The sequence below is a fragment of the Nostoc sp. NMS9 genome (genome assembly GCF_017114995.1).
Taxonomy (GTDB): Bacteria; Cyanobacteriota; Cyanobacteriia; order Cyanobacteriales; family Nostocaceae; genus Nostoc.
Window position 1 is genome coordinate 1 of record NZ_JABXKL010000058.1, and the last position, 57,671, is coordinate 57,671.

The window sequence follows — 57,671 nt, forward strand, 5'->3', positions numbered from 1 at the left end:
AAAGACTCATTAATGGAGTTCAAAGACTCATTAATGGAGTTCAAAGACTCATTAATGGAGTTCAAAGACTCATTAACGGAGCTAAAAGACTCATTAACGGAGCTAAAAGACTCATTAACGGAGCTAAAAGACTCATTAATGGAGTTCAAAGACTCATTAATGGAGTTCAAAGACTTATAGCGGTTCCCACATTACGAGTGTAGGGGCACGGCACTGCCCATTGGTGTCAACTTAAGCTAAAACCCTTTTCAAATCTCGTTTCCAGCCTCTTGCTGGAAATGCTCTTCAATTGCGGCTCTGCCGCAAGTCTTGAGGCGGAGCCTCAGCGACGGGCATTCCCAGTCGGAGCAGGGGAACGAGATAACAGACAATCTCTACAAGCTGGTTCTAGGCTGGCTTTCATGTTAAGTTGACACCAATGGTGCCGTGCCCCTACGGGTGTACCTCACGTAAACGAGAACCGCTATATAGAGATATGATGAGTGAAAAGAATGTAGAGACGTAGCAGTGCTACATCTCTACAAGGGTTCTGGATAACGCATATTTAATTTCTAGAGATATCTATTAATAGAGTTTAAGGGAATTAAACCCCATCTCAAACCCAAAAAAAGCCTGTCTACGCAGGCTTTGTTTAGGTAGCCCCAGACTAGAAGTCTGTGGGCGCTTTCAAATTTTTACAAGAAATTAAATGACTAATTTCAATCAACTGCCCTCTTCACTGCATTACCTGCATCGTCAGCTGTGCGCTGAACATTTTTTCCAGCATCCTCAGCTCCACGCTGAACATTTTTTGTCACGTCGTCGGCAGCATTCTGGGTATTTCCCTTAAGATTTTCAATTCCTCGCTGAGTTCCCTTAACAACACCTTTCCGAACTTCTTCAGCTGAACTGCCGATATCTTCACCCAAGTTCTTCACTCTTTCGCCAAGTGGTGTACCTTGTTTGAAATTTTCACCATATTGCCCTGGGCTGTCAGCTCCTTTCTGGTCAATATTTCTTTGAGCATTTTTTACTAGCGCCTCAGCTCTGTCATTAGCTGCTTTTTCATCTTTGGCTCTAGGATCTACATCACTAAAGTTATTGATACCACCAGCAGGAGAATTCAGAGGATAATCCTTTGTAGAATCGTATCGCTCTATATTAGGTGCTTGAGAACCACGCTGTGGTGGTTGTGTTGCTATTCCTGGAGCACCACAAGCTTGTGTCAGAAATAAGAATATTCCTGCTAAAAAAACAGTTAAAACTTTCAAGGGACGAATGTTTTTCAGCCAAGTCATTGCTTTTTTCATAGTTTCACTCCTTGCATTTTTGTGGACTAGTTAAACTTCAACCAAAATAGCATTTGGAATTAATTTTGTATCCCAAGCATTCAGAAAGAATAATAACTTTAATTAATACTATATATAATTAAATAAGTTTTACCTCTAGCGCAAGTCACATTTTAATTAGCGCAAAAGGAATAATTTTATCTAACTCTAGGGAGATATAAACTAAAATAATATGGTTGTCGTCAAAAGAGCTACATCAACCTGTTTGAGACTTCCAAAGCTTTGGATATATAGCTAATGTCCCATCATATTTGAGGTATTTAGCCTTTGTTGCTCTCACCGTTAAATGACTAAATTCATGAAGCAATTTTTACGCTGGATAATTTTGGGGGGAACGCTGTTTTTTTTAGGAAAAGCTCTGAAGGATAATTGGATTGAGGTGACTGCTATCCGCATTGATGGGGTAGGATGGGCAATTATGGCGATCGCTACAGGGGTAACTTTACTAGCTCATACTTGGGCAGGCTGGATTTGGACTTGGATTCTTCAAGAGTTAAATCAACCTGTATCATCTCCCCAATTCATCCAAGTTTACCTAAAAACGAACATAGCTAAGTATTTACCAGGTAATATCTGGCATCACTACGGGCGAGTTGTCGCCGCCAAAAATGCCAATATTCCTACTGGTGCAGCCACTTTGAGCGTTTTGCTGGAACCGCTACTCATGCTAGCGGCTGCTTTAATCATCATTGTCTTATGCAGTAGCCAATTTGCAGCAGCGAATACTACCCTTGTTATACAAATACTACAAATTCTGAGTTTAGCTGTAGTCCTTGGTGCGATTCATCCCTGGTTTTTGAACCCAGTTATTCGTTTTTTGTATAAATTAAAAGCAAAAAAGTCTGCTGCTACCACTCAATCAACTGTTCCCTTCAGTCTTAAAAGCTACCCTTTACGTCCTTTGTTAGGAGAAGTGGGCTTTATGGGACTACGCGCCACTGGGTTTATATTAACTATATTTGCCTTGGGTTCGTTGAATGTGAATCAAATTCCTTTGTTATTAGGGGCTTTTAGTTGCGCTTGGTTGTTGGGATTTGTTATACCGGGTGCGCCTGGTGGGTTAGGTGTGTTTGAAGCGACTGCGTATGAACTTTTACGACACCACTTTCCATCTGCCTTAGTATTTAGTGCGATCGCTCTATATCGCCTCATTAGTATTCTAGCTGAAACTGTGGGTGCTGCCCTAGCTTGCTTAGATGAACGCTTTGCAAAATCCTGAATCAGGTGAAACTCATTTTTGTCTATCTACTTTCATCTGTGAAAACACACGATAACTATCCAGATTTAATTGCTGATTACAGCTTTGTTGTTCTTCTTCCATCTTAATCAAGTTATATTCTACATTTTCTGCATAAATGGCAAACGTGATATTAAAAATCTCGATAAAATTTATGACTTCTTTGCATTCCTCTTCAGAATAGTTTTCGTAAAAACGAATTAAATGAGCAATCCGAGTTTCTAAATGTGTCCGGGAATTTCTACAAATCAAAATAATCTTTAATAATATAATTACCAAGGTTAGAGCATGACCTTGGTTAATTAATAAGATAAATAATTGTGAAGGTTCTTTAGCATTTTCTGTTGTAAAGTAATCAATCACTCGATTACAGGTTCTCAAGAAAAATTCTTTAGTGATAATTTCTTGATTATAATCCCTCTTCCATAAGGATAAACTATGTGCAAACTGCTGCCGCCAAGTTTCGACTGATTCTTGATTGTCTACAGAAAAAAATAGATATTTTTCTAGGTTTATTTTAAATTCTTTCAGAGTTTGCTTTTCTGTTTGTTTAATAAATATATGGGCAATATTATCATGACTAAATACGCCTCTTTTTAAGACAATTGCTTTTATTAAGCGCAGAGCTTGGTCTCCCAAAATACTAGGATTTTTATAGCGTGTTGTGCTTGAGATGGGAGATTGAGAACGAGCAATATACATTGCTAGTTCAAACTTAAATTTGTCTTTCATCTGTTTAGAAAGCCTTCTAGCAGCCTCTTGTTGCTCTTTAGAGTTCTTATTATTAACAGATTGATAGATCAATAAATAGGAAGTATAGCGATTAGCCCAATAACCTTTAGATGATTCTTCATATTTAGTAGCAAATAATTTCAGATCCTTGTAATCTTTGCTATTGGCAAAATTCTCTAACCAGATTTTACAAGTTTTTACTAGTGGAGGATTATTGTCCTTGATTTTCAGATTTTCACTAACAAATAAATTAACTAAGTCTTGGATATATTTGTCTTTTCGGTTAGTTTTCCAATTATTAACTATGATGTAGCAACACCGCTTAAGTGTATTATAGAATTCCTGTTCATTATCATCTAAAAAAATACTATATATTCCGGGTATATAATCGGAATATTCGGAATCAAGACCGTCTATAAATAAACCTTTGAATTCTCGTAAAATATCCTCTGGTGGCAGTTTCTTGACAATTTCCACAAAGAAGCTATAAACCTCCTCTTGGGCAGTTTGCACATCTAATTGTCTAGAGTTAGACGTAACACAATGGGGATTTTCCTGACTAATTGATAAACGATTAGCGGTCATTTCAGTTATCAGGACAAAAAGGCTTCCTGTTCATATTATTACCAGCTTAACCTTGGTGAACAGGAGCATCAATCTATTCTTCAGAAATTCAGTCATCTTTTTACATAAATTTGATTAACTAGGACTATAAATAAAGTATTAAAGACAAATTGTTTAATTCTTCATCAAATAGTTCAGTGAAATTACTTATTTATAACCAGAAAAGACCATACATATATGGATATGGGCGAATTTATCTATAGATTAGATACAATCCGCCCATACCTTCTATCGAAGCCTTTCGGTATTTTAAATTTTTAGTGGGGGTGGAGGGACTTGAACCCACACGACCTTTTACGGTCAACGGATTTTCATTCTCCCGCAGTTTTCACTGCTACCTGATGACAATACAATAGCCAGCTCGGATTTTGAGAATTGGACTCTCCCTTTACCCTCGACTTAACGTTAGGGTAGCTCCCGTCGGGTCTCTGCACCTTCCGAACAGTTGATGAGTTAAGAGTTAGGAGTTAAGAGTTTTAAATTTACTCAGCACTCAGCACTCATGACTCAGGACTTTCTTCGGCTTGGCTCAGGATTGCCATGTCTGTCACCAGATTTAGGTTTCCCTGAGTTTGAGAGCTTCCACTTGAGGGATTTCTCCTTCAAGGCTCAATTATTTAAGTCCGTAGCGTCTACCATTCCGCCACACCCCCAAAGGTGTTTGGCAACTAGTGTAACTAGTTATTTTCTAGAGGTAGCAAATACCTCCTTATCTATTCCACCATCAATTGTGTCTTTTGTCCAACTAGATTGAAAATATTTTTTCCAGATTATGCGATCGCTTGCCAAAGTTGGAAGTCTTGTTTGTTCTTTGGTAATTAATCTGGATGAGTTTTCGATCTTGTCTGACTAGAGCATTTGTTTGCTAGTGGATTCACATAATAGCATGATATTAGCTTTTGCCATGAAATCCGTTGAATTGCCCACAGTAAAAGTACTCCAGCCCGCCAAAACTGCGCTTTCGCCTCCCTGTTAGTGGTTTCGAGGAATTCTGGCACAGTTATGTTAAAAGCATTATGACTATACTTCTCTGAGTCTGTCTCTTCAGCCTATGATGGAAAACAGATGCTTAAGACTTGAAAGTTATGATTGTCGCCCTGCTATATCTGATTTTGGCTGGAGCTTACCTTCTGGTAATCCCCATTGCTGTTTTGCTGTACCTGAAGCAGCGTTGGTATGTAGCTAGCTCCATTGAGCGTGTCTTTATGTACTTTTTGGTGTTTTTCTTCTTTCCGGGTCTATTGGTTCTATCGCCGTTTGCAAATTTCCGACCCCAACGGCGACAAGTTCAAGTTTAACGAGATTGGTAGGTCATAACTCTCATGCGACGGATTGACGCTATTGGAATTGGCTTGGGTGTTTTTATTGCCGGCGGCTTGGCATATTTGGGATTGCAGCTAGTCGGTTTGGATAATCAGAAAGCTGGTATATGGAGCCAAGTCTTACTAGTCAGTGGGTTAGTTGGCTGGTTAGCCACCTATTTTTTCCGTGCGGTGGGACAAAAAATGACCTACCACCAACAGCGGGAACAGTATGAGCAAGACTTTCTGCAAAAGCGGCTAGACGAGCTTACTCCCGAAGAACTAGCACGAATTCAAGCCGAAATAGAACAAGAAGAGCAATCTCAGGTGTAAAGTTATCATTGGTCAGTTGTCTCATTTGTCCTTTGTAACTTGCCTAAAGCTAATGACCACTGACCAATGACCACTGACCAATGACCACTGACCAATGACCACTGACTATTGACACTTGATGACTAAAATGACTGCAATTTCTGATTGCTTTAAAACCCTTGGGCACAATGGTGAGTGCGCTCTGATTCCGTTTATCACTGCTGGCGATCCAGATTTAGAAACAACAGCAAAAGCCTTGCAGGTTCTAGATCGTAATGGAGCCGACATTATAGAAGTGGGTATACCATACTCCGATCCTTTGGCTGATGGACCAGTCATTCAAGCTGCTGCTACCCGCGCCTTGCAAAGGGGTACGAAATTGGAGCAGGTGCTAGAAATGCTGCAAGGGATTACTCCCAAATTGCGATCGCCCATTGTTCTGTTGATCTATTACAACTCAATTTTGCACCGGGGAATTGAAAAATTTCTTAGGCAGATTGCTGCTGCTAGGGTTGCAGGATTGGTAATACCTGACTTGCCCTTAGAGGAAGCCGCAGGATTGCTCCAAGCAGCTAGTGAGATGGGAATTGACGTAATCTTGTTGATCGCTCCCACCAGTTCTGCTGAACGGATCGAAGCCATCGCTCGTTCTTCCCAAGGATTTATTTATTTAGTCAGCGTCACTGGGGTTACAGGAGTGCGATCGCAACTGGAAATCCGCGTGTCCGATTTACTCAAACAAATTCGTAGTGTTACTGATAAACCCATCGCAGTCGGCTTTGGCATCTCCGAAGCTGCACAAGCCCGTCAGGTAATGGAATGGGGCGCAGATGGTGCGATCGTGGGTAGTGCTGTTGTCAAACGGTTAGCCCAAGGAACACCAGAGCAGGGACTATCGGCGATCGCCCAATTTTGCCAAAGTCTCAAGGCAGCCATCAAGACCACCAACACCAGCACAAATACTCCTCTTGATTAGACCCAGAAAGTAGATTAAAAAAGATAACAGTGTAGTTTATATCCTTATTTGATAGACAATTTGACCATTATGGTCTTGAATATTAACATCAGATATGATTGTGTAAAAAAACTAGCTGATAGAGTCGCTTATAGTTTGAGTATTATGTGAAATCAAGTAGGCATAATTTATGAGTGTGAGAGTGAGTCAGTCAAAAATGATTATAGTTACGTCGCAATCGAGGAGCAAAGGCGATGAGTGAGAGTATGGCATTTATCGGCGGAGTGGCCGTAGCTGGGCTGGCGGCTCTCGTGTTGCTCAAAGGAACAAATACCCCTCTACAACCTAACTTTGCTGTTGCTCCACAAATCCCAGGTGTAGTCGCGCCCCAAGGAATACAGCCACAAATGTATCCTTACGGGCCTTATGGGCAACCAATGTATCCCAATCAGGTTCAGCCACCGACTGGTACTAATACTGACCAGCGCCTAGAGATGGAGAAACTGAACACGCAGATGCAACTGGAGCGTTTAAAAAACGACAATGAACAGCTAAAGTTGCAAAATCAACAACTCCAGGGCCAAGTCCAAAATTTCAATACTCAGCAGCAGTGGCAATTAGCCCAGCAGAATAACCAACCAAAAACAGCAGCAACATTCCAGCCGCAAAATACTTGGTGGTCTTCACCCGTGCTTTGGGCTGTGGGAGGCGCAACTCTCACTATTGGTGGTGGTGTTGTTGTCGCTGGGGTCTTGGCTTTGTTCTCACCACGGCAGCGTCCAGCCCGTACTGTACAAGTTATTCACCCTTACCAAGGAAATACGCCGCCCTTGGTTCCAGTGCGTCGGGCTGAGTTTCTGCCTGCTTCGCGGATGGAAGCAAGACGAGTTGAAGCCCCAGAATACGACGAAATGCAGTAACAACAAAAAATATCGGACAAAGCATCTAGGTAAAAGATATACAGAGTAACACTGTTAAAATACTGCCTAGATGCTTTTTTTGTACATGAGTGATTAATCAAGCTCAAAAAGCGGATGAAACTCAAAAAACTGGTGATGTCTTCTCTGCGAGACGCTACGCGTAGCTTGCTTCTCCGTAGAAGTACGACGACCTGCGCTCACGCAGTATCATTAATCATATTTGGTGTAGCTTGTCAAGCTGTGGATAAGGTTGCTATTTACGAGAAAAATAATGGTAAGCAGCCAGTCCAAGCAGAACTTTTAGCTAAAATTGCTGTCGGATATGCAAAATTAGGACAACAGGATAAAGCCTCGAAGTTATTAGCCCCAGCTATTCAGACTGCCAAAATAAATGAGTCTATCAAAACAAGTGAGTCTTTTTACATTAGACTCAAATTATTAGAGCAGTTGGGAATTACTTACGTAGAAATGGGAGAATACGACAAAGTACTTCAAGTAGTAAAATCTCTTAAAGTATACGAGCCAAGATACAAAGACGCTATGTTGAAGCGTATTACTACTCGCATGGTGGAAGTGGGGCAATACGAAAAAGCTCTTCAAATTGCCAAATTAATATCAACAGGTGGTTATTTATTTGAAGACATTAGCTTTTTATCTCAATATATTAGCATTGCTTCTCAATCTACAGCAATGTCTGAAGTTGCACTTAAGTACGCACAAACCGGGCAAAAGGCTCAAGCAGAACAGATATTAGTACAAGCACTTCAAAAAGCTAAAACCAGTGATGAGATGGCTGAAATTGCACTCAAATATGCACAAATTGGACAAAAAGCAAAGACATTGCAACTGCTAGCGCAAGTATCACAAAATGCACAAATTCCAACCGATACCGCGAAAGTGGCTGTTAAGTATGCACAAGTTGGACAACAGGCTAAGGCAGAGCAGTTGTTAGCCCAAGCCCTTCAAAGTATTAAAAAGGAAAAAGATGGTGGAATAAAAAATCCTTATTTACCTGATATTGCTATTAGTTATGCAAAACTGGGGCAATGCAACCAAGCTATTGAGATTGCCAAATCTATAAAGGGTTACCCTGATGATGAAGCATTGAAAGACGGTTATATCACTCATGATGGTTTAATTATTGGCGAGAAATTACCAGATGTTTTTATTGAAATTGCTAAGAAGTGTACAGCAGCAGGGCTTTATGAGCAAGCCTTTCAAGCGATTCAGGAAATAAAGTTTTTTGACAATAAAAGCGATGCGTTAGGTGTAGTTGCTGTTGAGTATGCAAAAAAGAGTCAATACAAGCAAGCTTTTCAAGTACTTAAAAATAATCTTGATTCTGACTATAACAAAGCCTTGCTTTCGTCAGAGCCTGACTCTATCAAAACAAGGTTTTTGCTAAAATCTGAATCTATCAAAGCTAAGGCTTTACCTAAAATTGTTGAGCAAGCTACTCAATCAGAACCATCTGCTAAAGCAGAGCAGGTATTATCCCAAGCACTTGAAGTTGCTAAAACTATCAAAAGCCGTGATGATAAAGTTAGGGTAATAACTGCGATCGCTATTGGGTACGCACAATTAAAACAAAAAGATAAAAGCGAGCAATTATTAGCACAAGCCCTTAAAATCGCTGAAAATATATATCAATAAAAGACAAATTAGTTCAAGATTGATAGATAAAGGTAATAAGATTATCTATTACCTATTACCAATAGCTACTGAAACATTATAATTAGCAAACTTTGATTTTACAAACCGCTTTCAGGAGTTTCAGTAGCATTAGGACTCTCTTTTGTGGCAGGTTGCTTAGTATCGGGAAGTTTCTGTTGGGTACTCTTCTGATTACCTTGATTTTTTAGCTCAGTTAGTGCCTGTTTTGCTAGATTTTCGGCTGCTTGTTTAAATAATGGTTCTATTCTATTTCGCCAATATTGAGTATTAGGCAACTTTTCTGGATGGTTTCTATAATCTAAAACTTTATCCCATTTACCATCATCTATTGCTTTGTTGATCTCATTAGATAACGCCTCCGCCTTCGCCCAATCTTCCTGCCACTGGGCAATCATTTTGCCTGTTTCTTGGATACCAGAAGCAGCATTTGCCGGAATTGATCTTAAAAGTGCGATCGCTCCAATTATATCTCCTGAATCATACTTCTTTTTTGCTTGTTCTACAATATTGGCACTGTTATCATTAGGTTGCGATCGTTCTGATTTAACAGTATCGTCAGTTGACCCCTTCGGCTTTTCTGGTAATGGACTTACTATATCCTTAGATTTTGGTTTTGGCTTGGGAATTGTTCGAGTCGCAATCAAGCTACTATCATCTACAATCCTAGTTGCAATACCCTTTTCGCGCAGGCAAGAACCCCATTCTTGATTATTGGTTATCACGGTTGGGTGTGCCCAAGCCAAACGACCAGATTTAAGTTTAACTTCTATCCAACCTGCTTTTGTCCGTTTGCCAGTCACCTCGAAACTGGTATTATCACCAACTGTTTGCACAATATTACCAGAATTTATCGAACTAGGTTCAGAACGGATATTAGAATTTCCGACGACAACAGCCGAGCACTTATTTGCTAAGGCGGTATCCTGACCTGTAAGATTTGAAGCTAAATTTTTCACATTTGGATATACATTTGCTACCAAGGCAGCCGCACCACCCGCCAGTAATATGCCAATTAATATCGGCCAGGGGTCGGATTTACCAGAGTCTTTACGGGCAGGTTTAGCAGGGACAGGATTTGCTGGTGCAACTGCAATAGTTTTCAGCCGAGATACTTGAGGCTGGGATTTGGCTGCTTGGTAACTGGAATTTTTGGCTGCTTCTTGAGGTATGGAAAGTGCAGGTACTGGACTAATCGCGTCTTTACATGCTTGCAGTGCTTGCGTGGCGTTTTGGTAGCGGTCTTTGAAGTGATAACGCACCATCTTGGACAACACTGCCGCCAGTCCATGATTCACTGTTACTGAATGCCGCCAGATAATTTCCCCTGTTTCCGGGTCTTCTTGCAATTCTGTTGGCTGTAATCCTGTTAATGCTTGAATGGCAATAATACCAAGGGAATAGATATCGCTGTTGGGACGAGGTTTACCTTGCCCTTGTTCTGTGGGCATATAGCCAGGAGTGCCAATAACTACTGTGGCAGAGGCTTGTCCGCCCACTGTTACCAGTTGTGTACGCAGTTGCTTCACTGCTCCAAAATCAACTAAAACTAATTTATTATCTGAGAGGCGACGGATGATATTATCCGGTTTGATGTCGCGGTGAATCACGCCTTGGCGATGGACAAATTCGAGAATCTCTAGAACTTCTTGCAACAGTTGAATTACTTGTCTTTCATTCCAACGCTTACCAGGTATAAGTTCCTCACCTAGGGTATGTCCTTCAATATATTCTTGTACTAGATAGAATTCTTGGTTTTCGTCAAAGTACGCTAGCAGCCTGGGTATTTGGTCATGGTTGCCCAGTTTTTCTAAGGTTTCGGCTTCGCTGTTGAACAGACGTTTAGCAGTATCAAAAACTCTGGGGTCAGTTCCGGGTTTAAGGTGCTTGACAACGCAGATGGGATTGCCTGGCCGCCTAGTATCTTGGGCAATGTAGGTTTGACCAAATCCTCCCATCGCAAGGACTCGAATTACTTGGTAACGATGGTCTAGTAGCTTGCCTATCATATTCCCTCCCCAGAGTTATTACCTAATTTTCCAGCTGGTAATAAATATCTCCAAATTTTCTTCAATGAAATCCGCTATCTTGAGAAAAGATTTAGATTAAAAACGCAGCTTTTTAATAAACGCAGACTGTTTATTTTTCTTTTAGTGCCCCTGTTTATTACCAATGCCACCTAAAATAACAAATCCAGTTGCATGGCAGCAGGCTGAAATCCTCATGCAACCTGCTTTCATTCGCGTTATCGACAATATCCGCAAGCAGCTTGATGAATCTTCCTGGACGGGAACTTACCATGATGTCCTGATTTGGCCGCCTAGCACCACTGATGAAATCAAAGCATTGGTGACTGAACTGTTGCAAGCAATGGAAACTGCAACGCCCCAAGAAGCAGATGAAATCAGAGGAACTCTGGCTCGTCTGCCGATGCCCCATCCAGGATATCATCTACGTTTGCAGCGTCAACAGCAAGAAGCGAGTATCGATTTGTGGGAACTGTGTTATCAGGTGTGTTTTCTTGAATACAGCCCAGAGAAGGAAGCTGCTGATATTGATACTAGTTTAATCGATGAATTCGGTGAAGTGGATTGGCTGCGTTTGGATGCTAAGTCAAAGGAGTTAGTTGAGCAGGCGTTTGCTAAATTGCCAGAAGGGTAACAAATAAAATGCCCTCAGAATATAATTCTGGGGCTATACAAACGAAACCCAGCTGCGTGCGTGGGTTAATGAGCTTTTTAAGCCTGTCTTAACCACCTACCTAATAGTTTATACTGGCTTCCAATTATTTAAAGATGCTTGAATAGTTTGGTATCATCTCCTTCACTGAGGCGACCTTGGCGAATTTCCTGAAGGTACTGTAAAAGACGTGTGCCAGTGTTGTATATGCTGTCGTGTGCTGCTTGGAACTGTTCAGAGGACATAATTAATTATGTGAGGGAAAGTTTAGCTAAAGCACGTACAGCTTAAATTACTAATGAAAATACTTGCCTCAGTGATTGCACTGTCATAATAAAGGCGATTGCACTCCATCCCAATCTACTAATCATCCTATTATTCAAATTGAAAGAAAGCTATATGAACAAAGCTGAAGAAGAACTAGAACTACACTTAAGATCCCGTGTGACAGAGACAGTATTAATAAAGATACCAACAGATACATTGCGATCGCTCGAAAAAGTAGCAGCAAGTCAAGATATGTCACCTGAAGCCTTGCTCAAGTTATATATTGGGCAGGGTTTGCGGCAAGATTTAGCCAAGTTATGATCTGAGTAGCTACTAGAATAAACTGCTCAAGTTCTAGCAAGGCACATCGAATCGAAAGAGGAAATTTTAACCATCATTCAATAAATTCAAGCTGAAGTAACTCTTTAGTCAACTTTTCGCCAAAAGAAAGTAACAGATAAATTGAGGAACAAAAAATGTCTAACCAAACAAACTACACCGAAGCTTGCAATAATTTTGACAAAATTTACGAAGAGGTAATTAACAGTCGTGAACCTGTAGTTATTAATCGTGAAGGTGCAGAAAGTGTATCTGTAATTCCTACTGCGGAACTTAATAGCATCATGGAGACAGCATACTTGTTTAAATCACCTGAGAATGCAGCACGTCTTTTAGATGCTTTACAAGGTGTTAAGGCTAAGGCTAATAAAGAACTGTTGAAAACAGCAATTGTTGAGGTACTTCAAGAACAAAAAGAAGTATTTTATGATTTATTTGCAGAAATTATGGAAGATGTAGCCTTAGAAAGGGCTATTAAAGAAGGTGAAAATACTGAAACTGCCAGCCGCGAAGCTATTTTCAAAATTTTAGACAGTAAAGGATGAATATAGAGTTCAGAAAAAGCTTTGAGAAAGATTTAAATAATATTCGGGACGAAGCTTTACTTAAAAAGATTAAGGCGGTTATTGAAGACGTAGAAAATGCCGAAAATCTAGCAAATATAAGTAATATTAAAAAACTCCAAGCTGATGGCAACTATTATCGCATCAGAATTGGAGACTACAGAGTTGGAATTATAGTATCAGAGAGCGTAGTAATTTTTGTGAGGGTGTTGCACAGGAAAGATGTTTACAGGTACTTTCCGTAATTTAAGCAATCGCCTCGCCCTTTTTACCTCTACGCTATTGAAGCTGCAAACGCTTATTTGCTAAGATTTCCAGTGCGACAACATTGAAACAGGGCAACTTCTGATCACCATGCCAACATCTACACTTGACGATCAAGACGCAGCAGCTATCAAAGCCGCCAGAGTTGGGGTTGCAATATGCGATCGCACCGCCTGGGGACGCATCAAAGTAGCTGGCGACGATCGCCTCAATTTCTTACACAACCAAAGTACTAACAATTTCCAAATACTCAAGCCAGGACAAGGTTGTGATACGGTTTTTGTCACTTCCACAGCCAGAACAATTGATTTAGTAACTGCTTACGTTAGAGAAGATGCGGTAATTTTGCTGGTTTCACCTAACCGTCGCCAGTTTTTGATGGAATGGCTGGATAAATATATTTTCTATGCAGATAAGGTGGAATTATCTGATATTACCCAATACACCAACACCTTCAGCCTGATTGGCCCAGGAAGCGACGCTGTTTTAGAAAAGTTGGGTATTGGCGAACTCATCGGCCAACCTTATGGTAGTCACCAAGTATACACGATCGCTCCGGCTGAGGGCGTGCGGATTGCTGTGGGTAGCGGGTTAGCTGCGCCCGGATACACCTTCACTTTCCCCTATACTGACAAAGAAACGGTGTGGAACAAATTGTTAGAAACTGGGGCGGTAGAGATGAGCGATCGCGCCTGGGATGCCTTGCGAATCTTACAAGGTCGCCCCGCCACAGATGCAGAACTTACAGATGATTACAATCCTCTAGAAGTTGGCTTGTGGCAAACAATTTCTTTTACTAAAGGTTGCTATATTGGGCAAGAAACTATTGCTCGGTTAAATACATATAAAGGTGTAAAACAACACCTGTTAGGTATTCGCCTCAGTGCCCCTGTGGAAGTTGGAAGTGCGATCGCAGTTGCAGATGGAAAGGTCGGCAAACTTACTAGTTACACAGAAACCGCTGATGGTTACTTTGGACTAGGTTACATTCGCACCAAAGCTGGTGGTGTAGGCTTAAAAGTCAAAGTGGGAGAAACTGAGGGTGAAATAGTAGAAATTCCGTTTGTTTCTCACGAGTACCCGTAAGCAACTCAAATCAAAATATCTTTCTCTTTATCCCTAGCACCGTAACAAAATTCATCTACCCAAGAAGCTATACTACGGGCATTTGTAGTTGGTAAATTTACTTTGCTCTTAACCTCTTGTGGTTGAATATTCGGTTGTTTGCCGTTGCTTTTAACCTCAGTAGTAATTGCTAGCGATCGCACTGGTTTGCCATTACTGTTAATCTCAGTGGTAATTGCCAGCAATGCGCCTACAGGGATTCGGTTAGATGGCACGTTCCTTTTAACCTCAGTAGCTAACGCCGCAGAGGGCATAGTTTTGGCTTTGGTGTTAGCCTCAGCAGTCATTGTCAGCGAGGTTCCTGAAGGGAGGCGTTCAAGGGGCGATTGTAGTGGTTGATATTCGCTTACAAAACCGGAGGCTGGCATTTTTGCCGGAGTATCTGGAGCAATTTTAGTAGCAAATGCAACTACCAACTCCGGTTTGCGCGTACAAACTACCTCAGTGGTAGCTGTAAATGATGGCACAAGTTTCTCAGGGCGTGGCAAGTTGGAGTCTAGAGTTTTGGCAAGAGAATTAGGCGCAATCTTGTTAAGATGTTTATCCTCAGAATACTTCTCATCTAGCGGCTCGTTTTCAGCTTGGCTGGTAGCTATATAATGGTGGTTTAATTTGATTAAATCTAACTCTTCATCAGGATTGAAGTTAAGACCTAGAGCAGCGACTATTTTATCTGGATCGTTATTCAGATCCAGCATAAAAGAAAGTATTTCATCAAACTGGGGTTCCAAAACAGACAGTGTTGCCAAAATAAAACCGGACAAAGGACGGCGCAGACCATCGTAAGTGGCCCAAATTCGCATTTTGACCAGCCAGGAAATATTTTGCTTGTAGTAAGTAAGCCACTTTTGTTTTAAAGATTGACGCAGCTGTTGGATATTCATTGGAAGCCTCACTTCACTCAACAAGATTGCAGACCTTGATATTGAAAATTTAGCTTTATTTCTGGGGATGAAACCGATAATAGAGCATCTGTTTGACTCTTTGACCACCTAGCAAATGATTTTCTATCAGTAGAGATACTTCATCAGGTTGAACGCCGCTATACCAGACCATATCGGGCAATATCAGCACCATTGGGCCATTGCCACATTGTCCTAAACAGCTGCTAGCCGTTACAGTTACACCAGGGATTGGCAAAGCTGTAAAAGCTGCTAAAACCTTTACTGCACCTTGCTTTTTACAAGTACGATTTTGACAAACCCGCACACATCTAGGAGAAGAGTCTTGATCTATTGTGGGGAAGTTGGATGGTTTAGTGATGTTTGACATTTTTTAACGTAGACGCAAAGCGGCTTGCCGCAGGCTACCACAGAGGCCAAAGGACACAGAGAGGAGACAGGGAAGCAGGTGAGACGAGGAGACAAGGGGGACAAGGGGGAATTATTCAAAAAGTCTCTCCCTTATCTTCCCCTCTACCTTGTCTCTTCTCAATGCCCAATGCCCAATGCCCCATAACTAATCTATAGAAAGTCCTTTTGAGGCTAGCCATTCAGGGTTGAATATCCGCGACTGATACCGGGAACCACTATCACACAAGATGGTGACAATAGTATGTCCTGGCCCCAATTGCTTCGCTAAGGCAACAGCTGCCCCAACATTAATACCTGTTGAGCCGCCCATTAACAACCCATCTTTCCTCAGCAGTTGGTAAACTACTCGCAAAGCTTCTTGATCATCGATTTGGATGGCATCATCAGCAGGTGCGCCTTCCATATTGGCTGTGACACGACCGTTACCGATACCTTCAGTGATGGAATTTCCTTCTATCTTGATTTCGCCAGTTTTGACATAGCTATAAAGTCCACTACCCAGCGGATCGGCTACAACACATTTAATTTCTGGATTTTGTTCTTTTAAGTACAATGCTACACCAGCATAAGTACCACCAGTACCAGTTGCAGCTGTCCATCCATCTATTTTACCATCTGTCTGCGTCCAAATTTCCGGCCCTGTGGTTTCGTAGTGGGCGAGGCGGTTGGCTAAATTATCAAACTGATTTGCCCAAATGGCATTTTCCAACTCAGCAGCTACTCTGCCAGATAGCTTGACGTAGTTGTTCGGGTCTTTGTAGGGTACAGCAGGGATGGGACGAACTTCTGCTCCTAGTGCTGTCAGTGCGTCTATCTTTTCTTGTGACTGGGTATCAGGAATAATAATTAGACATTTGTAGCCTTTGGCGTTGCAAATATGTGCTAGTCCAATGCCAGTATTACCAGCGGTTCCTTCTACAACCGTGCCACCAGGTTTAAGCAGACCTTTCTTTTCCGCATCTTCGATAATGTAAAGTGCGGCGCGGTCTTTGACAGAACCCCCAGGATTGAGAAATTCTGCTTTCGCAAGGATTTCACACCCTGTTTCTTCGCTAAAACTGTTTAAGCGAATTAAAGGGGTATTGCCAACAGCGCCAACGAAGCCATTCTTTATATCCATTTTGACTGTACTTGTGTGAGTCTCTATAAAAATTTTGGCTTATAGCTGTAGCATGATTTACAACTGATTTGCCTAAAATTCTATGATACTTACATTGGAGCGCTTGCCGTTGGTGTACTTCCTATCTCACTCCTAACTCCCTACTTATTCACTTTCCGTAGTAAACTCTGGCATTACCGTATCCGAGCTTTCGCATATACCTGTTCCATTCCTCAGCTTGGAATCGATTGGCGAAAGGCCCTACTGCTACGTGTGGGCCTCGTGGTTGCGTCCTTTCGAGGACTCCGCCAGATCGTCCTAAATCTTGTGTCAATCCGCCTAAATTCTGCCTAACTTGTGCTGCGATCGCAGGTAATTGTTCGGAAGTGGTGGGAATGGCGACATAATATCTAGAGGCCCGCCTATTAGCATTTATATTATTGCGATCGTCTTTATAGTTGCCGTTGTCTGTATTTATTTCCTGTCCGTTACCAAAGCTGATAATTCGGGCGTTATATATGCCTCGTGACTGTAGCTCATTCACCCGTTGTTGGGCGTTGGCTACTCTGTTAAAAACTCCTGACTGAATTACATTCCGACCTTGAAACTGGCGAATGTAAGCACTGGGTTCAATCTGACGTATTGCTTGTAGTGTCTGGAAATCACTACCATCAACATAAACTAAATAGCGCTCAAAGTTCTGGTTATATTGACTAAACTGTGAAGGTTGAGAGGGCTGAAAATTTTGCTCAAATTGATTGTTCTGTAATGGTTCAGGGGGCTGAAAGTTCTGCTCAAATTGATTGTTCTGTAATGGTTGGGAGGGCTGAAAGTTAACTTCCGGTTGATTGAAGTCCTCTGCTTGACTTGGTTGTAACTGCGGTGATGGCTGTTGACCAAAGGGAATTGGCGGTGGCGGTAAAATCTCACCAGTTTCTTGAGCCAATAGCACTTTGCTGTTGAAGATTTGTGCTTGTGCTGGGGTAGAGTCGGGAATCAGTACTAAGCATCCTCCCACTAACAAAAAGAGAAGTCTGATCGTGGGCTTCCAACCCTGAGAACTTTGGCGCAGCATTTGAAATGGGATAAATTGACTTGATATTCCTCTCGACATAATAGTTAGAAAGTAGTCACAGTATTTTTAGGTAATTTCCATCAGGAACTTATTAGTTCACCGTTGTAGCAACTATATAGCGTTAACGTAAAGTTACCTCATCTGCGTGGCAAAAAATACATCTGTAATTAATCTTAGATGAAAGAGTGAATAGCGATGTCTAGGATTGGCTACGCCGATGCTAATTCAGTGACTTTAAAACTGAAGCGCTTTAGTAGCAAGGCTTTTAAGAGTGTGTGCTACAATTGGACAACCACGCAGCTATCGTGTCGTGCTTTGTATGAAAAAAGTCGTCGTTGGTCTTTCTGGTGGCGTTGACAGTTCCACGGCCGCAGCTATCCTGCACCATCAGGGCTATGAAGTGATTGGTTTGACTCTTTGGCTAATGAAAGGCAAAGGTCAATGTTGCTCTGAAGGTATGATCGACGCGGCTGATATCTGTGAACAATTGGGCGTTCCCCATCAGATTGTCGATATTCGGGATCTGTTTCAGACGCATATTGTCGATTACCTAGTAACTGGTTACAGTGCTGGAATTACGCCTTTGCCTTGCTCTCAGTGCAATAAAACAGTGAAGTTTGGGCCAATGGTGCAGTATGCTCGTGAAGAATTGGGATGCGATCGCATTGCTACTGGTCATTATGCCCGAATTAGCTATGATGAAGCAACTCGACGTTACCAGTTATTAAGGGCTATTGACCGCAACAAAGACCAGTCATACTTCCTCTATGATTTGTCTCAAGATTTACTTGCAGCAACGATATTTCCTTTGGGCGAACTAGAAAAAACTGACACGCGCCGGATTGCAACTGAATACGGACTGAAAACTGCTGACAAACCAGAAAGTCAAGACTTATGCTTAGTGGAAAGTAACGGTTCCATGCGGGCATTTTTGGATAAATATTTAGCTCCTAAAACAGGCGATATTGTCGATATTACAGGCAAAGTTTTGGGACAGCATGATGGTGTCCATCACTACACCATTGGGCAACGCAAAGGCTTGGGGATTGCTGCTGCCGAACCGTTGTATGTGATTGAATTAGATGCGGAAAATAATAAAGTAGTAGTAGGCGATCGCACCAAGGTAACTCAACCAGAATGCACTGTAAATCGGGTAAATTGGGTTTCTATTGCTGAACCATCCACCCCAATTCATGCCCAAGTGCAAATTCGCTATCGTTCAACGGCTACACCAGTGACGGTGATTCCGTTGGAAAACTCCCGTGTGCGTTTGGTGTTTGATGAACCCCAAATCAGCATTACCCCCGGACAAGCGGCGGTGTGGTACGACGGGGAAAAAGTGTTAGGTGGCGGAATTATTGAACAGTTTAGTTGAACCCAACTCCGCTTTTGGTAGAAGCCAAAACTGCTCCTCCTGTGAACTTCAGATAGGCAAAAGCTGCCCTGAATTTTGGAGGGGTATTTTTGTGTTTAAATTGGATAATAATGCTAAAAAAAGAGCTAATAACTGATCCTTTTCAGGTCTTACTGTTTGTTATACATAGCATTGCTCATACAAGAATTTTATGGGGGTTTACGGTGTTTGGTGGTTTTTCAAGGTTGAAGAGTCTGATTGGACTGAGATTAAGTCTGAGTTTGATAGAGCAGCGGTGGGAGTAGGCAGTCTGCCTGAAGTTCAACCGTTTATTTTGCGCCCTGTGGCATCGCCTGTTACGCCAAAATATGCTGAAGCAGTTGTCGCGGGTGTGCTGGCTGGTGAGGAACTAGGTAAGCGGCTTTTTCATCCCCCGTTTCACGAGCTAGCATTCAAAATTCTGATAGAGAAACCTGACTGGGAGTCCGATGAGCGCCTAGTTGAATTAGCTTTACAATCACGAGTCTTGCCCACTGTCGTGCTGATAACGGGCATAGATCACAATCGGTTTGCTCAACTGCCCGGTTATTTGGGAAATATGCTGCTCCATCCGCAAGAGGTAGCTAGTGTTTTAGAATTAGTCTCGCACACGCTAGATGTTGACTGGCAAAGCTATTCTACTAAAGCCAAGTCTACTTTAGACTACGGTGGTCCCCCTGGCTCAGACTTCGACCGTGATGCTGACGCAGATGTAGCTGAAATCTTACACGCGCTCCCCAATGCTTTGCAGCAAGTAAAGAACGATGGGGTTGGTCTGCTGGTCTTAAGTTCGTGGGGTTTTCCAGATACAGATACTACTCAAAACTCTGATCCGGTACCAGAGTCGGATGACATTGAATTTTTTTAATTAGGTTAAGTTCCTGCTGCTGCCATCGCTCTCTAACTTTAGTTCTCATTTCTAATAACGTTATATCTACTCGACATTATATTGAAACCGTATTCAGTCGGATCGCGGGTATTTTCCCCAAATTTATTCATGCTTGTACTTTCAAGAGTTTTTACTGAAGGTTGAAGTATTTATTTTTCCATTTACCCTACAACAAGCATTCATTGAATAAGTTAAATGAGCAAGAATTGACCAAGAGAAATATTGTTCAATTGTTAACACAGTTGATTAACGCATATCAAAGTACTCGCACTGAACGACAAGAAATTGCTATTCAGTTCTCATCAGAAGATGAAGAGTTTTCACTTTTAGAAGAACTTGAACTTTTAACAGTAAATATTAGAGGTTATGCAAATCAAATTCAATCCACAGGTCACATTGTAAACAAAGACCAGGCAATTGAGCAATTACAAGCTCTGCGAGTTTTAAATGTACCTCAGATTGCGAATTTTTATTTTGGCAGTAATGGCAATTATGAACAGATAAAGAGTTACATTAGAACGTTAGATTACTTGCGCTTACTACTGTTGGAATATTTGCAGTTCCAGAGTGACTAAAATCATTACTGATTAACCTTGGTTTGACCTTTTATGCTTGGCGATTCTTTCGCACACAGCTTGGCATATATCTTCCAAATCGGCAGGAGTCATCTCAGTTGAATTTCCAGAATTGAGACTTTCTAAAAGCATCGCTTCCAAACGTTCAGCCGCTTAATGCCCCTTCAAACTCTTTCAAAGCTTGTACGGTTCCTACTTGCCAAGCTCGTTCAACTGTAGCGGCAATAATTTGAGTTAGAGGGATATTTGGAAAGTTAGGACTGTTATCAGATTCGATGTAATGTCCATCTCTGAGTAAATAAATTCTCGGCTTTTTCCTATCGTAAATCCATAGTTCTGGAACAGCGATCGCTTCGTAAGCATCAAGAGTTGTTTTTGATGTCACATCTGTTTCAATTGCCAAATCAGGAGGCAGATCGTTTGGTTCCAGTTTACGACGACCGATCATTCTTTGGTAATTCTGGATGTAGAAACAAGCATCTGGTTCTACCCCCGCTATATTTTCCCGCTTGAAGGTGGTTGAACCGAAGGGTTCATAACTTTTCCTTGCGAGCTTCAGCAAGATTTTTACAAGATCCGAAATTAAGTCCTTTGATTTTTCGTGTTCGGGTAGAGGAACCATAATTTCTAACGTAGACTTGCTGTAAGCAACTCGTAGCGATCGCTTTTCCCCCAGTTCTTGCAAAATAGACTCAAATTCCTCCCAACTTATATCTTGAATAGACACTGTACTACCAGGTTCTAGCCGCATTTGGCTAACAGGTTTAACAACAGGGGATACAGCAGTCATAAGCATTTTCCTTATAAAGGAACTATTCTGAAACTTGAGGCTGGATTAGCTTTAGCGTAACCTAACCAGATCGCTTACAGGCTAGTTGCAAAATTTTCCTCCATTCCCTAAACTCTTTTTTTCTACGTACCAGCATTTGATAAGTTAGTACATAATCTGAAACAATAACAGTAAAAGCAAAGAGGGGATTACGTTGAGTCACAATCCAGATGCCATAGCCCCCCACGGTGGACAGTTGGTTAACCGTATCGCCACACCAGAACAAAGAGCAGAGTTTCTCTCAAAAGCTGACTTTTTGCCGCGAGTGCAACTTGACGATCGCGCCGTTTCCGATGTAGAAATGATTGCGATCGGGGCTTTTAGTCCGCTGACGGGTTTTATGAACCAGGAAGACTACGATCGCACTGTGACAGAAATGCGATTAGCTAACGGTCTTGTGTGGTCAATCCCGATTACACTATCGGTAAGCGAAGAAGTAGCTTCTCCATTGCCAGAAGGCGGCTTAATCCGTCTGGATAACTCGATAGGCGAATTTATCGGAGTTTTGCAACTCACGCAAAAATATCACTACGACAAAATCCGCGAAGCAATAAAAGTCTACCGTACTAATGATGTCAATCATCCTGGCGTGCAAGTACTCTATAACCAAGGTACTGTAAATCTGGCGGGTGATATTTGGTTGTTGCAACGCGAACCTCATCCCCAGTTTCCCAGTTACCAAATCGATCCAGCTGCCTCACGGCAACTATTTCAAGACAAGGGTTGGAAAACCATCGTCGGCTTTCAAACTCGCAACCCCATCCACCGCGCCCATGAATATATTCAAAAGTGCGCCTTAGAAATCGTTGATGGTCTATTTTTGCACCCATTAGTCGGGGCGACAAAAGAGGACGATATTGCTGCTGACGTGCGGATGCGCTGCTATGAAATTTTGCTAGAACATTACTACCCCTTAGACCGGGTAACTTTGGCAATTAATCCCGCCGCAATGCGTTATGCTGGCCCTCGTGAGGCTATATTCCATGCTTTAGTCCGCAAAAACTACGGCTGTACTCACTTTATCGTCGGACGAGATCATGCTGGTGTCGGTGACTATTACGGCACTTACGACGCTCAATATATCTTTGATGAATTTGCGCCAAGTGAATTAGGCATTGTGCCGATGAAATTTGAACACGCTTTCTACTGCACGCGCACTAAGCAGATGGCAACATCTAAAACCAGTCCCAGCAGGCCAGAAGAACGCATTCACTTATCAGGGACAAAAGTCAGGGAAATGCTGCGGCAAGGTGAATTACCTCCACCAGAATTTTCCCGTCCAGAGGTAGCAGCTGAGTTGGCGCGGGCAATGCGGATAGAAGTGCCGGTTTAGGGAATTGGGCATTGAGCATTGGGCATTGGTTATAAATTATTCTTCCCTGCTCCCCTGCTCCCCTGCTCCCCACATTTTTGTAACTTTACAATACAGAGTTCAGCCCTGTAAGCTGCTAACTGATAGCTGAGGGCTGATAGCTAATTATGAAACGGCGCACGTTTTTACAGAGAATTGGCTCAATACTCGCGGTATTGGGGATAACTGAAGCTGAGTGGTTGTCTTTGGGAAATCGCTATTATCAGGCTTTGGCACAACCCAGTCCGCGTAAGTTGGCATTGTTGATAGGTATTAACCAATACCCAAAAACTCCAGCCCTCAGTGGTTGTCTAACGGATGTGGAACTACAAAGAGAACTTTTAATTCATCGCTTTGGCTTCCAAGGGTCAGATATCCTAACCTTAACTGAGGAACAAGCTAGTAGAGAATTCATTGAGGCGGCTTTTTTGGATCATCTGGGTAAGCAAGCTAAACCCAGTGATGTGGTCGTCTTTCACTTTAGCGGTTATGGCAGTCGTGTCAAATTAGAGACATCACCAGAAACAATGCAAAATGCTCTGGTGCCAGCTAATGCCAGTCTGATTTTACAAGAAGAGAAAATAGTCAACTATATATTAGAAGAAACTCTACTGCTATTATTGCGATCGCTCCCTACAGAGCGAGTCACAGCAGTATTAGATACTAGCTATTATGCGCCAACTCCAGTATTAGGATTAAAAAGTCGTGCCCTTCCAGAATCAGTAGAGGCAAAGCTAGCAGCAGAAGAACTCGACTTTCTTCAACAACTTAAAACTCAGAAGTTACCTAGCACGCCGATTGTCTTAGCAGCTACCTCAAATCCCAAGCAGTCGGCGAGGGAAGAACTCTTTTCTGGTTTTAGTGCTGGGTTATTTACCTACGCCTTGACGCAGTATTTGTGGGAATTCACCCCAACTACCAGAATTCAAGTCGCCCTCTCGGATATGGAAAATTCTCTATCCAAATTGGGTAGTAAACAGCAACCAGCGTTATTAAGTAGTCAAAAAAATCAACATCTAACGTCTTTACCGCCAGACGGTATTATTGGTGCAGAAGGCGCGGTGAGGGCGATTGAAGAAGACGGCAAAACAGTCCATCTGTGGTTAGCAGGATTACCGCCACAAGTGCTGCTATACTACGGAGTTAATTCTCGATTCACCTTAGCAACAACAACAGAAGAATTAGTATTGCGATCGCGGACTGGGTTAACAGCAAAAGCGCAAATTTCCCAAATTGAAGGTGCAAATCCCCTACAAATCGGGCAACTTGTCCAAGAAGCAGTCCGGGTTTTACCCCGAAATATCCATTTAATAATTGCTTTGGATACTGGATTGGAAAGAATTGAGCGGGTAGACGCTACAAGTGCCTTTGCTGCATTTCCCCATATCTCCACCGTAGTCGCAGGGGAAAAACCAGCTGATTATTTATTTGCCAAACTACAGCAAACACCTAGTCGTTATGGTTTATTTTCTCTTAGTGGCGAACTAATTTCTAATGCCACGGGGGAAGCAGGAGAAGCAGTAAAATTAACAGTGCAAAAGTTAGCGCCAAAATTATCAACCTTATTAGCAGCCAAGTTATGGCGACTTACAGAAAATCAAGGTTCTTCCCGCTTGGCTCTCAAGATAACCTTAGAAATGATTAACAACATATCGCCTCGCGTTATCATGCAGCGCAAAACAGTACGAAATTTCAAAACTGAAACTTCGATTCAAAAATCACTCCCCACACCGATTGTCCCTATCGGTAGTCGAATGCAATATCGGGTAGAAAACCAGAGCGATCGCCCAGTATATTTAATCTTGCTGGGATTAAACAATAATCATACAGCGATCGCCTTATATTCTTGGGAAACCCCCCAAGAACCAAACACTGCGGACACCAAGCCTCTGCTTAAAGAAGTCGTCATCGCTCCAGGTGAAACCCTCACCCTACCCCAAACTAATACTGTTTCCGAATGGGTGATTTCAGGGCCAGCTTCTGAGTGCGAACACCAAGTGATTTTTAGTACTGCCCCCTTTAACGGAACTCTCGCCGTCTTGAACACTGCCAAGTATTCCACAGCCGAACAAGGACCAATTGGCCCATTGTTGAATTCCTTAGATGTTGTACAAGCCTTGCTACAAGACTTACATAACGCTAGTGCCTTCAAAACAGAGATGAACGGCACAGCAGCCGATTCACATAGCTTGGATGTGAATAATTGGGCAAGTCTTAGCTTTAGTTTTCAAGTGTTTTGACCTCTCCCCGGCATAAATGCGCGGGGATTCTAAACTGTTGCTACGGGGAGGGCTGAAGCCACTCCCCGTAGCTTTTTAGTTTTGGTTTCCCAGATGCGATATCTGGTAGCAAGGGTCAAAACTTGCCTACAGACCTTGACTAGACTTAAGCCTAGTTGTGTCTCTACTTTGCGAAGTATATTCGCTGCACCATTTAAATCGGCGTTGATTAGCTGTCCTTTGGCTGTCCGATACATCCCACGCTTGATTCGTTTCCCACTTGGTGTCCACCCTTCGGGTTTTGCGCCGAATGTAGGCAGAAAATCGCCGTCTAAAAAACTAGTTTTACTGGTATATGATTCTTCAGTTTCAACAAAATTGATGCGATATTCTTCACACAATTGCTTGATTCTTTCTTTGAGCTTGGCAGTTGGTATCTGCACAAAAGATTGAGTTGTCTTACCAAGCTTTGCTTCTTGTCGTTGCCCTTGATTCCACCCAAAAACAACTGTACCAATTTGATGCTTAACGCAATGGTCAACAACCAGTCTTGCGGCTTTATTAATTCCATCTCGCATCTGGCGATTCCGTTTCTCTGTTATATATGCTAACTGTTCATCCCAGTATCCTTGCGCTTTACCTTCTTTTAATGTGCTAACACGTTTGTTGTACCACTGATTAAGTGATTTAACTTTGCGCCCATCAACAATAAAGCTAGTTCCAATACTGGAGACACAGCTTAACCAGTTGTTGATACCTGGGTCTATTGCTAAAGCAGACTGAGGATTTAGTTTTAAGTCTGGTGTTGGCTCAAATTTATAGACAAACTCGATATAGAAACACTGATTTCTAGGCAGTATTCGCAGTTCCTTAACGTCTTCAAACTTTAAGTTAGACGGCCTAGTTACGGTGAAACTATCCAATTTAAACCAACGCTTAACAGTGTTACCTAAAGGGATTTTGATACTGTCTCCTACAAGTTTTAATGCTTGTTTAGGATATGTAACCAAAGCATAACCAGCGCCTTTGCGATACTTGGGCAACTTTGGCTTAAAGTGCAATTCGCCTTTGTTGTACTTCTTGTCTAGTTCCTTGAAAGATTTAAAGGACTCAGCAACAGACCTTAATATTTGTTGCGCCGCTTGAGAATGAAGTACTTGATAGTGTTTGTTAGACTTGTACTCCTTCTCAAGGTCATATTTACCAATAAGTTTTTTGGTTTTTAAATATAGCTGACGTGCGTAATAAATACCGCAATTAGTCAGCTGGTGAGATTCTGAGCAAATGAACTCAAGTACTGCTTTTAACTCATCATTAGCATTAATTAAATTTTGCTGACATCCATACATTTGTTTTTCCTCCTGTCCTATATGCTAACATGAATGTGTCACTATCGTGTCTCGTTTATGGCAAAAAAAGAATTACATATTAGGATTACAGAACGCAGAATGAACAAACTGCGCTTATATGCAGCCACTAAAGATAAAACTATTACTCAGGTTGTTGAAGAATTGCTTGACACTCTGCCTGAAATCAAGGATATATTACAGGCAGGTTAAAACCTGCCGAGTCGTTTTTCATCCCCGGTCTGTTCGCGCAGCGTCTCCCCTTGGGAGAAGCACGGAATACGGCGCTGTGCGCCTGTTCCTCCGGGGCTTTCAAACTCCCTTCTGTTTCTTGTAAGTTAATGTGATTGAAGAAGAATGCAGAATTCAGAATCAAGAGGTTCTCAACGAGACGCTGCGCTATCCGCTTTTTCAATCAGAAAATTCTGACTCCTGCCTCCTGCCTTATCCCAACGACAAATATTTACACCCACCTACTTAGTGCCTCTACTAAAGTCTGATTTTGCTCATCTGTCCCAACAGTGATGCGTAATTTATCATCTAGTCCAGGCTGCTTGAAATAGCGAATTAAAATTCCCTGTTCCTTCAGTTTTTGATAGAGATATTCTGCGTTTCCTTTTTTGGGTTGTGCCAGCAAAAAGTTAGCTTGGGAATCCCAAATATGAAAACCTAATTGTTTCAAGTCTGTTGCTAACTTAGCCCGTGATGCTTTAATCTTTGCTACACAAGCATTTTTATAAGTTTGGTCAGTGATGGCAGCCGTACCAATTGCACAAGCGATCGCATCAATGTTATAGCTATCTTTAACCTTAAACAATCCTTGCAAGAGTTTGGGATTCGCCACCCCAAAGCCCAATCGTAATCCTGCTAATGAGTACCCCTTAGATAGTGTCCGAAGCACAATGACATTTTCGTATTCCTTAACCAAAGTCAATGCATTCTCTTCAGTAAAATCTATGTATGCTTCATCAATCACTAAAACTCCAGATAACTGGCTGGCTAATTTTCGCAAATCATTTGTTGCCACCACATGCCCCGATGGACTATTGGGTGACGCAATAAATGTCACAGTTCCATTGGCAGCAACTAATTCTTCCAAAGGTAAACTGTAGTCTTTGCTGTAGGGAATCTCAATAATTTCCGCCGCTTGCATTTCTGTTAATGTGCGATATAGCACGTAAGTAGGCATCGGATAAACTACCTTCTTCCCAGGTTCTGCACAGGCTCGAATTACTACACTCAACAATTCGTCACTGCCATTTCCGACAATTATCCAATCACTAGGAATTCCTAAAACTTTACTTGCAGCTTGCCGAAACTCCCCTCCGAAAGGTTCTGGATAGCGCCGCAACCACTCACCATCAATATTCTGTAGCACAGCTAATGCCGCAAGAGAAGGAGGATAGGGGTTCTCATTGCTGTTAAGTTTAATAATCTGTGTACCGCGTTGAGGCTGCTCACCGGGAACATAGCTAGCCATTGCATCAACATTGGAGCGAAAGTAGTTGGTCATAGGGCACTTGTACTGAACGAACGCAGCCGTTGGCGCAGCCTCTCCAAGAATTGTATTAGGTATGAGGCAGAGGGCATAAGATATGATGATAAAATACCAACACACTACAAGCGTAAACAGCGTGTAGAAAGATATTTGTAATTAGAGATTTGAATATGACTAAGAAAGTACACAGCATTCTAATTAGCTGAAAGTCCTGCTGTATATAAGTGGGCGATACTGGATTTGAACCAGTGACCCCATCCGTGTGAAGGATGTGCGCTACCCCTGTGCTAATCGCCCAAGACTTTTCATATTACCATAGCTTACTAAATAACAATAGGTATGGCATCACCACGGAGAACAACTTGAGAGAAAAAGAGATGAGGCTACCAAGTTTCCCAAAATTTGATTGTGTATAAATACACTCAATTAACATTAGCCTCAGAAATAACCGTCACACAGGCATTCACTAAAGGTAACAGCGGTCCTAATTGCTCTTGTCCATTCACTGCTAAATCGCTGTGACACAAATAAACTCTCTCGGATACACGAGAAAGTAAATCTGTCAAGATCCTTTGCAGTCGTCGTTCTTCTGCCAATTTTTCATCTTCTGCTGTCCAAGGTTCGCCTAATCTATCTCGCAGGAAAAACGGCGCACCGAACAAAGTCGCTGCACCACCTTTTGCCCATAGAGGCGAACCAGCATCCAGCCAAAAATGCCACTGGTGCGATCGCCTACTAGATCGATATTGAAATATAGTTGCTAAGGTGACGGCCTTTCTGGCTCCACCAATGGGACGCACAGGGTAAGGGTTGGCGGTAATCGTACCACGTCGCAATAGTTGAATGAATTCAATAATAGTTGTGTGAGGCGTTGTCTCAACTGGGGTAATTTGTCGTAGTCTGGTGTCAATTTCCCAGTAGTGTTGGGCGGTTTCTAATAATTCCCGCAATGCTGCTAGTTGTTCGTAGGGAAGATTACTACCATTCCACAAAAAACGCACAATTGCTCTGTCTAAAAGGGAAATGGGACTGGGAATTAACCGCAATTCTTGTTGCGATCGCTGCTGTTCTAACCACTGTAATATCTCACTATAGGCTGTAGTCGCTGCATAGCCGATTCGATCCCAGCGCTCGAAGGCTGACACTGGTAGCAAATTGGGGCGATCGGGATGGGGTACAAAGCAGTAATCTGCAATCAAACCAGCACGTACCGGATCAATATGAGTGCTGAGTGCTGAGTTGTGAGTGCTGAGTGAGGAGTTAGGAGTTAGGAGTGAGGAGTTTTCTGGTGGTTGTTGTTTTCTGCTCAACACGACTAGCATTTCTGCCACGGCATCGCGATCTACGAGGCGGCCCAAGCCGGGATAAACTAGTGCCAGCATGGTGAGTAAGGCGCGAATCACGGGCGAACTAATTAGGGGACGTTGGTCATTGAGCGATTCTACTGGGATATTTTGCTTGACGAGGATTTCTACTAGAGTATAACGAGCGATCGCATCTAAACCTGGTGCAATAATCGCTACTTCTTCTGGTTGCACTTGCTGCGATTGGATGGCATTAGCAATTACCTCTGCTGTTTGCCGCAATAATTGGGCGCGGGAGGTGGTTTGAATTGAATGCACTGTTTTTGGTAAACTCAACAGTATCATCGGTTCTGTGACTAATTCCACCATCTGTTTAGTCAGTTGCTCGCTCAGAGACTCTGGAGGCGGCCCATTCAAAATTTCTACCCGACAACGCTCTGCTAACCCTTCTAGGTAGTTGGGATCTGCCCCCAATCCCAATCGCACTGCACCATCAGGATTGTAGCTAAACGCGCCAACTGCACCTCGATCTAATAGCAACTCAAACAAAAGACGCGCTACGCTAGGATAGTCATCGACATCATCCGCCAGTACAGCCTGATAGCGTTTAGTTAGGTGCTGCTGGTAATTGCGATCGCTTAATAAGTGCTGACTATAAAGTTCGGTAATAATCCCATAAGTAAGTAATCCCCTCTCTAAACACCAGTTACGCCAATCTAGCAGCAAAGATGCCAAAAATTCCGGCTCTAAAGTTGTGGTATTTTCCCCCATACCCTTGGACAAAATCTGAGCAATATCTTCGCAAGGTACACCACTGTAAGCTGCTAATTGTAATAAGTCCAAGATGCGACGCACCAAACGAGATTCATTCACTCCCGCAATACGTAAAATTTCTTCGTCTAATTGGGGACGCCAAAGTTTGGTTGCTAACTCTTGCTCCGTTTCTGGTCGCAATCTTACCGGAAACTGTGCCTTCAGTTTCAACGAGTTAATTAGCAACGGCCAAAATAAAATAACTTCATCTTGAAAAAAACCTAGTGGCGTCTTGGCACGAACCGGATATTTACCCAACGTAGAGGTAACAATTATATCTCCTAACTCTCTACGATTATCATCATTGGCAGCTAAGACTAAAACTCCCGGCTCTGTTTGTTTAAGATATAAAAATTCAGATACATGACTAGTTTTTTTACGTCCGGTTTTTTTTGTATAAAATGATTCAGTATATTGTTTTTCTGATTTTACCCAATTACAAAATTGCTCTACCAAGCGAGCCGTCTTACCACTGCGGCTAGTGCCAACAATCCAAACCGAATGAGAAACCACAAACTTTCTCCTTGTAGATTTGTTAGTATACCTCGTGCGTTAACTTAAGGTTAATAGTCATCAAACAATGCTGAATGATTGTCTGCAATGAAAAACTCTGTTTTTAGTCAAAAAATCTATTCTTTCTTACTTGCTGCTTATCGATGGTACTTACAGACTCCTGAACGTTCTTTAGATGAAGCTTACAATGCAGCATTAAAGATTCAGGAAATAGAAGATAAGCATTTCAATGGTAATAAAATAGACATTGACTCGGCCATGTACAGTAACAGTGTGATGGATTATTTTGAGTCAGACCTCAACAAGCTATTAAAAATTGCCAGGATGCGGCTGACGGAGTTTAGAGGAAGCCGTTGGTTTCTAAATGAAGAGAATCAAAAAGCTGCTCAAAAAGCAGGTATAGAGTATCTGAGTCCTTCTTTAGTTTTAGAAAAGCTAAACTTTATCGATCAAGTTATATCTAAATACACAACAAGTTCCAATCAAACAACTTCTAACGCTTTAGTAGTAAAACCTCCAAGTCTACCAGTTAACTCTGTGATATCTGACGACAAATCGCTGCTCGTCAAAACTCCAACATTACCACCCAAAATATCAAATCAAGACTTAAATAATAAACCAAAATCCAAGAGTAAAACCGATACAACGGGTGTTTTACCTCGCTCTATTTTAAGTACTATCAGTCGTCTGCAAGCTGAATTAGACCCTAATTCGGAACAAGAAGTAATTCAGAGTTTTCGTCAAACTCAAAAAAGAACAATAATATCTATCAGGTTTCTTTTACTATTAATTATCATACCACTTTTAACGCATCAAATAGCAAAAGCTTTCGTAGTTGGCCCAATTATTGAGAGATTTAGAAGCACTCAAGAAATACAGATATTTCTCAATTCCGAAATGGAAGAGGAAGCCCTTGTAGAATTACAAAGATTTGAAGAAAAGCTCAAGTTTGAAAATCTCATTGTTAAAGCCCCTCCACTGTTACCTGAGCAGATGGAGACTGAAATGAAAAATAAGGCGAAAGAGCTTGCTGAAGAATTTCGTCACGAAAGCTCTGGTGCTATCAAAAATGTTTTTGCAGATATGTTCTCTGTGGTTGCTTTTATCTGGCTTTTGCTAGTCAGTAAGTCTTCTATTGCTGTGCTTAAAGATTTCTTTGATAATATTGTCTATGGACTTAGTGATAGTGCGAAGGCATTTATCATTATTTTATTTACTGATATCTTTGTAGGATTCCACTCTCCTCATGGCTGGGAAGTACTCCTAGAAGGAGTATCACGCCATTGGGGATTACCGGCAAATAGAGATTTTATCTTCTTATTTATCGCTACATTTCCGGTGATTTTAGATACTATCTTTAAGTATTGGATATTCCGATATTTGAACCGGATATCGCCTTCTGCTGTTGCGACTTACCGTAATATGAATGAATAGGGAATAGGGCATTGGGGATTGGGCATTGGGTAAAATTTTGGTGTTGTGAAACAATTAAATTATTTTTGGTTTTTGATGTTGGAATTTGAGCGAGGTGGGAGAATCTTAAAAATTTTGAATTTTAATGAAAAAGAGATTTGCTGGGTTAGGAAAGTTTAACAAAATTATCGTCATCAGTTTACCTGTAGTTTTGTTGATTTTATTGGTGCGGATGCAATCTTTCACGCATCAAGAACTCATTTCGCCAGAATGTCAGGTGAAAAAGTGGGATATCCCAGTGTCCTTGACTGCTGAAAATCAAGATGCGTTTCCACAAAAACAAAAATTACCATTAATCCCAAGACTACCAATTACTTGTTGTCAAAGTGATCCCTCTTGTTTGGATGAAGTAATCTATGGAAAAATACCAGAGAAAAAGGCACTGATAAGTGCGATCGCTCGCAGTCTCCAATATCTGCAAACAGCTAATGCTGCGACTGCTTATCAAAACTATCCGGTAGCTGGGATTACGCGCGATCGCGTTTTCAAAAGCTTGAAAAGATTTCGGGAACTCCTCCTAAAAACCAATTCTGCAACAGAATTACATCAAGCCATTGAGCGGGAATTTGTTCTTTACCAGTCAGTCGGTAAAGATAACAAAGGTTCCGTTTTATTCACCGCCTATTATGAGCCACTTTACGCAGCTAGTCGCCTCCCCACAACAGAATATCGCTATCCTGTTTATCGCTTACCTCCTGATTTCAACTCTTGGACTAAACCTCATCCGACACGCGAGGAGTTAGAAGGAGTAGATGGTTTGCAAAGTGCAAAAGGGAAATTGCGAGGATTAGAGTTGTTTTGGTTTCGCGATCGCCTCGAACCATATCTAGCTCAAATTGAAGGTTCGGCGAGACTTCAGCTTCCCGATGGTACTCAAACAACAATCGGCTATGGGGGTAATACCGCTTATAACTACAAAAGTATTGGGCGAGAATTAGTGAATGATGGCAAATTACCGCTACAAGGTATAACTATGCCAATTATTCTTGACTATTTCCAAAAGCATCCCCAAGAATTAAATATTTATATTCCGCGCGATCGCAGCTTTGTTTTTTTTCAGGAAAATCACGGTGAGCCAGCCCAAGGTTCTATCAACGTACCACTAACAGCAGAGCGTTCTATTGCTACAGATAAATCTCTTATGCCTCCTGGTGCTTTAGCATTGATTCGCGCTTCCATTCCCTTTGTTAATCCTACCGGAAAAATGCAGGAGCGCATTATTAGCCGCTATGTTCTTGACCAAGATACCGGAGGTGCAATTAAAGGTGCAGGTAGAGTAGATTATTTTTTAGGTACTGGGAAAATCGCAGGCGATCGCGCTGGTGTTACAGTCAGCAATGGACAATTATTTTATCTCTTACTCAAGTCCAAGAATTAAACACACTCGCATTTTAATACTAAAATTCCCGACTTTTTAGATAAGTCAGGAATTTTAGCCTTTCGGCGTAAATGAAACACCCATTCCAAATCAATCGAACGCTTGCGATATAGTAATTACAAATTACGCTACTAGTACAACAGGGCGGAAATAAACATACCATTTAAAATGGCGCAAGAGCTTGGAATACAATTCTTTTGACTTTTGACTTTTGACTTCCGCCTTGCGGTACTAGGCTTCCAAATCCATCTCACCATCATCATCGTCATGATCGTAAGGGATATCGTCAAGGTCTATCATTTCGGAAATTTCTTCTACTTCAGTTAGATACTCAGATTCTTGATGTTCGCGTTCGATTAAACGACCAGTTGACTTCAGCCATTCCAAGAGAATAAACTCATTACTTGTACGAATTACAGGCGCTCGCTGGTTACGAGGTTCTTCACGCAAAGGACTTATAGGCATAAAAAAAACTCACTTCAAACTACAGGTTAGCGTACAAAAACGTCAAAATTGTACATTAAGGTTAAAAGTCTTGTATGACAAGTCTTTTCTCAACAGACAAAATATGACCCATTGAATTTTTGTCTCAAGTCCATTTAGCTACTTACCATTAAAATGTCCCGATGTCAGTTTTAATAATAAATATTTCAGCGGATGCAATATATATTACAAAGCATTTGGTAGCTTGACGAGAGTTTCATACATATCAGAGGGTAATGCAGACAGTCTATTCGCTACAGCAACTGCATCAGCTAAGTTACTAAATTGACACCGGACTATTTCTTGTCCATTTCCTGAAGGGAATCGTTTCCTAGCTTTATTAGATACAGCACAAATAATCGCTAAAGCTTTGGCGAACCCGTCTTTTGTCAATATTCTTTCTTGAGCGAACCCTTCAACAGGGATAAGACAAACCTCAAACCGATAGCCAGGTCTGGGAGAAACAGCTATGTCGATATATGGTTTATCTTCTTTTCTGATTCGGCGTAAATATTTAGCTGTTGAATTAGGATCGTGCAAATTAGTCCCAAGGGCGTAAGTAAAAAAGCAATCTTCTGTGAGGGACTCAGGACGAGTAATTATATCCGTGGGCATAAGTTCCAGTAGTATCCGTATGTTGTCTGCGTGTGTGACACACTAGACTTGTCCGTTCTTCTTAGCACATTTTCTTTGACAGTTAGGTGTATCAGTGTCACGCGAGGTATTACAATACATTTCGGCTAACTAAAATTTCAATTTTTAAAATACTTATGACATCAAACACCTTTAGAATCAAAGGGTGTAGAGATTTAGATTCAAAGAGGAGTCTATATAGTCAGTCACATGACCGAAAATATTTCTCAACAAATAAAATCATAACATAGTTGACGCCAAACCCTGCGATCGCTTCACCTGTGCCTAAAAGCGATCGCAAACTCTCTGATATTTATACATATTTATTTATTGCCTTATATTTTCTAAAAATTAAGAGCATCTTTACGAGTTATTGACATAAATAATCGCCTAAATAAATCCCCAGGATTGTAAATATAATCCTGAGGCATCATCTTCATATCCTGTCTAAGATATTTATAAATCTAAAGGAGCCAAAGGCGGTTAAAACCAAAAACGGTATTCACGCAATTATGGATTCAAAGCATCATTCACGTAAGTATTGACAACACCTTTAGACAGAGTTTTAATCGCAGCTGGAAGAGGAGCATAGCCACGAGCTGTAGCTATATTGTCTGCGGCGGTGGTTCCTAAAGCCCAGCCGATGAATCCTTTAATCCCATTTGCTACCTTAACGTTTGCGTATTTGTCATAAAATAGCAGGTAAGATGCGCTAACAAGGGGGTAAGCATTTGCAGCTGTTGGATCAGTGACTACGAGTTTAATCCTCCGAGGACTTGCATCTTGGTCAGTCGCACCAACAAAAGCATTTCTAATTGAAGTTGGTGAGATGGGGTTGTAAGTACCTGCCTTGTTCTGTAAGACAGCAGCTTGCAGACTATTAGCTAACCGCGTAGAATTATCCACATAACCAATTGCACCAGCAGTAGTTTTGATCTTGGTGGCTACACCTTTACTTCCTGAGGCAAATTGGAAATTGGCTGGCCAAACAACTGTATTGGCTGGTAGTGGATTTGATATACCACCTGCTTGAGCAATACTTATTTCACCAACTCCTCTGTTCCATGTAGCACCAAATGCTGCCTTGAGATTACTGCTTAAAGTAAAAGTGTTAGCACTATTGTCACTACGACGTACTACAACGATGGGTTTACTTACTGCTGAAATTACTCTGCCGCCATTATCTGCTTTAATTTTGGCATCATTCCAATTTGTGATGGTGCCGTTAAAAATACCAAGGTAAGTAGCTCGTGAAAGTTTAATTCCACCTGTTACATTTAGACCAGTGGGGTTGTAAGCTAACGCAACTCCGTAGGTGATCACAGGCACTTGGATGGGGGTACCAGTATTGGAACCTGTACTAAGTTTTTCTGTTCCTGTTATGGGGTCATCAGTATCTGCAAAAGAGACTGGGGGATTGATAGTTGCCCCAGTCGCGGGTGGTGGGGTTTGAGTGAAAAAAGCTGTTACCCCTACACTACTATTAATCGCAGCATATCTGAATGTAACGAGCGGATTGACTGGACCTGGAGGATTGAGGGTTGTAGGATTTCCAACACCGTAAGTGTTAAACCATGAGCCTTGTGGGGCATAAGGAGAGGTAGTTCCTGTACCCACAAACAAAGTATTTATACTGCCTCCACCTGCACCATTTATGGAGGTTACTCCAGATGGGGCAGGAGTGGTGGAGGTCTGAGCTAGAGATTTCTGAGTAGCAGATTGACCTACTACTAAACCAATTGTGATGGCAAATACAGAAATTGAACTTGTCAAATGGGTCAATTGACGATCGCGATAAAAAGCCATATCAAACTCCTTCAAATTAATTTCCGGTTCAATACCCTATCAAATCAAAATCAAGTGTCAAACTAGCGATTAAAAATAACCTTTTATAAGCACAGTAAACTTGCATAAAAAAGGTATTTATTAAACAAATGTTTGCACAAAATTCTTCAGAATATAGAGCAAATTAAAGGCAAAATTTTAAATATATAGAGGGTGTTAAATTGTTGCTAATTTACCCTCAAAAATAATTATTTGCTAGTTAAAAACACTACATTCAATGTAAGTTTGTATAAATAAATATTCAGCGGCTTTAGTAGAAGGAAATGGTTAATAGCTACTATGAATCATGCCTAAATTACCATTTTTAGTCTCTCATTCCCTTTTAAAAAGCCATGTTTAATTTTACCTACTTACTTATTTGGCATGGCAAGTTCATCTGAATTATAAAAATTACTTTCTTTAATGTAGATATGCAGCAGTTTGCCACAAACTACCGCTAAGTGCGAAGTAAAGAAAGTCAGAATTTCACAAATCTTTTAGGACTGCTATGGTTAATAGCTAGTTAAATTTTGCCAATGAAATCAACAATATAATATAATGTTAAGGTTAAGCTTAAGTTATAATTAGATTATAGAATGATTAAAAAGCTTAAATATATTTTGGTAATTTAGAGGTGTTTGAAAGGTGGTTTCTATGGCAATTTTATTCCTTTAGTAGAGAAAAATCAACACCTTTCACTTAATATATGGTTTTGCTTATTGAGCTTTTTTTAGAGGTTTTAATCAAGTTTACTAATTACTTGACAAAAAACACACTATCTGAATATTTTTGAATCGAGAGTTTGTGACTATATTCTGTCAAAATCGTGGATTTTTCACTGTTTTTTGTGTTTTTCACGACATCAAAACAAATAAATAGTGGTTTATGCTACCTAACGAAATCATTAATTGTGCCATTCACGTTATTGACTCACTGCTAGTACGGTTTTTGTGGTGTAGGTAAAAACAGGCTTTCTGAGTCCTTTTCAAATAGGGCTATACCAACCAGGCATTTTTGTACTAGTGTTTAAGCTAACAAATTATACCAGTCTTAGATAAAAATGCGCTCAACATATTAGGTTAATGCGTAGCAACATCTTGTAGGTTAAGGAGTAAAAACCAACACATACAAGATGTTGGAATCTTTGATTTCGTCCTTCAAACGCCATTTGCTTCTTCCTTTGAGTCAAAGGAGACGCTGGGCGTAGCTTGCTTAAACGCAGAAAAGCCGAAAAACACTTTTACATCTTTGGTTTTCAAACCTAGATGTGTAGCAATCATTTTTCAAATTGGTATTAGTCATGAGTAGCAGCCATCACAAAATCCGTTAGAACTAGCTAGGATTCCGTCTCCATTAAACTTTTTTGAGGTATTCACATGAACAAGATTAATCTGTACAAACAACACCAGACCAAAAATAAGGTATTGATTTTTACTTCTTTGACTGTTTTGGCTTCTTCATTAGTACTACCCTTCCAACAAGCCTTTGCTGCTACATTGACTACTGTTGTAAATTTCAACGGCACCAACGGAGCTACACCAAGAGCTGGTGTACTTAAAGGCAACGGTACTGATGGCAATCTTTATGGAACTACTTCTGCTGGTGGCACTTCTGGCAAAGGAACTGCATTCAAGTTAACTCCTACTGCTTTCACTACTCTGACCACACTGATAAACTTTACCGGAACCTCTGGAATCAACAAAGGGACTAATCCAGTCGCTAGATTATTCCAAGCAGCGGATGGCAATTTATATGGGGCAACCTTTACAGGTGGTACAAGTGACCTCGGCAGTGTGTTTAAGTTGGCGAAAACAGCTTTTACAACCCTGACAACTCTTGCAAATTTCACAGGCACTAATGGGGCTAACCCAGCAGGTCGACTGATTACAGGTACTGATGGCAATTTGTGGGGGACAAGCTCTACAGGTGGGGACAATAATAAAGGAACTATATTCAAGGTTTCGCCTACCACCGGGGCACTCACCACCATCAGAAGCTTCAGCGGTACTAATGGAGCAACTCCATTAGCAAGATTGCAACTGGCTAACGATGGAAACTACTACGGCAGTGCCTCTGCTGGTGGAGCAAGTGCTAAAGGAGTTGTATTCAAGTTAACTCCCGCAGGAATACTGACTTCATATAGCTTTAGTGGCGCCAATGGGGCAAATCCACAGTCTGGATTAATTGAATTTGATGGGTTCCTCTATGGCACCGCTAAACTGGGTGGAGCCAACAATAAAGGAGCTATATTCAAGGTTCCGGTCGGTGGTGGTACACCCGTTTTAGTTGCTAGTTTTAATGGCACCAATGGGGCCAACCCAACGGCTGCACTCATAAAAGCAAGCAATGGTAACTTCTATGGCACAGCTTCTGCTGGTGGAGCAAATAACAAAGGAGTTATCTATCAGCTGACTGGAGCAACCATCACCGGCTTAATTAGTTTTGATGGTACTAATGGGGCAACACCAGAGTCCACGCTAATTCAGCTCTCAAATGGTGCCTTTTACGGTACTGCCTCTTTTGGCGGTAGTTCTAATCTAGGAACTGTATTTAAGTTTGTAATCTAGTTCCAAATCTAACCGGCGTGTAGAAAATGGTAAAACGTACATTTGAACGTCTACCATTTTTCTACAATCGATCTAAACTTTTCAAGACAGGTATTTGAATTTCGGTGACTCAATACTGTTTCATATCATGTTCGCTCCGAAGAACCCTAAAGAGCGAAAACTATCCTTGGTCTGCCCTAAGAGCAAGCCTATGGTGTACATACAAGTCTGAAATTTTATAGCAGTTCGCTCAGATACCTGTGAGGTAGAGAAAGTCAAGGCTTTGAAGTTGGTTTACCCTGGCTATCTGTATGAGAAGATTGAGAAAATTCTCAAAGTCGAGAGGAATCTACCAGTTCAATCTCGATATTTGCAATACCACTTCTCAAATCAGAGAAATTTATTTTTAGATAAATCTTAATATCATGTTAACTTAACTTCAAAATACTGATGTAGAATATATAACTTTACTACAGGTTTATAATTTGATTAATAATGTAATGATGTTAAAGCATGTTGAATTGTAGCAGTTGTAAAATTCGATACCAAGGATGAATTATAGTACACCATAGGAAAATTAGCAAATGTTTAGACAAAGTTCTCACAAGAGAAACTTTTTCAAAGCTTTAACTGGTAGTGCGGCGAAAGAATCTCACAAGTTAAGACGGGCATTTAAATCCTGTCTGAGTATTCTGCTTGAATCTGTACCTTTTTTGATTGCTTGTGCTGTATTGGTTAGCGTTATCAGCCTCAAAAGTCCTATCTTGCTCTTTTGTTTACTAGTTGGTAGTTTAATTGCAGTCATCACCCAGCAAATTGGGCAGCAAGTGAATTTACCAAGGCGATCGCTAATACTATTACAAATTTTAGCAGCAGCGATCGTTCTGAGTTTATATTGGTTAGACTGGTTTGCAGCCCCCGCACAAGCACAGTTTTTTGGGGAAGCTGAAAAGTTTTTCAAAAAAACCTTAACAGCAAACAATGCTGGTGCTGCCGACACACCAGTAAGCTTGATATTTAATGTGTTAAGGGCAATTTACTTACTTTATATTGCAATCTCCCTAGTTGGTGTGATTAATGCAGTGCGTAAAGATGAAGATTGGCAAAGCATTGCCAGAACTCCCCTATTAGTGGTTGTTGCTGTTACCATTGCTGATGTACTCACACGCTTTGTAATTGGCGATAGTAGTAAATAATTTAGATATTTCAAATGTCTCAAGAGCGGGAACAAGAATTTCGTCCAGTCAATCAGGTTCTGGGAAGTCAACCTTCATTAGGACCAATCCCTGCCGATCAAATTCTTCCTTGGACGGTAATAGCCTTAGCCTCCTACTTTATTATCAATGGAATTTTTGGAGGTCTTTTTGAAGAAGAGTTTCAAAAATGGTTGTGGACAGTACTAATGACTGGTTGGGGAATAGGAACTTGGTGGATTTTAACTGGTGGTAGGAGTTGGAGTTTTTTAAGTAAATTTATTGGCGTTCCCGCTTGGACAAGAGGCTTTGCTCGTTATCAAAGCTTACTGGAAGTTAACCATGAAGCAAAAAATCGGAAAACAAAGCGTCGGCATCGCCGGAAATGAAAGTAGATTAACACCATTTGAAGATGCCTTACACTTGGCGACAATGCTGCGTGTTGCAATGAATGGACGTGATATTGGCGCTTACCTGTTGACAAAAGGTACTCAAAAAGATCGGTTCTGCTTTGTTTTTGGTTTTGATTGTAAGGGAATTCATACTACCTTAAGACCTGAACAAATTGATACACTTTTTAATAACATTGAAGCCGGATTAAAAGACATTCCTAGCGGTGAAAGGATGACGCTACACTTGGGTTCTTTTAGTTCAGACAAAGAGCGCCAGAAAGAGTTAGCAACATTAATCAGAAATACATCATCGCGAGACATCAAATATTTGTTGATGGCGGAGAGAGCCAGAATTAAAGAACTGACTATTTCTGGGATTCGTAAACCTAAATTTTTGCGGATTTATGTAACTTACACCATTGAATCTAACTCGCAACACGCAGATGATTGGATAGAAAAACTTTTAGTAAAAGCAGAATCCTGGTGGTTGAAATTTAAAGGCGATCTTTTAGAAGTAGAAAATCAACGTATTGAAACCTTGATTACAAATGCTTACAATCAGGGTTTTCTCCGCTGGGAACAAATCTTATCTAACAAAATGGGATTGGATGTCAAACCTTTGACTGCTGATGAACTATGGGGGGAAATCTGGAAAAGGTTTAATGATACGCAGGCAATAGATATTCCCCAGTTAATGACTTTAGATGAAGAAGGATTACACGAACAAGTTAATTCAGATTTAGCAAGTACTAAATTACTTCTAGACAATATCCACGGCACAACTTTGCTGATGGAATCTAGTGTACCTTGTGCCGATCGCCGCTGGGTTAATGTTAACAATCGTTATATTGGCGCACTGTCATTTCTGGAAAAACCTGGCGGTTGGACTAGTAAATCAGCTCAACTGCGCTATTTATGGGAACTGTTGGCCAGAGAAACAGTAGTAGATACAGAAATTTTTTGTGAGTTGACTGCTGCAAATCCAGCATTGGTAAAAACTACCCTGCAACGAGTGCTGAAGCAGTCAAACATGACAACGATTATGGCTCAAGAAAAAAGTAAAACTATTGATGTCAACGCTCAATTAAAGTTGAAGAAGTCGGTAGCAGCACAAGAGCAGTTATTTGAAGGTGCAGTTCCGATTTATACGAGTGTCGCTATTTTAGTACATCGTCCAACTTTAGAAAAATTAGATGAGGCGACAAGATATATTGAAAACTGTTTTCAACGTCCAGCCAGAGTAATTAGGGAAACTGAATATGCCTGGAAAATTTGGCTGCAAACTCTACCAATAGTTTGGGAGGGTTTATTAGCAACGCCCTTCAACCGTCGCCAGCTATATTTAACCAGTGAAGTTCCGGGATTAATGCCTCTAGTTTTAAGTAAAAAAGGTGACAAACAAGGCTTTGAGTTGATTGCTGAAGAAGGCGGAACACCCATACATTTAGATTTATTTAATCAGCACAAAAATTTAGCTTTGTTTGCTACAACTCGTGCTGGTAAATCGGTGTTGGTATCAGGGATTTTAACTCAGGCTTTAGCGCATGGGATTCCGGTTGTAGCGTTAGATTTCCCTAAACCTGATGGGACATCTACTTTCACTGACTACACAGAGTTTATGGAGGGTAATGGAGCCTATTTTGATATTTCCAAACAATCGAATAACTTATTTGAACAGCCAGATTTACGATCGCTAGAAGCAGAACAACAGCGCGATCGCTTTAACGATTATACCGCCTTCCTCGAATCAGCGTTAATGACAATGGTTTTAGGATCGTCGACTGAAAGTCAAATTTTATCGCAAACTGTGCGATCGCTGCTCAACCTGGCTTTAGAAGCCTTCTTTAGAGATGAGGGCATCAAAGAGCGATATCGCCAGGCGATGGAGGGAGGATTTGGCACTCTTGCTTGGCAGAAAACCCCTACTTTAAAAGATTTTCTCTTTTTCTGCTCGCCAGAACACTTGCAGCTAAGTTCTTTAACTGGCAGAGTAGAAGATGCTCTCAGTCAAATTCAATTGCGCTTACGCTTTTGGCTTTCTAGTCGCGTCGGACAAGCCATTTCTGCACCATCCAGCTTTCCTACTGATGCACAACTTTTAGTTTTTGCTCTCAGAAACCTATCAGATAGTGAAGATGCAGCCGTACTATCCTTGAGTGCCTATTCAGCAGCACTCCGACGCGCATTAAGTAGTCCCGCTTCTATATTCTTTATCGACGAAGCACCAATTTTATTTGAGTTCGAGCAAATTTCCGACTTAGTTGGTAGAATTTGTGCGAACGGCGCTAAAGCCGGTATTAGAGTCATCTTATCAGGACAAGATCCTGACACCATTGCTAAATCTAAAGCTGCATCAAAAATATTGCAAAACCTGACAACACGATTGATTGGACGTATTCAGCCAGTTGCAGTAGATAGTTTTGCAGACATCTTGAAATATCCCCGTCAAGTTATTTCTCGTAATGCTTCAGAAAGCTTTTTTCCCCGCAAAGAAGGCGTTTATAGCCAATGGCTATTAGATGATAACGGTATTTATACATTTTGTCGTTACTATCCAGGTTACGAACAATTGGCAGCAGTTGCTAATAACCCTTATGAACAAACTGCACGTAGCCAAATGATGCAACTTCACAGCGATAAATATGAAGCAATTTCTGCGTTTGCGCGTCAATTAGTGGCTACTCTACGTAGTAGTTAATTGAATTATGTAAATAGTTAATGGTGAATCAAACAAATTTGGATTTTAGATTTCTGATAGTGTAGTATTAGCAAGTTACCAACGTCTTTTAGATTTACTGCACCCATTCTTGGGTTGTAGCTTAGGAATTTTAGATTTTAGAATAGCGTCGAGGGTTGAACCGAAAAACTAATTTTATTATCCAAAATCAAAAATTGGCACGGTTCAAAAGCTAAATTTTTACCTCACTATATAATAATGTAGTCTACCTTTTTCAGGCACAGATGTATGCGAAAAACTACCATTTTTACTTTTACCTTGCTATCATCCCTGGCAATACTACCAGCGATCGCACAAGTTAACACGGCTGGATTAGGTCAGGTTTGGACTGACTTTCAAGCATATTCCACAGATTTGCAAGATTACTTTCAACATAATAATTTGAAGAATACCTTAAACCCTTTAGAACAAGGTCAGAGTCAAATTGCTATTGAGAGTGCCAAGGGAGATTTGAAGATACCTAACCCCGTTGCTGCGGGACAAAAAATTCGTGATGATTCAATTACCTACTCTTATAATTCAGATGCTAAATCAAGTCGCTTTGAGAATAATGCAGCAGTACGGGGAAATTTACTTAGTAATGAACTTAATCGGATAATTACCCGTGGAGTTGCGGTAGGTGTTCTCGGTAAAAATGGACAAACTAGGACAAAAATGAAGTTAGAAAATACAGAGAAATCTCTGGAAGATATTGAGGGATTTGCTCAAGAAACAGAGAGTACCAATGATACACTTCTTAAACAAATTAAAAGCAGCATTAATCTAAATAAAACACCCGATCCAGCAGCAAATGCTATTTCTGGATTAGCAGAATTGCTAGGTATTAGTCAAGTGCAAATGATGAAAATTCAACAGGAACAAATAAAAATTGTAGCTGAAACATTTGGTCAGACATTACAAAATAATCAGGTTTTGCAATATTCCAACTTAAATTTGGCAAACATTTCTCAGCAGGCAGAAGAGGCAAATCGCGCTCGCAGAGTAGAAACATCTACAGAAGCAGCGCGACTTTTACGAGCGACTTCTCAACTAGATTTGTTTGGCAGAGAGGCGTTGGATAAATGCGGCATGAATTTGCGGTTAAAACCATTGGAAATGAAAATTCGCGATAAATTGTGCCAAATCATCCCCTAATTCAGCAACGCCGACAGAGAAAAAGTTGGGGAGTAGGATTTTAAAATAAAAAAACTCTAAGAGGATGTTTTAAAAGTCCTCTGGTCAGTAGCAAAACGTTTCAGATCCCCCTAAATCCTCCGATAAATTGGGGGACTTTGATTCCGGTTCCCCTCTTTTTAAGGGGGGTTAGGGGGGATCAACAAGTGCTTAAAATTACAATAAGCCACTTTTAAAACATTCTCTAAATTTCCATACAATTTTTTAAATCCTTAAACTTCTTACAAACCAACAGGAAGTCTAAAAAACAGTTTGGTAGGGTGCGTTAGCGACAGCGTAACGCACCGAAAGCATCCGGGATGGTGCGTTAGGAACGTAACACACCCTACGAAATCTAAAAAACAGCCCATAAACTCAAAATGCAACTTGCTATTAAACTAATTTTTGCCCAAGTAGGCATTGATCAGATTCTCGATAATGGTGCCGCAACTTCCCAAAGCATTGCCCAAGGTTGGGACAAACAATGGCTGGATTTATTACAAAATAACACCAGCAATAACTTGTATGGAGCGCTGACAAATCTGGGTATTTTTTTTGCTGTAGGAACCCTGTTATTTTTTATGATACAATTCCTCAAAGACTTAATATCCTACGAATATACCCGTCCCATATCAGCTTTAATTTGGCCTTTTATTGTGGTAGTACTCTTAAGTAATTCAGGCAATGGAAGTATACTGTCTAATCTGACGCTGGGAGTGCGCAATTTTCTAAACACTGTGAATCAGCAAGTAGTGGTATCAGCAGATGCAGATAAAATATATCAGCAAGCACTGAATATGAGTGTTGCTGAAGAAGTAGCTGGTTCTTTACTACGTCCTTGTCAATCTCTTACTGGCGAACAACAAAGTCAATGTTTTGTGAGAGCTGCTGAAAAAGTCAACGTTCTCTGGCAGAAATATAGAGATACTTATGGAAATAAAAACTGGATAAATAGACTACAAACTAAGGTAGATAATATTAGATATGGCACTAGCATTGTATCAGAAAGCTCTTTTAATTCTCTGTTAGGTTCTACAGTCCAAACAAGCATTAAAAACTTTTTAGTCTCCTTACAATATGCCTTTCAGAATTTGATAGAAGCTACTATGTTGTTAATAGCAGTTTTAGGGCCAATTGCTGTAGGTGGATCTTTACTACCTGTAGCTGGTAAACCAATTTTTGCATGGCTGACTGGATTTTTATCTATTGGAATCGCCAAAATTTCCTTCAATATTATTGCTGTGCTGACTGCCGCAGTGATTGTCAATGGCCCAGGTCAAAATGCTAATGTAGATCCAGATTTAATGTGGTTCATAATTTTTCTGGGTATTTTAGCACCAATTTTATCTTTACTTGTGGCTGCTGCTGGCGGTTTTGCAGTCTTCAGCGCTATCAGCAGTACGGCTTCTTTAGTAAAGGAAAGGATATAGAAAATATAAAATTGTTGTAAGTGTTGTAAATAGTAAGTATATGCAAAACATCATATATAATAGCTGAAGTTTTTGCACGAGGAGGTGAGAGAATGGTGCGTTTACTAGAAAAAAGACAAAGAACGGCAAGTGTTTTGACATTTTTTGCGATCGCAACCTTCAGTTTACATATATTAGTTTTATTTTTATTCTTATTACAAGGGCTAAATATTCGCCAACTCAGTCTGAGAAAACCTCCCAACTTTGTACAATTAATCAATGGTAAACCAGTAGCTAATATTGATGATTTAGCAAGAGAACCAGAAGCAATTCGCCAATTTATCAGCAAAACGATGATATCAATGTTTAGCTGGTCTGGAACCTTACCACCACAAACTATTGAAGAAGTCGCAAGCCCCAAACCAGATTTAGGAATACTTATTAACACACCTCAAGGGAGTAGCCAAAAAATTACTACCAGCAGTTGGGTAGCTAGTTTTGCCTTATCAGAAGACTTTCGCAAAGGTTTCTTAAGCACAGTTGCAGAAATGACACCGCCAGAAGTTTTCTCTGAAAATTCCAATCAAGTGATGACTTCACAACTAGTAATTAAGAGAGTTTATCCGCCAAAACAAATTGCACCAGGGAAGTGGCAAGTGGGTATGGTAGCTGACTTAGTTCAAAAAAATCGAGTTGGTGGTGCAAAACTTATAACTCCTTTTAATAAAGATTTTCTTGTACGCGCAGCAGATTATTTCGCTAATCCCCAAGCCGACAATAGCACCGACTTGCAAAAAGCAATTTATAGTGTCCGCGCTGATAGACTAGAAATTTATGAAATTCGTAATTTATGTTTGCTAGATAACTACAACCCGAATAAAAACCAATCAAAACAATGCGGACCTGGACAAACATCTGATAGTTTTATCAGATAATCGATTTTTTACGTGAAGATAGTTCAATTTATACAATCAATTATTAATGCAATTACTCAAACCAGAAAATAAGAAAAATAGTCCCTTACCGTTGTTGGCAGTAGGAACGTTTGGTTTACATCTATTTACCTTGCTGTTACTAATATTTCACGGGTCTATGTTACAACAGTTAGGCCGACAACTCACACCTCAAAGTTTAGTGCAACTTGTTGATGGTCATGCTATAACGGTAGACCCACAACCAAATTTAGAGCGACAACCAGAGACTATTCGGCGCTTTGTAGGTGAAACTATGAGTTTAATGCTTACCTGGTCACAACAACAGCCACCAACACAAGTCTGGGAAATTACCTCCCAACTGGTAGCTGATGATTTTAAAGAAAAACTTAAGTCAGAAATTACTAATTTAAATCCAGATAGCCAATTTGAAAATGTTAATAGAGGAGCGGAGAATGTCTTAGTAATCCAAAAAGTTTCTCAACCTCAAGAAATAAGTAATGGAAAGTGGAAAGTAGAGATACTTGCCAATCAATTAATTTTTAACAGTTATGATAAATTAGGGAAATCAGTTTCCTTTAATAAACAAATTTTAGTTAGAGCAATAGATGAACCTGCAACTTCACTACCAAATGTACCGTCGCAGTTCGCAGCTTACCGCCTTGGGGAAGCCAGATTAGAAATTTATAATATGTGTGAAATTAAAGATAATAATTGTTCTGGAAATCCAAACAAGGCTCTACCATGACCCGATACTCAATTCCTGCCCAAACGCCTCCCCAAAATGGATTTACTCTAACTACCGACGATCGCCAACCAGAAGTAGAATCTGTAGATTGGGAATCGCGGATGTCAAAGTTAGTCGGCTTTGAAGAAGAATCTTCTTCTAGTGACACCGAAGGATCGGAAGACTCTGCAACGCCCCCAGAGTCGCTATCTCTTCCACAAGAAGCTCAGACTAAGCAAGCACTCTCATCTAATCCCTTTGCAAAGTTAGGCTTGGTAGGGGCTGCTACCTTAGCGATCGTTTTGGTAGGTGGTGTGTTTTTGTCTCAATTGATGAGTACCAGCAATCAAAAGCCAAAAAATATTGTTTCTCCACCAGTGCAAGAGCAGCCCACTGATGAATCCATATCTCAACAGATGGAAGGCCAAATAGATACTCTCAAAACGAAATTAGCTCTGACAGAACAAGCACAGATGGTGAAAGCTGCCCAACAACAGCTGAGAATTGCCAAATCAACGCCGACAGTAGCCTTACAACAACCCTCAGTTAGACAGAAAGTGATCCCAACACCTCCACCAACAGCTTACGTGCCTCGGACAGTGACAGTTGAGCGCGTCATTAGAGTACCTGCTTCTCAACCTTCGCTATCACCCCAGCCACCAGTTGTGAACCCCACTCAACCGATCGTTAATGTAACTCCACCACCTCCACCAAGCCCATTTGAAGAGTGGGCAAGGTTAGCAAAGTTAGGTAGCTACGGTCAAGTAAATCCGAGCAATCAACCTACTAGTAATATAGCTACTTTGGAACCTGCAAAGACTACACAGCCGCAGCAGCAAGAGACACCAAACCCCGATCCTGAGCAAACCCCACAACCGGAAAATTCTGCGGTCAGTCAAGCCCAACCGCAGGGACAGAAATCTGTAGCAGTTGGGAGTAGTGCCAAAGCAGTGTTGGCGACAGCAATATTTGGAGAAACTAGTAATAAGTCAGGCGGTGGTGGTGATGCAGATGAAGCGAAAAACGTATTTGTGATCCGATTGAAAGAAGCACTAAAATCTACTGATGGTACGATCGCTCTAGCTGCAAACACCGAATTCCTAGCTGAAATTGGTTCGCTTTCTGAACAAGGTCTTTTGCAGATGAACGTAGTCAAAGTTATCTCGCAAAATAATGGCAACCCTATAGAACGAAGCTTACCCAACAATGCAATTATTCTTCGCGGTACTCAAGGCAAACCTTTAATCGCAAATAAATTTCCCGGTCAAAGTTCCTCCATAGCATCAATGGATCTAGGATTATTCGTTTTGGGAGGTCTTGGTAAAGCGGCAGAGTTAGTAAATCGCCCTGATACCAAAGTTGTGCCTTTATATGGCGGTATCAGCAGCCTCGACTCTACCGGCAATCCTATCGAGACCGACCCCAACCAGACCAGTGGCACCAGCGGCACCAGCGGTACCAAATACCCCATTGGTTATACTACTATCACTGAGAACAGACGGGACCTTTTAGCTGGGGTTGCAGAAGGTGGTTTCACCTCTCTAGCACCCCAAATTATGACTCGTAATCAACAGGCGATGGCCCAAATGTCACAGCAAGGTGGTGTTTGGTTTTTACCAGCAGGCACAAATATTGAAATATATGTTAATCAACCAACTCAGTTTTAAGGGGTAGGATTTATACCAATTTTAGATATTTGCAACCATGAAAAAGAATATTAATTTGTCAGGAAATAACCCAAAACATTCTTATTTCCTACCTATAGCTTCCTTAATTTTCTCGGTTGCTATGTTCTTGTTGGTAGGTCGCGCTGTCGCTAATAACGCCGTTCTGCGTTCCATCTTTTCCTGCCAAGCACAAGGTTTAGGGGGAGTAGTACCTACGGTTGACGTTTGGTATCAACAAGGAACAAACTTAAGTTTTATTCCGGCTGGAGAAATAATTAAAAAAGTTTGGTTAAATGACCCGTCACAGGTAAGTATGGATTTTGATGGGCCAGTATGTATGCAGTTTGGTCAAGAAGCTAATAGTAGTTCAGGAGATTGTAAAAACTCCGCAGCAAATGTAATTCAACTTAGACGAATTCAAAAACTGGACATTCCTGGACTTCCTCCCACTAGCAATACACTTTTAACAGTTGTTACCGAAGCGCAAGGTAAAAACAAGTTGTATACTTTTAAAGTGATATATAAAACAGATAACCCTGAATATCACACTTTAGCAGTTTTTCCCGATCCTTCTGGTCAGGAAGGAGCTTGTGCAAAAGTTTTACAATAAAGTTCTAGCAAAATTACCTGATAGCCACAGAAGTTTACCCTCGACAAAAAGCGTTGATGCCTACGTATGTCTGCGTTGTGGCTGATCAAAAGCTTTGCTATAATTTCCTCCTTCTAAAAAACGGTTAAGGAGGATTTAAGCCTTTGGGCAGTTTTATTTCTTTACATAGCACGGTTAAGATAGCGTGTGGGCAGTTGTGTAGTAGTTCAATCAATTGAAAAACGCTATAACTTAACAGATTTAACTGACTCAGGCATTTTTAGCCTACATCTTTATAAATCTTCAGACAAAAACTAACCACAAATTCCAAAATCGTGTAAATATAAAGAAAAGCTTAAGAGGTTACAGACTCATGGTGACAGCGAAAATGATGCAACAGCTTTGGGCTGTAATCGAGTCTACCCAGGTCAACACCCTGCTACAGTTTGACGATGCTGCTTTAGTACAATTGCTTCTCCAGCAGTTAAAAGCGAATCAGGGGCTTGATGCCCAGGCAGATAGCACCCTCAATACTTATATAAAATCTAAACTGCCCCTAATTCGTGATACGGCTGAAGGTCGATTATCTTTAGGGCAAGGCGGCAATCATTAGTCCGAAAAATAAAATTATTGCTCGCGGCCAAGCATACGCTCAGAGTTCAAACAGTGGAATATTATGAATAACTGGCTAGTAATTGCCCTAGTAGCTTATCTAATTGGAGCAGCGATTGAAGGGGTGAGTACAGCCAGTCAGCTATCTCATTCAATGCCAGAATTAGCTAAAAACACACAAGCTCATCCTTCAGAGTCTGATACTGAGTCTAGTTCAAGTTGGCGAGTTGTGGCCGCCATCGCCTCAGTCAGTATTTGTGGAGCTTTTTTGTGGCCTTGCCGCCTTTTCCACCGTTTAATTAAAGGCAACGTTCGTTCGTAAGCCTAAAATACCAATACAGTAATTCTGGAAGAAGCTCTACCCTTCTGAGAGAAGAGTTTTGAGTTTGGCTATCGCTTACCTATCATGCAGTTTGTTCGGGTTCTGTCGCTACAGGTTCGCCAATTTTCGGCTCCGTTCCCGCAAACAGTCGTTCAATATTAGTGCGATGGCGCAAAATTACATACAACCCACCAGCAATCCCAAACAGAATATAGGGTAGGGGTTGATGCAAAAATACCATGAAAATGGAAACTGCGATCGCACCTACAATTGAACTTAAAGAAACAATCCGTGATATCGCCACAACGACGGCAAACACACCCGCTGTTGCTAAACCTACCTGCCAACTCATTGCCAACAAAATCCCCAAGCTGATAGCAACAGATTTACCACCAGTAAAGCCCAAAAAAATTGATTTACTATGTCCCAGAATGGCAGCTAACCCAGATATTGTTACTACCCACGGTTGCCACAGTTGTGCATCTACCGTTGGAGGGATATAATTTTGAATTGGTTCAAAGTTGAACAACAAATAAACTAGAGCGATCGCTAATACACCCTTTAAAGAATCAAGTACTAAAACCAATGCTCCTGGCCCTTTGCCCAAGGTTCTTAGTACATTAGTTGCGCCAGTAGAACCTGAACCAACTGCCCGAATATCAATACTTTTTAACTGCTTCACAGCAATGTAGCCAGTGGGAAAAGAACCCAGCAAGTAAGCTATAACTACAATTGCCGCGCACAGAGTTAACCAAATAGCCATAATAAAATTCAAAATTCAAAATTTAAAAAAGTCAAGAGTAATACCTCTTGACCAATGACCAATGACCAATGACTCATTTAAAAGTCGTCATCATAGTTTCTCACTATTTTGGGGTCAGGAGCAAAGGCTAACCACAGGGGAAATTGCAACAGTGACAAACTGATTTGTTCTTCTGAATCGTCAATGATAATTAAAGGCAATTGATTGGCTTTCGTTAATCGGTCTGCTTTTTGAGCGAGAGCATCAGATGCCTCAAATAATACCACACCCCGGTCTGGGCCGAAATCTGGGCGACCTATTCCCAGACAATCTTGCAAGCCGCGCCGCCATTCACCTAATCGCTCCGGTGTATTAGCTAAGACTAAAGTACGGACGCGATCGCCATATAGCTTGTGTAATATCGAAATTGCAGCTGAGGCAATCAGAATATTCTGTAAGCGGCTACCCATTGTCCGCAAACCACCCCTTCCTCCTTGGGTAAAAAACCAGTTGGAGATTCGTTCAGCGTGGATTGGTTCAAAGGTACGGCGTAGTTGCCACGGTGAACCGTAGTAATCTGGTTTATTGCGGTATTGGTCAATTAGGCGGCGAATTTGCTTTGTAGTATCTTGAAACTGCTGTTGGGCAAATTGGGGTATTCCAGGTTGGGGTTCAGCTGGTTTAGCCTCTTTTACAGCTGGTTTTTCTCGTTCTACCACACTTGGTGTTAGTTGCAACTGTTCAGCGGCAGAGGCCAAATCCTGTAGGCTACCCGTGAGATAGTCTTTAAAACCCTGCACCCGAATTGCCAAGTCTTGGGATGCACCAGCAAAAGTGGTTCGCATCTCGTTGCGGATACGTTCTTGACGGCGTTCTAGTTGTTCTACAGAAATTTGCAGGGTTTGTTTGCGTTGTTCTAACTGCACCAGCGACTCTTGCACGAGTCGCCCCAATGAGGTTTGAGTTTCACTCACCTGTGTCTGAAGGTTTTCGTAAGAAGTTTGCAGCTTGGCTATTTCTGACTTAAGAGCTGCTTCAGCACTCTGCAACTCTGCTACTCGCTGCTCTGCTTCTGCATATAATGAATAATTTCCCGATCCTATTTCAGACCCCAGAGCGACATTTTCCGCTTCTAACTGCGCGACAAACTCGCCATCTGAATTTTCTGTTAGCTCTACTGTAGAATCTACCACTTCTGCATTGGAAATGAGTGGCTCAAAATTTGTGTAGTCCCCTGATGAGCTAATGGCTTTTGTGTCTACCACTGACTCAACTGATGGATTTACTGGATGTTCAACTGCATTGTTCTCTTCTGGTTTTTTTGCCAACCACTCATCAATTGGTTCTGGGGTTTGAGATGCCTCTGGGTTCATAAACAATAGTGTAATTCCTATGACGCGAATAAATAGCTTTCAGAAATATTACAATTGACCTGCCATAAAAGTCCTGAGCATGAGTGCTGAGTTCTGAGTCTATATCAAAACGACTCAGCACAGATGGCACTCAGCACTAAATACGCGGACAACGTTGTTCTAAGCAAGTTTTCAAGGTATTGGGGTCAAATAAAATCGGCAAAAAGTGAATACTTTTAATTTCTTTAAAGTAAAACAAAATGGGGACTCTATTCCAAAAGATCCGCCAGTTTTGCCATTCTTGGTAGGGAAAGCGTCGAATTAATTTTTCGCCTCTGTAAATATCTAAGTCGGTAGCGGTAAATTGCAAACGCAGCGTTAACGCCTGAAACATGAGAAACAAACCAAACAGCGTGAAAACGGAGCCTACCCACGGTTGTACCAACAGTAGTGGAATCGCGGCAATCACCAACACTATGGGTATATTGTAACTAGGCTTGAGTTCCACAGTTGATGTGGAGTTAGAAGTAAATGAACTGGTCACAGTCTTAAATCCTGCTTTGTTTAGTAGGCATCTCTCCTATTTTAGGAGTCAGGAGTTAGAAGTTAAGAGTTAGGAGTGAGGAGTTTTAACTCATAACTCCTAACTCTTAACTCCTCACTTCTCAACTTCTATAGCCCTATGAATGCACTGCCAGTGCCCTGAAACATTAACCAAGAAAGAAAGAAGTTGCTAACAAATATAATCAGCAAGGCAGTCACAACAGCAGTTGTAGTTGACTGTCCTACACCTTTGGCACCTCCTGTTGTCGTCAACCCCCAACTGCAACCAATTACAGCGATTAAAATGCCAAAACAACATGCTTTAATCATCGCGCTAAAAATATCCCACAGACCAAGAAAGTTACGGGCTGAGTCTAGAAATACCGTATCAGACAGGTTGTAGATATTGGTCGCAATGATAAATCCTCCGAACATCCCTGTCACCAAAGACAGAAGAGTTAAAATTGGTAGCATGAAACAGCAAGCAAGGACGCGGGGGATAACCAGGTAATCAATTGGATCGGTTCTCAACATCAACATGGCGTCGATTTGTTCTGAGACTCGCATGGTACCGATTTCTGCTGCAAAAGCAGAACCGACTCGTCCGGCCAAAATCACTGCTGTTAACACAGGAGTGAGTTCTCGTGTCAACGCTACAGAAAGGACTCCGCCGATAATGTTTCCGGCGCCAAAGTTGATAAATTCCCGCGCCACCTGAATGGTAAACACTGCGCCAACGAAAATAGCCGTCAATAGGGCAATAAATAAGGAATCTGGCCCAACTGCTGCCATTTGTTCTAAAGTGTTGCGCCGATGGATTTTGCCTCTCAATAGGTGAACTAGTACTTGCCCACCCAGAAAAATCGCCGCCAGCAGCCGCTGACTCCATTCCCCTAAACTGGATTTGGATGTAGTCTGGTTCAATGTTCTGTAGCTAACTCGGTAACTGCCTTAAGAATAGCGGAAGTCATGGGAATGGGGAATGGGGAATTGGGCATTGGGCATTGGGCATTGATTATTATCCTCTGCTCCCCTGCTCCCCTGCTCCCCTGCTCCCCTGCCCCTCTGCCCTCTTCTCCCCACTTCCCCAAGAAGACTGAATATTAACTTAAATTAAAGATATTCTCAGAAAATGAAGCTGTTATTAAACGTGCTACAAAGCAACCCCTAAGTAGTACCCTTGGCTATAACCTCCATTCTGCAAGGTTTTTGTAGATTTAAGTTGCTTTTTTTATCCCCAGCATGGGCTGTAACTGCTAGCGGTTTATTTTAATGAAAACTTAAGATTTTTGACAGATTGGCTGCTCTGGAGCGATCGCTCGTATTGTAGAAAATGACAAACCGCTATTCAGCTTTTGTCATCTCTACTCACGGAGTTTGTCTTAAATGACTATTTTCACTAACTTTCTCCGCTCCCTAATACTCACAATCATTTTTAGTTTTGTCGTTCCCATGTTTTTCATTGGCGGCGGATTCCTCTTTCTATCCCTCATTGGTCACTTCCCTGGCTTACAAGAGTTAACTGAGGCGATCGCAACTCAGATTATGCATTTTCTTGCCACCTTCGGCAGTGGAACTCCCCTACGCGGATTATTTGTAATTAGCTTGACCTGTAGTTTCGTTGGGGCACTGTTTGATATATTTGTCTATTACCGATATCAAATTTTACGGATAGATTCTTAAGTAGTGAAAAGAGCTTCATCAGCAGATTATTAGGCTGTAAAAGACAGGAAAAAGTGATATTTCCAAGAGTGAAAGTACTACTGGTCTTAACTTAAATAGAGATGAGTGTTGCTGAATCAATTTTTATTAATTAAATTAAGTATCGAAGTAATTTATTAAATATTTATATATTCATTAGTTATTAGTTATTCATTACTGACAACTAGTAAAGGTGTGCGACCGTAGTAAAACCAGTTTTCAAACATTCAAAAAGTCAGAATAACAAGGCATTGGGAACTTTTAATTTGGCAAAATAGCTAAAATAGCCTTTCTAAATCATCACGTTAACGCTAAACTAGAGTTTGGCATTTTGTGCTAGCTGCAATCTTTGAGGATTTAATTAGCATTAATCGAGAATATCAAATAAAACTCACTGAAAAATATAAAAATTTCCTTAAAATTCTGACGAGCACAACGCCTACTCATGTTTCTTAACAGAGGAAAGCAGGTCGTCTGACCGTTGGGGATCTTATATTGAATTTATTACGAGGTATGTTGACAGCTCATGGTTTGGCCGTTTAAGCCCAAGTTTAGAAAACAAATTGCGCGGATTGAAATTACTGGTGCGATCGCTGGTGCTACTCGCAAACGCGTCCTAGAAGCCCTGAAAACTGTAGAAGAAAAAAAGTTTCCGGCATTATTGCTACGTATCGATAGTCCTGGCGGTACAGTCGGAGATTCTCAAGAAATCTACAGTGCCCTGAAGCGTTTGCGCGAAAAAATCAAAATCGTCGCTAGCTTTGGCAATATTTCGGCTTCTGGAGGAGTCTACATCGGCATGGGAGCCGAACACATCGTCGCCAACCCAGGTACGATTACGGGTAGTATTGGTGTGATTCTGCGTGGGAATAACTTGGAACGCTTGCTAGATAAAATTGGTGTTTCCTTCCAGGTAATTAAGTCTGGCCCTTACAAAGACATTTTGGCTTTTGACCGGCAACTGACTCAACCAGAAGAAAACATCTTGCAAGAGTTGATTGACACAAGTTATCAGCAGTTTGTCCAAACGGTAGCTGATGGCCGTTCTTTAACGGTAGAAGCTGTGAAAAGTTTCGCCGATGGCCGGATTTTTACTGGACAGCAAGCCCTAGCTTTGGGTGTTGTAGACCGCCTGGGCACAGAAGAAGATGCCCGTCGCTGGACAGCAGAACTGGTTGGTCTCGATCCAGAAAAAACTCTCTGCTATACCCTAGAAGAACGTAAACCCTTATTGAGTCGCTTTATACCGGGGAGTCGTCAATTTTCATCAGGAATTGCGGCTGGTATTGATTGGCTCGAATTTGAAATGTCTACTAGTGGTTTACCTCTGTGGTTATATCGACCCTGATATGAGTTAGGAGTTAGGAGAGACGCTATTAATCGCGTCTGTACAGGAGTTATGAGTTAAAAATCTTAACTTCTCATTCTCAACTCCTAACTCCTCACTTTTGTGTTTTAAGGAGGATTTTGGCGTGGACTGGCAAATGCGGGCTATTCGCGGAGCAACAACCGCTTCAGAAAATACTGTTGAGACAATCCAAGAGGTGGTTACAGAACTACTTGATGAACTGGAAAACCGGAATCAATTCCAGCCAACGGACATCATTAGTGTGACTTTTTCAGTGACACGCGATTTGGATGCAGTTTTTCCAGCTGCGATCGCAAGAGCGCGTCCTGGTTGGGATAATGTGGCTATGTTGGATGTGCAGCAAATGCATGTCGAAGGCAGCTTACAGCGCTGCATTCGCTTCTTAATCCACGCCTATCTGCCATCCTCCGCCTCAATTCATCATATCTATTTACGCAACGCCGCTAGCTTGCGTCCCGACTGGAGTTTGCCTCAGACTTTACAAGCATCACAGCAAGCAGTTAAGTCAAAAGTGTAAAATACTTAATATTTTTTAAGGTGAAATCCAGTTTTCCAACTGTAAATTAGAAATGCGGCTGTAGTGACGAGTATTGTTTGTTACTAAAGTGTAATTTTCTGCAACTGCAACACTAGCAATTAGTAAATCAAATTCAGCAATAGTTTGTCCTATTCTACGGAGTTCTGCCTTTAATTCACCATACTTTCTCAGAGCAGGATAGGTTAAAAGTACAACGGGTAAGTTTTGAATAAAGTCTGTCCCATTTATACTACAACTTCTCCGATAAACACTTGCGATTCCTTAACAATATAAGGTTTGCCATGTTTAGCTTGGACGTGGAGATATCCCGTAATGGCATCTTTAATATTTTTAATTGCCTCATCTAGTGTTTTGCCTTGACTCACACAGCCTGGAAGTTCAGGAACCTAAGCAACATAGCCTTCATATTCTGAATCAAAAGTAAAAACTACTTGGAATTTCATAATAAATTAATCTTGTATATAGCACCTAGAATAAATATAACGCTCAAAAATGGCAATTGTTTCACTCCACAGTATACAAGTACGTCCCATTGGTAAGAGAGAAATTGCGCGATCGCGGCTGATGAATTAATGTGAACAGTGTGATCACACTTCCTCAACTTGTCTTTTTGAATGTTGGACAACTGAAGTTGCGGCTACAAGAACAAAACCTACCTACGGAGGTTTCAATGCAGAAAATTGCTTACTTTTACAAATTATTATTTACTACTGTAATTTGGTTGCCTCTGATATTTCACGCCAAAAATGGAGGGCTGATTGGGTTCGGAATTCAAGACGTCTACGCAATGAGCTTGCTATTGCTGTACTATACGGCGAAGAAA

General features: G+C 41.2%; 56 protein-coding genes, 1 tRNA gene and 1 pseudogene (1 of these 58 running past the window's edge). 35 read left to right on the forward strand and 23 right to left on the reverse strand.

The window, feature by feature from the left end; all coding sequences use genetic code 11:
- Positions 1-180 (forward strand): hypothetical protein (locus HWQ40_RS17150; RefSeq protein WP_292779816.1); only part of this gene is annotated, 180 nt, incomplete at its 5' end.
- A 518-nt stretch (positions 181-698) separates the two neighbouring features.
- Here HWQ40_RS17150 and HWQ40_RS17155 read toward each other — a convergent pair.
- Entirely contained in the window at positions 699-1,289 is a 591-nt protein-coding gene (locus HWQ40_RS17155) for a hypothetical protein (RefSeq protein ID WP_292779817.1), read from the reverse strand.
- Between the two features lie 337 nt (positions 1,290-1,626).
- Between HWQ40_RS17155 and HWQ40_RS17160 the strand changes: the two genes are divergently transcribed.
- Entirely contained in the window at positions 1,627-2,547 is a 921-nt protein-coding gene (locus HWQ40_RS17160) for a lysylphosphatidylglycerol synthase domain-containing protein (protein ID WP_292779819.1), read from the forward strand.
- Between the two features lie 12 nt (positions 2,548-2,559).
- Here the strand turns inward: HWQ40_RS17160 and HWQ40_RS17165 are convergent, their stop codons facing one another.
- Positions 2,560-3,882: a hypothetical protein gene (locus HWQ40_RS17165; protein ID WP_292779820.1), complete on the reverse strand. Its 1,323-nt coding sequence runs from the start codon at positions 3,880-3,882 to the stop codon at positions 2,560-2,562.
- A gap of 1,124 nt (positions 3,883-5,006) precedes the next feature.
- Between HWQ40_RS17165 and ndhL the strand changes: the two genes are divergently transcribed.
- The 5 genes from ndhL (at position 5,007) to HWQ40_RS17190 (ending at position 9,062) form a co-directional block, all read left to right on the forward strand.
- Positions 5,007-5,219, forward strand: a complete 213-nt coding sequence (gene ndhL, locus HWQ40_RS17170) for an NAD(P)H-quinone oxidoreductase subunit L (RefSeq protein WP_094347179.1) — start codon at positions 5,007-5,009, stop codon at positions 5,217-5,219.
- Positions 5,220-5,243: 24 nt separating this feature from the next.
- On the forward strand, positions 5,244-5,555 hold the full coding sequence (locus HWQ40_RS17175) for a DUF3007 family protein (protein ID WP_292779821.1): 312 nt from the start codon (positions 5,244-5,246) through the stop codon (positions 5,553-5,555).
- A gap of 127 nt (positions 5,556-5,682) precedes the next feature.
- On the forward strand, positions 5,683-6,510 hold the full coding sequence (trpA, locus tag HWQ40_RS17180) for a tryptophan synthase subunit alpha (protein WP_292779822.1): 828 nt from the start codon (positions 5,683-5,685) through the stop codon (positions 6,508-6,510).
- A gap of 233 nt (positions 6,511-6,743) precedes the next feature.
- Positions 6,744-7,409: a heterocyst differentiation related protein gene (locus HWQ40_RS17185; protein WP_292779823.1), complete on the forward strand. Its 666-nt coding sequence runs from the start codon at positions 6,744-6,746 to the stop codon at positions 7,407-7,409.
- 114 nt (positions 7,410-7,523) lie between these two features.
- Positions 7,524-9,062, forward strand: coding sequence for a hypothetical protein (locus tag HWQ40_RS17190; protein WP_292779824.1), 1,539 nt, complete (start codon positions 7,524-7,526; stop codon positions 9,060-9,062).
- 98 nt (positions 9,063-9,160) lie between these two features.
- Here the strand turns inward: HWQ40_RS17190 and HWQ40_RS17195 are convergent, their stop codons facing one another.
- Entirely contained in the window at positions 9,161-11,089 is a 1,929-nt protein-coding gene (locus HWQ40_RS17195) for a serine/threonine protein kinase (RefSeq protein ID WP_292779826.1), read from the reverse strand.
- A 163-nt stretch (positions 11,090-11,252) separates the two neighbouring features.
- On the opposite strand from HWQ40_RS17195, the gene HWQ40_RS17200 reads away from it, so the two are divergent.
- Positions 11,253-11,741, forward strand: a complete 489-nt coding sequence (locus HWQ40_RS17200; RefSeq protein ID WP_292779828.1) for a hypothetical protein — start codon at positions 11,253-11,255, stop codon at positions 11,739-11,741.
- A 128-nt stretch (positions 11,742-11,869) separates the two neighbouring features.
- Here HWQ40_RS17200 and HWQ40_RS17205 read toward each other — a convergent pair whose 3' ends face one another.
- Positions 11,870-12,004 (reverse strand): hypothetical protein, encoded by a 135-nt coding sequence (locus tag HWQ40_RS17205; RefSeq protein ID WP_292779830.1) that lies wholly within the window; start codon positions 12,002-12,004, stop codon positions 11,870-11,872.
- Positions 12,005-12,158: 154 nt separating this feature from the next.
- Between HWQ40_RS17205 and HWQ40_RS17210 the strand changes: the two genes are divergently transcribed.
- From HWQ40_RS17210 to HWQ40_RS17225, 4 genes are all read left to right on the forward strand, one after another.
- Positions 12,159-12,347 (forward strand): hypothetical protein, encoded by a 189-nt coding sequence (locus HWQ40_RS17210; RefSeq protein WP_292779832.1) that lies wholly within the window; start codon positions 12,159-12,161, stop codon positions 12,345-12,347.
- A gap of 155 nt (positions 12,348-12,502) precedes the next feature.
- Positions 12,503-12,910 (forward strand): type II toxin-antitoxin system Phd/YefM family antitoxin, encoded by a 408-nt coding sequence (locus HWQ40_RS17215; protein ID WP_292779834.1) that lies wholly within the window; start codon positions 12,503-12,505, stop codon positions 12,908-12,910.
- Positions 12,907-13,173 (forward strand): type II toxin-antitoxin system RelE/ParE family toxin, encoded by a 267-nt coding sequence (locus HWQ40_RS17220; protein ID WP_292779835.1) that lies wholly within the window; start codon positions 12,907-12,909, stop codon positions 13,171-13,173. Before HWQ40_RS17215 ends, HWQ40_RS17220 begins: the two co-directional genes overlap by 4 nt.
- 109 nt (positions 13,174-13,282) lie before the next feature.
- Positions 13,283-14,278: a folate-binding protein gene (locus tag HWQ40_RS17225; protein ID WP_292779836.1), complete on the forward strand. Its 996-nt coding sequence runs from the start codon at positions 13,283-13,285 to the stop codon at positions 14,276-14,278.
- A gap of 5 nt (positions 14,279-14,283) precedes the next feature.
- Here HWQ40_RS17225 and HWQ40_RS17230 read toward each other — a convergent pair whose 3' ends face one another.
- The 4 genes from HWQ40_RS17230 to HWQ40_RS17245 form a co-directional block, all read right to left on the reverse strand.
- Complete coding sequence (locus HWQ40_RS17230; protein WP_292779838.1) at positions 14,284-15,201, reverse strand: DUF5331 domain-containing protein; 918 nt, start codon at positions 15,199-15,201, stop codon at positions 14,284-14,286.
- A gap of 55 nt (positions 15,202-15,256) precedes the next feature.
- Entirely contained in the window at positions 15,257-15,589 is a 333-nt protein-coding gene (locus tag HWQ40_RS17235; RefSeq protein ID WP_292779840.1) for a (2Fe-2S) ferredoxin domain-containing protein, read from the reverse strand.
- A 186-nt stretch (positions 15,590-15,775) separates the two neighbouring features.
- Complete coding sequence (locus HWQ40_RS17240) at positions 15,776-16,750, reverse strand: cysteine synthase A (protein WP_292779842.1); 975 nt, start codon at positions 16,748-16,750, stop codon at positions 15,776-15,778.
- A gap of 148 nt (positions 16,751-16,898) precedes the next feature.
- Entirely contained in the window at positions 16,899-17,804 is a 906-nt protein-coding gene (locus HWQ40_RS17245; RefSeq protein ID WP_292779844.1) for a hypothetical protein, read from the reverse strand.
- Positions 17,805-18,123: 319 nt separating this feature from the next.
- On the opposite strand from HWQ40_RS17245, the gene mnmA reads away from it, so the two are divergent.
- From mnmA to HWQ40_RS17260, 3 genes are all read left to right on the forward strand, one after another.
- Positions 18,124-19,179 (forward strand): tRNA 2-thiouridine(34) synthase MnmA, encoded by a 1,056-nt coding sequence (mnmA, locus tag HWQ40_RS17250; RefSeq protein WP_292779978.1) that lies wholly within the window; start codon positions 18,124-18,126, stop codon positions 19,177-19,179.
- Between the two features lie 190 nt (positions 19,180-19,369).
- Positions 19,370-20,065 (forward strand): hypothetical protein, encoded by a 696-nt coding sequence (locus HWQ40_RS17255; RefSeq protein WP_292779845.1) that lies wholly within the window; start codon positions 19,370-19,372, stop codon positions 20,063-20,065.
- Between the two features lie 203 nt (positions 20,066-20,268).
- Positions 20,269-20,661, forward strand: a complete 393-nt coding sequence (locus HWQ40_RS17260) for a hypothetical protein (RefSeq protein ID WP_292779846.1) — start codon at positions 20,269-20,271, stop codon at positions 20,659-20,661.
- A gap of 145 nt (positions 20,662-20,806) precedes the next feature.
- Here HWQ40_RS17260 and HWQ40_RS17265 read toward each other — a convergent pair whose 3' ends face one another.
- Positions 20,807-21,451: a Uma2 family endonuclease gene (locus tag HWQ40_RS17265; RefSeq protein ID WP_292779847.1), complete on the reverse strand. Its 645-nt coding sequence runs from the start codon at positions 21,449-21,451 to the stop codon at positions 20,807-20,809.
- 193 nt (positions 21,452-21,644) lie between these two features.
- Between HWQ40_RS17265 and sat the strand changes: the two genes are divergently transcribed.
- On the forward strand, positions 21,645-22,823 hold the full coding sequence (gene sat / locus HWQ40_RS17270; protein ID WP_292779848.1) for a sulfate adenylyltransferase: 1,179 nt from the start codon (positions 21,645-21,647) through the stop codon (positions 22,821-22,823).
- Positions 22,824-22,969: 146 nt separating this feature from the next.
- The gene (locus HWQ40_RS17275; protein ID WP_292779849.1) at positions 22,970-25,081 is read left to right on the forward strand and encodes a caspase family protein; all 2,112 of its coding nucleotides are present in this window, start codon (positions 22,970-22,972) and stop codon (positions 25,079-25,081) included.
- A gap of 29 nt (positions 25,082-25,110) precedes the next feature.
- On the opposite strand, the gene HWQ40_RS17280 is transcribed toward HWQ40_RS17275, so the two are convergent.
- Complete coding sequence (locus tag HWQ40_RS17280) at positions 25,111-26,409, reverse strand: transposase (protein WP_292779851.1); 1,299 nt, start codon at positions 26,407-26,409, stop codon at positions 25,111-25,113.
- A 57-nt stretch (positions 26,410-26,466) separates the two neighbouring features.
- Between HWQ40_RS17280 and HWQ40_RS17285 the strand changes: the two genes are divergently transcribed.
- Complete coding sequence (locus HWQ40_RS17285) at positions 26,467-26,619, forward strand: hypothetical protein (protein ID WP_292779853.1); 153 nt, start codon at positions 26,467-26,469, stop codon at positions 26,617-26,619.
- Between the two features lie 250 nt (positions 26,620-26,869).
- On the opposite strand, the gene hisC is transcribed toward HWQ40_RS17285, so the two are convergent.
- The 3 genes from hisC to HWQ40_RS17300 all read right to left on the reverse strand — a co-directional run bounded on the left by hisC (position 26,870) and on the right by HWQ40_RS17300 (position 30,534).
- The gene (gene hisC, locus HWQ40_RS17290; RefSeq protein ID WP_292779854.1) at positions 26,870-27,919 is read right to left on the reverse strand and encodes a histidinol-phosphate transaminase; all 1,050 of its coding nucleotides are present in this window, start codon (positions 27,917-27,919) and stop codon (positions 26,870-26,872) included.
- A 210-nt stretch (positions 27,920-28,129) separates the two neighbouring features.
- Positions 28,130-28,201 (reverse strand) — tRNA-Val (locus HWQ40_RS17295).
- A gap of 125 nt (positions 28,202-28,326) precedes the next feature.
- Entirely contained in the window at positions 28,327-30,534 is a 2,208-nt protein-coding gene (locus HWQ40_RS17300) for a recombinase family protein (RefSeq protein ID WP_292779855.1), read from the reverse strand.
- 78 nt (positions 30,535-30,612) lie between these two features.
- On the opposite strand from HWQ40_RS17300, the gene HWQ40_RS17305 reads away from it, so the two are divergent.
- Positions 30,613-31,968 (forward strand): proton extrusion protein PcxA, encoded by a 1,356-nt coding sequence (locus HWQ40_RS17305; protein ID WP_292779857.1) that lies wholly within the window; start codon positions 30,613-30,615, stop codon positions 31,966-31,968.
- A 124-nt stretch (positions 31,969-32,092) separates the two neighbouring features.
- Positions 32,093-33,385, forward strand: a complete 1,293-nt coding sequence (locus HWQ40_RS17310) for an MltA domain-containing protein (protein ID WP_292779859.1) — start codon at positions 32,093-32,095, stop codon at positions 33,383-33,385.
- Positions 33,386-33,616: 231 nt separating this feature from the next.
- Here the strand turns inward: HWQ40_RS17310 and HWQ40_RS17315 are convergent, their stop codons facing one another.
- From HWQ40_RS17315 to HWQ40_RS17325, 3 genes are all read right to left on the reverse strand, one after another.
- Positions 33,617-33,850 carry a DUF3134 domain-containing protein gene (locus HWQ40_RS17315; RefSeq protein ID WP_292745509.1) on the reverse strand — a complete coding sequence of 78 codons (234 nt, stop codon included), beginning with the start codon at positions 33,848-33,850 and terminating at the stop codon, positions 33,617-33,619.
- A 204-nt stretch (positions 33,851-34,054) separates the two neighbouring features.
- A complete protein-coding gene (locus HWQ40_RS17320) occupies positions 34,055-34,483 on the reverse strand; it encodes a hypothetical protein (RefSeq protein WP_292779861.1) in 429 nt (142 codons plus the stop codon).
- 528 nt (positions 34,484-35,011) lie between these two features.
- Positions 35,012-36,307, reverse strand: a complete 1,296-nt coding sequence (locus HWQ40_RS17325) for a substrate-binding domain-containing protein (protein ID WP_292779862.1) — start codon at positions 36,305-36,307, stop codon at positions 35,012-35,014.
- A gap of 1,394 nt (positions 36,308-37,701) precedes the next feature.
- Between HWQ40_RS17325 and HWQ40_RS17330 the strand changes: the two genes are divergently transcribed.
- From HWQ40_RS17330 to HWQ40_RS17385, 12 genes are all read left to right on the forward strand, one after another.
- Complete coding sequence (locus HWQ40_RS17330; protein WP_292779863.1) at positions 37,702-38,892, forward strand: choice-of-anchor tandem repeat GloVer-containing protein; 1,191 nt, start codon at positions 37,702-37,704, stop codon at positions 38,890-38,892.
- A gap of 563 nt (positions 38,893-39,455) precedes the next feature.
- Positions 39,456-40,067 carry a hypothetical protein gene (locus HWQ40_RS17335; protein WP_292779864.1) on the forward strand — a complete coding sequence of 204 codons (612 nt, stop codon included), beginning with the start codon at positions 39,456-39,458 and terminating at the stop codon, positions 40,065-40,067.
- 14 nt (positions 40,068-40,081) lie between these two features.
- A complete protein-coding gene (locus HWQ40_RS17340; protein ID WP_099101832.1) occupies positions 40,082-40,453 on the forward strand; it encodes a hypothetical protein in 372 nt (123 codons plus the stop codon).
- On the forward strand, positions 40,407-43,154 hold the full coding sequence (locus tag HWQ40_RS17345) for a hypothetical protein (RefSeq protein WP_292779866.1): 2,748 nt from the start codon (positions 40,407-40,409) through the stop codon (positions 43,152-43,154). Before HWQ40_RS17340 ends, HWQ40_RS17345 begins: the two co-directional genes overlap by 47 nt.
- Before the next feature lie 267 nt (positions 43,155-43,421).
- The gene (locus tag HWQ40_RS17350; RefSeq protein ID WP_292779867.1) at positions 43,422-44,327 is read left to right on the forward strand and encodes a hypothetical protein; all 906 of its coding nucleotides are present in this window, start codon (positions 43,422-43,424) and stop codon (positions 44,325-44,327) included.
- 398 nt (positions 44,328-44,725) lie between these two features.
- Positions 44,726-45,775, forward strand: coding sequence for a hypothetical protein (locus HWQ40_RS17355; protein WP_292779869.1), 1,050 nt, complete (start codon positions 44,726-44,728; stop codon positions 45,773-45,775).
- Between the two features lie 92 nt (positions 45,776-45,867).
- Positions 45,868-46,689: a hypothetical protein gene (locus HWQ40_RS17360; protein WP_292779871.1), complete on the forward strand. Its 822-nt coding sequence runs from the start codon at positions 45,868-45,870 to the stop codon at positions 46,687-46,689.
- A gap of 46 nt (positions 46,690-46,735) precedes the next feature.
- Positions 46,736-47,434 carry a hypothetical protein gene (locus HWQ40_RS17365; RefSeq protein ID WP_292779872.1) on the forward strand — a complete coding sequence of 233 codons (699 nt, stop codon included), beginning with the start codon at positions 46,736-46,738 and terminating at the stop codon, positions 47,432-47,434.
- Positions 47,431-49,080 carry a hypothetical protein gene (locus tag HWQ40_RS17370; RefSeq protein ID WP_292779873.1) on the forward strand — a complete coding sequence of 550 codons (1,650 nt, stop codon included), beginning with the start codon at positions 47,431-47,433 and terminating at the stop codon, positions 49,078-49,080. Before HWQ40_RS17365 ends, HWQ40_RS17370 begins: the two co-directional genes overlap by 4 nt.
- A gap of 37 nt (positions 49,081-49,117) precedes the next feature.
- Positions 49,118-49,690, forward strand: a complete 573-nt coding sequence (locus tag HWQ40_RS17375) for a hypothetical protein (RefSeq protein ID WP_292779875.1) — start codon at positions 49,118-49,120, stop codon at positions 49,688-49,690.
- A 352-nt stretch (positions 49,691-50,042) separates the two neighbouring features.
- Entirely contained in the window at positions 50,043-50,282 is a 240-nt protein-coding gene (locus HWQ40_RS17380; RefSeq protein ID WP_292779877.1) for a hypothetical protein, read from the forward strand.
- 63 nt (positions 50,283-50,345) lie between these two features.
- Positions 50,346-50,603, forward strand: coding sequence for a hypothetical protein (locus HWQ40_RS17385; protein WP_292779879.1), 258 nt, complete (start codon positions 50,346-50,348; stop codon positions 50,601-50,603).
- 82 nt (positions 50,604-50,685) lie between these two features.
- Here the strand turns inward: HWQ40_RS17385 and plsY are convergent, their stop codons facing one another.
- From plsY to HWQ40_RS17405, 4 genes are all read right to left on the reverse strand, one after another.
- Positions 50,686-51,366, reverse strand: coding sequence for a glycerol-3-phosphate 1-O-acyltransferase PlsY (gene plsY, locus HWQ40_RS17390; RefSeq protein ID WP_292779880.1), 681 nt, complete (start codon positions 51,364-51,366; stop codon positions 50,686-50,688).
- 77 nt (positions 51,367-51,443) lie between these two features.
- Positions 51,444-52,718: a DUF3086 domain-containing protein gene (locus HWQ40_RS17395; RefSeq protein ID WP_292779881.1), complete on the reverse strand. Its 1,275-nt coding sequence runs from the start codon at positions 52,716-52,718 to the stop codon at positions 51,444-51,446.
- 136 nt (positions 52,719-52,854) lie between these two features.
- The gene (locus HWQ40_RS17400; RefSeq protein ID WP_292779883.1) at positions 52,855-53,241 is read right to left on the reverse strand and encodes a DUF3119 family protein; all 387 of its coding nucleotides are present in this window, start codon (positions 53,239-53,241) and stop codon (positions 52,855-52,857) included.
- Between the two features lie 128 nt (positions 53,242-53,369).
- Positions 53,370-54,164, reverse strand: coding sequence for an MlaE family lipid ABC transporter permease subunit (locus tag HWQ40_RS17405; protein ID WP_292779885.1), 795 nt, complete (start codon positions 54,162-54,164; stop codon positions 53,370-53,372).
- 462 nt (positions 54,165-54,626) lie between these two features.
- Here HWQ40_RS17405 and HWQ40_RS17410 point away from each other — a divergent pair, with 462 nt between their 5' ends.
- From HWQ40_RS17410 to aroH, 3 genes are all read left to right on the forward strand, one after another.
- Positions 54,627-54,923, forward strand: a complete 297-nt coding sequence (locus HWQ40_RS17410) for a hypothetical protein (protein ID WP_292779886.1) — start codon at positions 54,627-54,629, stop codon at positions 54,921-54,923.
- Between the two features lie 544 nt (positions 54,924-55,467).
- Positions 55,468-56,289: a signal peptide peptidase SppA gene (sppA, locus tag HWQ40_RS17415; RefSeq protein WP_292779888.1), complete on the forward strand. Its 822-nt coding sequence runs from the start codon at positions 55,468-55,470 to the stop codon at positions 56,287-56,289.
- Positions 56,290-56,413: 124 nt separating this feature from the next.
- Positions 56,414-56,827 carry a chorismate mutase gene (gene aroH / locus HWQ40_RS17420; protein ID WP_292779889.1) on the forward strand — a complete coding sequence of 138 codons (414 nt, stop codon included), beginning with the start codon at positions 56,414-56,416 and terminating at the stop codon, positions 56,825-56,827.
- A gap of 15 nt (positions 56,828-56,842) precedes the next feature.
- Here aroH and HWQ40_RS17425 read toward each other — a convergent pair whose 3' ends face one another.
- From HWQ40_RS17425 to HWQ40_RS17435, 3 genes and pseudogenes are all read right to left on the reverse strand, one after another.
- The gene (locus HWQ40_RS17425) at positions 56,843-57,106 is read right to left on the reverse strand and encodes a PIN domain-containing protein (protein WP_366934000.1); all 264 of its coding nucleotides are present in this window, start codon (positions 57,104-57,106) and stop codon (positions 56,843-56,845) included.
- Positions 57,073-57,222: pseudogene (locus HWQ40_RS17430) on the reverse strand (type II toxin-antitoxin system HicB family antitoxin); the annotation flags it as partial. The pseudogene HWQ40_RS17430 and the gene HWQ40_RS17425, both read right to left, overlap by 34 nt.
- Before the next feature lie 333 nt (positions 57,223-57,555).
- On the reverse strand, positions 57,556-57,671 hold the final stretch of the coding sequence (locus HWQ40_RS17435) for a protein kinase family protein (RefSeq protein WP_292779890.1). It continues 769 nt past the right edge of the window; the window shows 116 of its 885 coding nt (coding positions 770-885); its start codon lies off the right edge, out of view — the gene reads right to left on this strand; the stop codon is at positions 57,556-57,558.

Bases quoted from the DNA above. Each gene is read 5' to 3' on its own strand.
- ndhL (WP_094347179.1), top strand. From the start codon at position 5,007: ATGATTGTCGCCCTGCTATATCTGATTTTGGCTGGAGCTTACCTTCTG.
- HWQ40_RS17395 (WP_292779881.1), bottom strand. From the start codon at position 52,718: ATGAACCCAGAGGCATCTCAAACCCCAGAACCAATTGATGAGTGGTTG.
- HWQ40_RS17355 (WP_292779869.1), top strand. From the start codon at position 44,726: ATGCAACTTGCTATTAAACTAATTTTTGCCCAAGTAGGCATTGATCAG.
- HWQ40_RS17215 (WP_292779834.1), top strand. From the start codon at position 12,503: ATGTCTAACCAAACAAACTACACCGAAGCTTGCAATAATTTTGACAAA.
- HWQ40_RS17365 (WP_292779872.1), top strand. From the start codon at position 46,736: ATGCAATTACTCAAACCAGAAAATAAGAAAAATAGTCCCTTACCGTTG.
- HWQ40_RS17265 (WP_292779847.1), bottom strand. From the start codon at position 21,451: ATGACTGCTGTATCCCCTGTTGTTAAACCTGTTAGCCAAATGCGGCTA.
- HWQ40_RS17385 (WP_292779879.1), top strand. From the start codon at position 50,346: ATGAATAACTGGCTAGTAATTGCCCTAGTAGCTTATCTAATTGGAGCA.
- HWQ40_RS17200 (WP_292779828.1), top strand. From the start codon at position 11,253: ATGCCACCTAAAATAACAAATCCAGTTGCATGGCAGCAGGCTGAAATC.
- HWQ40_RS17330 (WP_292779863.1), top strand. From the start codon at position 37,702: ATGAACAAGATTAATCTGTACAAACAACACCAGACCAAAAATAAGGTA.
- HWQ40_RS17315 (WP_292745509.1), bottom strand. From the start codon at position 33,850: ATGCCTATAAGTCCTTTGCGTGAAGAACCTCGTAACCAGCGAGCGCCT.
- HWQ40_RS17195 (WP_292779826.1), bottom strand. From the start codon at position 11,089: ATGATAGGCAAGCTACTAGACCATCGTTACCAAGTAATTCGAGTCCTT.
- HWQ40_RS17335 (WP_292779864.1), top strand. From the start codon at position 39,456: ATGTTTAGACAAAGTTCTCACAAGAGAAACTTTTTCAAAGCTTTAACT.
- HWQ40_RS17280 (WP_292779851.1), bottom strand. From the start codon at position 26,409: ATGTATGGATGTCAGCAAAATTTAATTAATGCTAATGATGAGTTAAAA.
- HWQ40_RS17185 (WP_292779823.1), top strand. From the start codon at position 6,744: ATGAGTGAGAGTATGGCATTTATCGGCGGAGTGGCCGTAGCTGGGCTG.
- HWQ40_RS17350 (WP_292779867.1), top strand. From the start codon at position 43,422: ATGCGAAAAACTACCATTTTTACTTTTACCTTGCTATCATCCCTGGCA.
- HWQ40_RS17175 (WP_292779821.1), top strand. From the start codon at position 5,244: ATGCGACGGATTGACGCTATTGGAATTGGCTTGGGTGTTTTTATTGCC.
- HWQ40_RS17320 (WP_292779861.1), bottom strand. From the start codon at position 34,483: ATGCCCACGGATATAATTACTCGTCCTGAGTCCCTCACAGAAGATTGC.
- HWQ40_RS17190 (WP_292779824.1), top strand. From the start codon at position 7,524: ATGAAACTCAAAAAACTGGTGATGTCTTCTCTGCGAGACGCTACGCGT.
- HWQ40_RS17410 (WP_292779886.1), top strand. From the start codon at position 54,627: ATGACTATTTTCACTAACTTTCTCCGCTCCCTAATACTCACAATCATT.
- HWQ40_RS17240 (WP_292779842.1), bottom strand. From the start codon at position 16,750: ATGGATATAAAGAATGGCTTCGTTGGCGCTGTTGGCAATACCCCTTTA.
- HWQ40_RS17310 (WP_292779859.1), top strand. From the start codon at position 32,093: ATGAAAAAGAGATTTGCTGGGTTAGGAAAGTTTAACAAAATTATCGTC.
- HWQ40_RS17210 (WP_292779832.1), top strand. From the start codon at position 12,159: ATGAACAAAGCTGAAGAAGAACTAGAACTACACTTAAGATCCCGTGTG.
- HWQ40_RS17285 (WP_292779853.1), top strand. From the start codon at position 26,467: ATGGCAAAAAAAGAATTACATATTAGGATTACAGAACGCAGAATGAAC.
- mnmA (WP_292779978.1), top strand. From the start codon at position 18,124: ATGAAAAAAGTCGTCGTTGGTCTTTCTGGTGGCGTTGACAGTTCCACG.
- HWQ40_RS17370 (WP_292779873.1), top strand. From the start codon at position 47,431: ATGACCCGATACTCAATTCCTGCCCAAACGCCTCCCCAAAATGGATTT.
- HWQ40_RS17375 (WP_292779875.1), top strand. From the start codon at position 49,118: ATGAAAAAGAATATTAATTTGTCAGGAAATAACCCAAAACATTCTTAT.
- HWQ40_RS17220 (WP_292779835.1), top strand. From the start codon at position 12,907: ATGAATATAGAGTTCAGAAAAAGCTTTGAGAAAGATTTAAATAATATT.
- HWQ40_RS17345 (WP_292779866.1), top strand. From the start codon at position 40,407: ATGAAGCAAAAAATCGGAAAACAAAGCGTCGGCATCGCCGGAAATGAA.
- HWQ40_RS17225 (WP_292779836.1), top strand. From the start codon at position 13,283: ATGCCAACATCTACACTTGACGATCAAGACGCAGCAGCTATCAAAGCC.
- HWQ40_RS17205 (WP_292779830.1), bottom strand. From the start codon at position 12,004: ATGTCCTCTGAACAGTTCCAAGCAGCACACGACAGCATATACAACACT.
- HWQ40_RS17360 (WP_292779871.1), top strand. From the start codon at position 45,868: ATGGTGCGTTTACTAGAAAAAAGACAAAGAACGGCAAGTGTTTTGACA.
- sppA (WP_292779888.1), top strand. From the start codon at position 55,468: ATGGTTTGGCCGTTTAAGCCCAAGTTTAGAAAACAAATTGCGCGGATT.
- HWQ40_RS17155 (WP_292779817.1), bottom strand. From the start codon at position 1,289: ATGAAAAAAGCAATGACTTGGCTGAAAAACATTCGTCCCTTGAAAGTT.
- plsY (WP_292779880.1), bottom strand. From the start codon at position 51,366: ATGGCTATTTGGTTAACTCTGTGCGCGGCAATTGTAGTTATAGCTTAC.
- HWQ40_RS17230 (WP_292779838.1), bottom strand. From the start codon at position 15,201: ATGAATATCCAACAGCTGCGTCAATCTTTAAAACAAAAGTGGCTTACT.
- HWQ40_RS17325 (WP_292779862.1), bottom strand. From the start codon at position 36,307: ATGGCTTTTTATCGCGATCGTCAATTGACCCATTTGACAAGTTCAATT.
- HWQ40_RS17340 (WP_099101832.1), top strand. From the start codon at position 40,082: ATGTCTCAAGAGCGGGAACAAGAATTTCGTCCAGTCAATCAGGTTCTG.
- hisC (WP_292779854.1), bottom strand. From the start codon at position 27,919: ATGACCAACTACTTTCGCTCCAATGTTGATGCAATGGCTAGCTATGTT.
- HWQ40_RS17160 (WP_292779819.1), top strand. From the start codon at position 1,627: ATGAAGCAATTTTTACGCTGGATAATTTTGGGGGGAACGCTGTTTTTT.
- HWQ40_RS17245 (WP_292779844.1), bottom strand. From the start codon at position 17,804: ATGCTGCGCCAAAGTTCTCAGGGTTGGAAGCCCACGATCAGACTTCTC.
- HWQ40_RS17275 (WP_292779849.1), top strand. From the start codon at position 22,970: ATGAAACGGCGCACGTTTTTACAGAGAATTGGCTCAATACTCGCGGTA.
- HWQ40_RS17255 (WP_292779845.1), top strand. From the start codon at position 19,370: ATGGGGGTTTACGGTGTTTGGTGGTTTTTCAAGGTTGAAGAGTCTGAT.
- trpA (WP_292779822.1), top strand. From the start codon at position 5,683: ATGACTGCAATTTCTGATTGCTTTAAAACCCTTGGGCACAATGGTGAG.
- HWQ40_RS17380 (WP_292779877.1), top strand. From the start codon at position 50,043: ATGGTGACAGCGAAAATGATGCAACAGCTTTGGGCTGTAATCGAGTCT.
- HWQ40_RS17235 (WP_292779840.1), bottom strand. From the start codon at position 15,589: ATGTCAAACATCACTAAACCATCCAACTTCCCCACAATAGATCAAGAC.
- HWQ40_RS17165 (WP_292779820.1), bottom strand. From the start codon at position 3,882: ATGACCGCTAATCGTTTATCAATTAGTCAGGAAAATCCCCATTGTGTT.